49 protein-coding genes (1 of these 49 running past the window's edge) are annotated in these 57,671 nt (G+C 57.3%); 27 read left to right on the top strand and 22 right to left on the bottom strand.

Annotated features, from left to right (window positions below):
* The 3 genes in view from ACR0A2_RS20445 to ACR0A2_RS20435 are tightly spaced (at most 31 nt apart) and all read left to right on the top strand, a layout consistent with a single transcriptional unit that may run on beyond the window.
* Positions 1-1,066 carry the 3' portion of a GumC family protein gene (locus tag ACR0A2_RS20445; RefSeq protein WP_480836999.1) on the top strand. It extends 476 nt beyond the left edge of the window, so only the last 1,066 of its 1,542 coding nucleotides appear in the window; the start codon falls outside the window, past its left edge; it ends in the stop codon at positions 1,064-1,066.
* A 31-nt stretch (positions 1,067-1,097) separates the two neighbouring features.
* Positions 1,098-1,925, top strand: coding sequence for a CpsD/CapB family tyrosine-protein kinase (locus tag ACR0A2_RS20440; RefSeq protein ID WP_480836997.1), 828 nt, complete (start codon positions 1,098-1,100; stop codon positions 1,923-1,925).
* The gene (locus tag ACR0A2_RS20435; protein ID WP_480836995.1) at positions 1,906-2,790 is read left to right on the top strand and encodes a glycosyltransferase family 2 protein; all 885 of its coding nucleotides are present in this window, start codon (positions 1,906-1,908) and stop codon (positions 2,788-2,790) included. Before ACR0A2_RS20440 ends, ACR0A2_RS20435 begins: the two co-directional genes overlap by 20 nt.
* A 59-nt stretch (positions 2,791-2,849) precedes the next feature.
* On the opposite strand, the gene ACR0A2_RS20430 is transcribed toward ACR0A2_RS20435, so the two are convergent.
* Positions 2,850-3,416 carry a VPLPA-CTERM sorting domain-containing protein gene (locus tag ACR0A2_RS20430; RefSeq protein WP_480836993.1) on the bottom strand — a complete coding sequence of 189 codons (567 nt, stop codon included), beginning with the start codon at positions 3,414-3,416 and terminating at the stop codon, positions 2,850-2,852.
* Between the two features lie 632 nt (positions 3,417-4,048).
* Between ACR0A2_RS20430 and ACR0A2_RS20425 the strand changes: the two genes are divergently transcribed.
* The 3 genes from ACR0A2_RS20425 (at position 4,049) to ACR0A2_RS20415 (ending at position 7,459) form a co-directional block, all read left to right on the top strand.
* A complete protein-coding gene (locus ACR0A2_RS20425; RefSeq protein WP_480836992.1) occupies positions 4,049-4,759 on the top strand; it encodes a methyltransferase domain-containing protein in 711 nt (236 codons plus the stop codon).
* A 184-nt stretch (positions 4,760-4,943) separates the two neighbouring features.
* Positions 4,944-6,437, top strand: coding sequence for a hypothetical protein (locus tag ACR0A2_RS20420; RefSeq protein ID WP_480836990.1), 1,494 nt, complete (start codon positions 4,944-4,946; stop codon positions 6,435-6,437).
* On the top strand, positions 6,434-7,459 hold the full coding sequence (locus ACR0A2_RS20415) for a glycosyltransferase family 2 protein (RefSeq protein WP_480836988.1): 1,026 nt from the start codon (positions 6,434-6,436) through the stop codon (positions 7,457-7,459). The genes ACR0A2_RS20420 and ACR0A2_RS20415 overlap by 4 nt, the downstream gene beginning before the upstream one ends.
* A 36-nt stretch (positions 7,460-7,495) precedes the next feature.
* Here ACR0A2_RS20415 and ACR0A2_RS20410 read toward each other — a convergent pair whose 3' ends face one another.
* The 3 genes from ACR0A2_RS20410 to ACR0A2_RS20400 all read right to left on the bottom strand — a co-directional run bounded on the left by ACR0A2_RS20410 (position 7,496) and on the right by ACR0A2_RS20400 (position 12,299).
* On the bottom strand, positions 7,496-8,305 hold the full coding sequence (locus ACR0A2_RS20410) for an FkbM family methyltransferase (protein WP_480836985.1): 810 nt from the start codon (positions 8,303-8,305) through the stop codon (positions 7,496-7,498).
* Between the two features lie 65 nt (positions 8,306-8,370).
* Positions 8,371-10,338 (bottom strand): hypothetical protein, encoded by a 1,968-nt coding sequence (locus ACR0A2_RS20405; protein ID WP_480836983.1) that lies wholly within the window; start codon positions 10,336-10,338, stop codon positions 8,371-8,373.
* A 473-nt stretch (positions 10,339-10,811) separates the two neighbouring features.
* Positions 10,812-12,299: an NAD(P)/FAD-dependent oxidoreductase gene (locus ACR0A2_RS20400; protein WP_480447505.1), complete on the bottom strand. Its 1,488-nt coding sequence runs from the start codon at positions 12,297-12,299 to the stop codon at positions 10,812-10,814.
* Positions 12,300-12,969: 670 nt separating this feature from the next.
* Here ACR0A2_RS20400 and rfbF point away from each other — a divergent pair.
* From rfbF to ACR0A2_RS20370, 6 genes are all read left to right on the top strand, one after another.
* Positions 12,970-13,743, top strand: a complete 774-nt coding sequence (gene rfbF, locus ACR0A2_RS20395; RefSeq protein WP_480836982.1) for a glucose-1-phosphate cytidylyltransferase — start codon at positions 12,970-12,972, stop codon at positions 13,741-13,743.
* Positions 13,740-14,810: a CDP-glucose 4,6-dehydratase gene (gene rfbG, locus ACR0A2_RS20390; protein ID WP_480836980.1), complete on the top strand. Its 1,071-nt coding sequence runs from the start codon at positions 13,740-13,742 to the stop codon at positions 14,808-14,810. The genes rfbF and rfbG overlap by 4 nt, the downstream gene beginning before the upstream one ends.
* Complete coding sequence (locus ACR0A2_RS20385) at positions 14,807-16,048, top strand: methyltransferase domain-containing protein (protein ID WP_480836978.1); 1,242 nt, start codon at positions 14,807-14,809, stop codon at positions 16,046-16,048. Before rfbG ends, ACR0A2_RS20385 begins: the two co-directional genes overlap by 4 nt.
* Positions 16,048-16,923 (top strand): NAD-dependent epimerase/dehydratase family protein, encoded by an 876-nt coding sequence (locus ACR0A2_RS20380; protein WP_480836976.1) that lies wholly within the window; start codon positions 16,048-16,050, stop codon positions 16,921-16,923. The genes ACR0A2_RS20385 and ACR0A2_RS20380 overlap by 1 nt, the downstream gene beginning before the upstream one ends.
* A gap of 32 nt (positions 16,924-16,955) precedes the next feature.
* Entirely contained in the window at positions 16,956-17,321 is a 366-nt protein-coding gene (locus ACR0A2_RS20375; protein ID WP_480836974.1) for a GtrA family protein, read from the top strand.
* Positions 17,322-17,406: 85 nt separating this feature from the next.
* Complete coding sequence (locus tag ACR0A2_RS20370) at positions 17,407-17,604, top strand: hypothetical protein (RefSeq protein WP_480836973.1); 198 nt, start codon at positions 17,407-17,409, stop codon at positions 17,602-17,604.
* A gap of 19 nt (positions 17,605-17,623) precedes the next feature.
* Here the strand turns inward: ACR0A2_RS20370 and ACR0A2_RS20365 are convergent, their stop codons facing one another.
* Both ACR0A2_RS20365 and ACR0A2_RS20360 read right to left on the bottom strand, forming a co-directional pair.
* Positions 17,624-19,666, bottom strand: coding sequence for a hypothetical protein (locus ACR0A2_RS20365; protein WP_480836971.1), 2,043 nt, complete (start codon positions 19,664-19,666; stop codon positions 17,624-17,626).
* Positions 19,663-20,646, bottom strand: a complete 984-nt coding sequence (locus tag ACR0A2_RS20360; RefSeq protein ID WP_480836969.1) for a glycosyltransferase family 2 protein — start codon at positions 20,644-20,646, stop codon at positions 19,663-19,665. The genes ACR0A2_RS20365 and ACR0A2_RS20360 overlap by 4 nt, the downstream gene beginning before the upstream one ends.
* A gap of 242 nt (positions 20,647-20,888) precedes the next feature.
* On the opposite strand from ACR0A2_RS20360, the gene ACR0A2_RS20355 reads away from it, so the two are divergent.
* Together ACR0A2_RS20355 and ACR0A2_RS20350 are read left to right on the top strand one after the other, a co-directional pair.
* Positions 20,889-22,394, top strand: coding sequence for a PepSY-associated TM helix domain-containing protein (locus tag ACR0A2_RS20355; RefSeq protein WP_480836967.1), 1,506 nt, complete (start codon positions 20,889-20,891; stop codon positions 22,392-22,394).
* Complete coding sequence (locus ACR0A2_RS20350; protein WP_480836965.1) at positions 22,388-23,572, top strand: glycosyltransferase family 4 protein; 1,185 nt, start codon at positions 22,388-22,390, stop codon at positions 23,570-23,572. The genes ACR0A2_RS20355 and ACR0A2_RS20350 overlap by 7 nt, the downstream gene beginning before the upstream one ends.
* A 7-nt stretch (positions 23,573-23,579) precedes the next feature.
* On the opposite strand, the gene ACR0A2_RS20345 is transcribed toward ACR0A2_RS20350, so the two are convergent.
* Together ACR0A2_RS20345 and ACR0A2_RS20340 are read right to left on the bottom strand one after the other, a co-directional pair.
* Complete coding sequence (locus ACR0A2_RS20345; RefSeq protein WP_480836964.1) at positions 23,580-24,827, bottom strand: glycosyltransferase; 1,248 nt, start codon at positions 24,825-24,827, stop codon at positions 23,580-23,582.
* Between the two features lie 21 nt (positions 24,828-24,848).
* Positions 24,849-26,285, bottom strand: coding sequence for a lipopolysaccharide biosynthesis protein (locus ACR0A2_RS20340; protein ID WP_480836962.1), 1,437 nt, complete (start codon positions 26,283-26,285; stop codon positions 24,849-24,851).
* A gap of 307 nt (positions 26,286-26,592) precedes the next feature.
* Here ACR0A2_RS20340 and ACR0A2_RS20335 point away from each other — a divergent pair, with 307 nt between their 5' ends.
* From ACR0A2_RS20335 to ACR0A2_RS20325, 3 genes are read left to right on the top strand one after another with little or no spacing between them, the layout of a single operon-like run.
* Complete coding sequence (locus ACR0A2_RS20335; protein ID WP_171725042.1) at positions 26,593-27,519, top strand: glycosyltransferase family 2 protein; 927 nt, start codon at positions 26,593-26,595, stop codon at positions 27,517-27,519.
* Between the two features lie 44 nt (positions 27,520-27,563).
* Entirely contained in the window at positions 27,564-29,006 is a 1,443-nt protein-coding gene (locus ACR0A2_RS20330) for a protoporphyrinogen/coproporphyrinogen oxidase (RefSeq protein ID WP_480836960.1), read from the top strand.
* A 3-nt stretch (positions 29,007-29,009) separates the two neighbouring features.
* Positions 29,010-29,759, top strand: a complete 750-nt coding sequence (locus ACR0A2_RS20325) for a polysaccharide deacetylase family protein (protein WP_480836958.1) — start codon at positions 29,010-29,012, stop codon at positions 29,757-29,759.
* Positions 29,760-29,762: 3 nt separating this feature from the next.
* Here the strand turns inward: ACR0A2_RS20325 and ACR0A2_RS20320 are convergent, their stop codons facing one another.
* Genes ACR0A2_RS20320 through ACR0A2_RS20310 form a run of 3 tightly spaced genes read right to left on the bottom strand, consistent with a single transcriptional unit; the run spans position 29,763 to position 33,065 of the window.
* Positions 29,763-31,304, bottom strand: a complete 1,542-nt coding sequence (locus tag ACR0A2_RS20320; RefSeq protein WP_480836956.1) for an FAD-dependent oxidoreductase — start codon at positions 31,302-31,304, stop codon at positions 29,763-29,765.
* Positions 31,301-32,080: a class I SAM-dependent methyltransferase gene (locus tag ACR0A2_RS20315; RefSeq protein WP_171120556.1), complete on the bottom strand. Its 780-nt coding sequence runs from the start codon at positions 32,078-32,080 to the stop codon at positions 31,301-31,303. Before ACR0A2_RS20315 ends, ACR0A2_RS20320 begins: the two co-directional genes overlap by 4 nt.
* 13 nt (positions 32,081-32,093) lie before the next feature.
* Positions 32,094-33,065, bottom strand: a complete 972-nt coding sequence (locus ACR0A2_RS20310; protein ID WP_480836954.1) for an NAD-dependent epimerase/dehydratase family protein — start codon at positions 33,063-33,065, stop codon at positions 32,094-32,096.
* Positions 33,066-33,236: 171 nt separating this feature from the next.
* Between ACR0A2_RS20310 and ACR0A2_RS20305 the strand changes: the two genes are divergently transcribed.
* From ACR0A2_RS20305 to ACR0A2_RS20295, 3 genes are all read left to right on the top strand, one after another.
* Entirely contained in the window at positions 33,237-34,328 is a 1,092-nt protein-coding gene (locus ACR0A2_RS20305; RefSeq protein WP_480836952.1) for an NAD-dependent epimerase/dehydratase family protein, read from the top strand.
* A 163-nt stretch (positions 34,329-34,491) separates the two neighbouring features.
* The gene (locus ACR0A2_RS20300; RefSeq protein ID WP_480836950.1) at positions 34,492-35,862 is read left to right on the top strand and encodes a nucleotide sugar dehydrogenase; all 1,371 of its coding nucleotides are present in this window, start codon (positions 34,492-34,494) and stop codon (positions 35,860-35,862) included.
* A 373-nt stretch (positions 35,863-36,235) separates the two neighbouring features.
* Entirely contained in the window at positions 36,236-36,448 is a 213-nt protein-coding gene (locus tag ACR0A2_RS20295; protein ID WP_171172364.1) for a hypothetical protein, read from the top strand.
* Positions 36,449-36,452: 4 nt separating this feature from the next.
* Here the strand turns inward: ACR0A2_RS20295 and ACR0A2_RS20290 are convergent, their stop codons facing one another.
* Positions 36,453-37,460 carry a replication initiator protein A gene (locus ACR0A2_RS20290; RefSeq protein ID WP_480836948.1) on the bottom strand — a complete coding sequence of 336 codons (1,008 nt, stop codon included), beginning with the start codon at positions 37,458-37,460 and terminating at the stop codon, positions 36,453-36,455.
* Positions 37,461-37,846: 386 nt separating this feature from the next.
* Here ACR0A2_RS20290 and ACR0A2_RS20285 point away from each other — a divergent pair, with 386 nt between their 5' ends.
* Together ACR0A2_RS20285 and ACR0A2_RS20280 are read left to right on the top strand one after the other, a co-directional pair.
* Positions 37,847-39,274 (top strand): AAA family ATPase, encoded by a 1,428-nt coding sequence (locus tag ACR0A2_RS20285; protein ID WP_480836946.1) that lies wholly within the window; start codon positions 37,847-37,849, stop codon positions 39,272-39,274.
* A gap of 77 nt (positions 39,275-39,351) precedes the next feature.
* Positions 39,352-40,368 carry a ParB/RepB/Spo0J family partition protein gene (locus tag ACR0A2_RS20280; protein WP_480836944.1) on the top strand — a complete coding sequence of 339 codons (1,017 nt, stop codon included), beginning with the start codon at positions 39,352-39,354 and terminating at the stop codon, positions 40,366-40,368.
* 28 nt (positions 40,369-40,396) lie between these two features.
* On the opposite strand, the gene ACR0A2_RS20275 is transcribed toward ACR0A2_RS20280, so the two are convergent.
* From ACR0A2_RS20275 to ACR0A2_RS20265, 3 genes are all read right to left on the bottom strand, one after another.
* A complete protein-coding gene (locus ACR0A2_RS20275) occupies positions 40,397-41,452 on the bottom strand; it encodes a tyrosine-type recombinase/integrase (RefSeq protein WP_480836942.1) in 1,056 nt (351 codons plus the stop codon).
* Between the two features lie 214 nt (positions 41,453-41,666).
* Complete coding sequence (locus ACR0A2_RS20270) at positions 41,667-42,032, bottom strand: GtrA family protein (protein WP_480836940.1); 366 nt, start codon at positions 42,030-42,032, stop codon at positions 41,667-41,669.
* A gap of 23 nt (positions 42,033-42,055) precedes the next feature.
* Complete coding sequence (locus ACR0A2_RS20265; RefSeq protein ID WP_480836938.1) at positions 42,056-43,009, bottom strand: glycosyltransferase family 2 protein; 954 nt, start codon at positions 43,007-43,009, stop codon at positions 42,056-42,058.
* A 277-nt stretch (positions 43,010-43,286) separates the two neighbouring features.
* Between ACR0A2_RS20265 and ACR0A2_RS20260 the strand changes: the two genes are divergently transcribed.
* Both ACR0A2_RS20260 and ACR0A2_RS20255 read left to right on the top strand, forming a co-directional pair.
* Positions 43,287-45,173 (top strand): hypothetical protein, encoded by a 1,887-nt coding sequence (locus tag ACR0A2_RS20260; protein WP_480836936.1) that lies wholly within the window; start codon positions 43,287-43,289, stop codon positions 45,171-45,173.
* A gap of 800 nt (positions 45,174-45,973) precedes the next feature.
* A complete protein-coding gene (locus ACR0A2_RS20255; RefSeq protein ID WP_480836934.1) occupies positions 45,974-46,378 on the top strand; it encodes a GtrA family protein in 405 nt (134 codons plus the stop codon).
* Here ACR0A2_RS20255 and asnB read toward each other — a convergent pair.
* Together asnB and ACR0A2_RS20245 are read right to left on the bottom strand one after the other, a co-directional pair.
* Positions 46,375-48,279: an asparagine synthase (glutamine-hydrolyzing) gene (gene asnB / locus ACR0A2_RS20250; protein WP_480836932.1), complete on the bottom strand. Its 1,905-nt coding sequence runs from the start codon at positions 48,277-48,279 to the stop codon at positions 46,375-46,377. The two genes, ACR0A2_RS20255 and asnB, sit on opposite strands and share 4 nt — an antisense overlap.
* A gap of 1 nt (position 48,280) precedes the next feature.
* Positions 48,281-50,002: a glycosyltransferase family 39 protein gene (locus ACR0A2_RS20245; protein WP_480836930.1), complete on the bottom strand. Its 1,722-nt coding sequence runs from the start codon at positions 50,000-50,002 to the stop codon at positions 48,281-48,283.
* Between the two features lie 381 nt (positions 50,003-50,383).
* Here ACR0A2_RS20245 and ACR0A2_RS20240 point away from each other — a divergent pair, with 381 nt between their 5' ends.
* Positions 50,384-52,135, top strand: a complete 1,752-nt coding sequence (locus ACR0A2_RS20240) for a glycosyltransferase family 39 protein (RefSeq protein ID WP_480836928.1) — start codon at positions 50,384-50,386, stop codon at positions 52,133-52,135.
* Between the two features lie 111 nt (positions 52,136-52,246).
* Here ACR0A2_RS20240 and ACR0A2_RS20235 read toward each other — a convergent pair whose 3' ends face one another.
* The 3 genes from ACR0A2_RS20235 to ACR0A2_RS20225 are packed head-to-tail and all read right to left on the bottom strand — an operon-like array spanning position 52,247 to position 53,884.
* Positions 52,247-53,236, bottom strand: coding sequence for a glycosyltransferase family 2 protein (locus ACR0A2_RS20235; RefSeq protein WP_480836926.1), 990 nt, complete (start codon positions 53,234-53,236; stop codon positions 52,247-52,249).
* A 52-nt stretch (positions 53,237-53,288) separates the two neighbouring features.
* Positions 53,289-53,429, bottom strand: a complete 141-nt coding sequence (locus ACR0A2_RS20230; RefSeq protein WP_480836924.1) for a hypothetical protein — start codon at positions 53,427-53,429, stop codon at positions 53,289-53,291.
* Between the two features lie 53 nt (positions 53,430-53,482).
* Positions 53,483-53,884 (bottom strand): hypothetical protein, encoded by a 402-nt coding sequence (locus ACR0A2_RS20225; protein ID WP_480836922.1) that lies wholly within the window; start codon positions 53,882-53,884, stop codon positions 53,483-53,485.
* A gap of 114 nt (positions 53,885-53,998) precedes the next feature.
* Between ACR0A2_RS20225 and ACR0A2_RS20220 the strand changes: the two genes are divergently transcribed.
* Positions 53,999-54,526 carry a GNAT family N-acetyltransferase gene (locus tag ACR0A2_RS20220; RefSeq protein WP_480836920.1) on the top strand — a complete coding sequence of 176 codons (528 nt, stop codon included), beginning with the start codon at positions 53,999-54,001 and terminating at the stop codon, positions 54,524-54,526.
* A 102-nt stretch (positions 54,527-54,628) separates the two neighbouring features.
* Positions 54,629-55,597 (top strand): acyltransferase family protein, encoded by a 969-nt coding sequence (locus ACR0A2_RS20215; protein ID WP_480836918.1) that lies wholly within the window; start codon positions 54,629-54,631, stop codon positions 55,595-55,597.
* Between the two features lie 144 nt (positions 55,598-55,741).
* Here ACR0A2_RS20215 and ACR0A2_RS20210 read toward each other — a convergent pair whose 3' ends face one another.
* Positions 55,742-56,632: a class I SAM-dependent methyltransferase gene (locus tag ACR0A2_RS20210; RefSeq protein WP_253283610.1), complete on the bottom strand. Its 891-nt coding sequence runs from the start codon at positions 56,630-56,632 to the stop codon at positions 55,742-55,744.
* Between the two features lie 376 nt (positions 56,633-57,008).
* Positions 57,009-57,671: hypothetical protein (locus tag ACR0A2_RS20205; protein ID WP_480836916.1), on the bottom strand; the 663-nt coding region annotated here is incomplete at its 5' end.

The raw sequence follows: 57,671 nt of genomic DNA, 5'->3' as shown, positions 1-57,671 counted from the left end.
GCGCGCGACCGACACGCTAGCCTTTTTCCAACTGGAAGTTGATCGCCTGAGCAACGAGCTAAGCAGGCGCAGCGCCCGCATTCTAGAGTTCAAGAATGATAATTCCGATGCGCTCCCTGACAGTTTGCAGTTCAGGTTGGCTCAGCAAGGGGCATTGCAGACCAATCTTGAACAGACGGATCAGCAGATATTTTCCCTTCAGGCGCAGCGGGAAAACCTCATGAGCATCTTCAGCTCGACGGGTCAGGTTGTCGGGGTTTCGCCGCAAAACCAGACCCAGGCACAACAACAACTCAGCCAGTTGCAGACTCAGCTTGACAGTCAACTCGTGGTCTATTCCGAGAGCAGCCCGCAGATCAAACTGCTTCGCGCAAGAATCAATAAGCTTGAGCAGGTTGTCGCCGCCGAACAAGCAACAGCCCCGACGCAGCCTGACGTACAGACGGGCAATTCGTCCCTTGACCTGCAGTTGGCGCAGGTCGACTCACAGATTGTGGCACTCGAAGATCAACGCCGCGTGCTTCAGGACCGGCTAGACGCACTCACCCTGACGATTGATCAGACCCCGGCCAATGCCATCACGCTTGCAGAACTGCAGCGCGAACACGACAATATTCAAACCCAATATAATGTCGCGGTCAGCAGGTTGGCCGAGGCCTCGACCGGAGAACGGATCGAGGTCACGTCCCAGGGGCAGCGTATTTCCGTCATTGAACACCCGTCCACGCCAACCGAGCCGGCCAAGCCAAACCGATTGATGATCGCCGGAGGGGGCGCTGCCTTTGGCATCGCACTGGGGCTGGGGCTGGTGGTTTTGCTGGAGGTCCTGAATCGGTCCGTGCGTCGGCCCGAAGACCTGATCAACAAGCTTGAGGTCTGGCCGATCGCCACTATTCCCTATGCTCCATCACGCGGTGAAGTGTTGATGCAGCGCGCGGTATGGGGTGGGATCATACTGGCTATTCTAATCGGAGTGCCAGCCGGGGTCTGGGCGGTGCATACCTATTACCTGCCCCTCGATCTTATTACCGAGAGAGTGATGGATAAACTGGAGACATACTGGTGAGTATTGTTTCGATTGATTTGGTGAATGTGTGATGGACCGTCTTCAGAAAGCGATTCAAAAGGCGCGCGAGGAACGGCAGAGCCGCGAAAGCCCGCCGCCGGTCATGGAACAACCGCCCCGTCACGCCCCGTCAGAAGATACTCGTGACGCCCGGTGGCAAAGCGTGCCCGAGATACAGATCGACCCAAAGCTCGCAGTGCGCAACCGGCTTGCATCTCTGGCTGGCGGCGGAGACGCCACCCCCTACGACATGTTGCGAACCAAGATGCTGCAGCAGATCTTGTCCAACAAATGGCGTAGGGTGGCATTGACCTCCCCGTACAGCGGGTGCGGCAAAAGCACGACGACGGCCAACTTGGCGTTCAGCCTGGGGCGGCAGGAAGATCTGCGGACGATCGTGATCGATTTCGACATGCGGCGCAGGGGGCTGGCCGAGATTCTGAAGCAAACCGGCAACCACAGTATGGCCGACGTCATTCAGGGGTCGGTGCCGTTTCACGAACATGCGCTGCGGTATGGCAAGAACGTGATCTTCGGGCTGAATTACACGCCCACGCGCAATCCGGCGGAGATCTTGCAAAGCCGACGGGCAATCGAATTTCTCGAACAGCTTGAGGCGGATTACGAACCCGACGTCATTCTGTTCGACACGCCCCCCCTGATGATGAGCGATGACAGCCACGGCTTTCTCAGGAACGTCGATTGTGCCCTGCTTCTGGCAGCCGCCGAAGAAACCAGCATTGACCATATTGACGTTGCCGAACAGCAACTGGCGGAACTGACCAGCGTCATGGGGATCGTGCTGAACAAATGCCGATACATCAGCGGGACGTTTGGCAATGAGTACGGATCCTACTGATACGGCCCCGGCCGATGCAGTGATCATTCCCCATTACAACGATTTGCCCCGGCTGGAACGATGTCTTCTTGCCCTGAGAGAGAATGATCTGACGGCAACTGAAATCGTTGTCGTTGACAACAACTCTCCGGTGTCGCTGGATACGATGCGCCAGGCCTTTCCCGAGGTGCATTTCGTGGTGGAAACCCAAAAGGGCGCGGCCCATGCCCGCAATCGCGGAGTTGCAGAAACCAGAGCGCCCCGACTGTTTTTCATTGACGCCGATTGCGTACCCGCGCCGGACTGGTTGAGCGTCGGGCGTCAGGTCGCGGATCAGGCCGATCTGATTGGTGGCCGGGTAGATGTCTTTGACGAAACCCCACCCCCGCGCAGCGGCGCAGAAGCGTTCGAGGCTGTTTTTGCATTCAACTTCCGCAGGTATATTGAGGTTCAGGGGTTTTCCGGCGCCGGCAACCTGCTGACCCGACGCGATGTGTTCGATGCGATCGGCGGGTTCATCAACGGTGTCTCGGAAGATCGGGAATGGACCATGCGCGCGGTCGCACGCGGGTATAGCCTGATCTACCGGGACAACTTTCGTGTCAGCCATCCATCCCGGCAGAATTGGCTCGCGCTCAAGGCCAAGTGGCGGCGCACGACACAAGAGGCATATCTGCTGCATGGCACCAACGCCGCCGCGCGCATGCGGTGGGCGATCCGTGGATTGGCCATGCCGGCCAGTGCAATTGTGCACACCCCGAAAATCCTCAGAAGCGACAAGCTGTCCTCGGCGGGCGAAACCAGCCGGGCGGTCATCACATTGTTCCGGCTCAGATGTCAGCGGATGATCTGGATGTTGCGCCAGGCGGCAGGTGGCAACATCTGATCAAAAGAAAAGGGACCGCGAAACGGCCCCTTGTCCTGTTTGTCAGGTTTGTGTGTCGCTTAGGCGGCCTTGCGGCGACGCGTCAGAGCCAGACCACCAAGCGCGGTCAGAAGCAGCAGACCACCGGCGGGCAGCGGAACTGGTGCGACGTCGAAATCAAACGTAACCGGAACCAGGTTGCCATTGGCATCGAGTGCTCCTTGAGAGTTGGCCCAGCTAAACACCAAATTCTGGCTCAAGGTGTTCGGGCTGACACTGCTGAACAGCGTGCTGAGTGTCGTCTGAACACCGCCCAGAACAGATGTCGATGCCAATACGTTGGCAGGATTCAAGGCGTCGACCCAGCTCACCGTCAGACCAGTAAACGTGCCCAGCAAACTGATGGTGATCGAAGCGTTCGCAACACCAAAAAGAGGATCGCGGGGTGATTGGAAGTTAACCGCGTATATTCCAGGTCCGCCCATCGTGGAAACCGTACCGGAGAAGAGCGTGTCGGAGGTAATGTCATACCCCCCACCAGGCAGGTTACCACCACCCGCTGACACCGAGGTCAGAGCGCTGGCCGATCCGGCCATCATCACAGCAGTAGCAAGCCCCGCCGCCATCATTTTAAAAGTTCTAAACATACAAAGTCCCACCTTTGATTTTTATACACACAACCCGCTCGGAATCTCGGCAGGGCACCTACTGCAATCATAAATAATTCATTTCTATTTGATTGCGAAGGATTTTTCTCAGAATTGTGGCTTTTTATGGGCACAAACGCCCATTGGCCAGCACAATGGATGCCTGAGTTACCGTTTGTTTCCCCATCGTGAACCAGAATCACCCGAATAAGGCGAATCTGCGTCTGGAGAACATGCCAACTTTCCGGCGATTCCGAGCGTTTTCACACTGCACCAAGCATAATCCGAACCGGTTCAGGCAATGCAGAACCACGCCCGATCACTCTGTGATGAAATGCAGCCGGCGCGCATTTTCACATGACGGGCACCCCCGTGCCGCACAAGGCAAGAAACAATACAAACCATTCCCGCACACTGTCCACTTTCGGCCCGCCGCAAGGGCCCTGCGGATCGCGACAGAAGGGAAAAAGGCCACAAACCCGGGTTCCGCCATATTTCTTCTTCGACGGTCCGAAAGTTTCGTGTAGCTTTGGATTGTTATTGTACCAAGTTCAGGCACGCATTTTCAATCGGAAGCCCTTGTTTAGCCGTTTGTCCATTGTGTCTGCCTATTTAGCGAGGAGACATTGCGCATGGGTGTTGGCCAGAACATAGCCGCTGAGAATGCGAACTGGACCTTTGGGGGCAGTGTTCCCGATACGTTTGTAGACCACATCAAATTGTCTGTTCCTCTTTATGAAATGGGTCACGGCCTGATCTGTCAGGTTTCGGATTTCTTCGTCCGCAATGACAGTCTCTGCTATGAAATCGGCACATCGACCGGAGAGTTGATCCGCAAGCTGGCAGAACATAATGCGGGAAAGCCTGACGCACGCTGGATCGGCATCGATGTCGAACCTGAAATGGTGAAGGTCGCCGAAGCTCATTGCGCGGGTGTCCCGAACATTTCCATTCTTCATGACGATGCCCGTCATATGGAGATGGAAAAGGCGGACATGATCGTCAGCTATTATACAATGCAGTTCATCCCGCCCCGGTACCGGCAGGAACTGTTCACCAAGATCTACAACACCCTGAACTGGGGCGGTGCGTTTGTCATGTTCGAAAAAGTCCGGGGGCCGGATGCGCGGTTCCAGGATCTTGTGACTCAGCTCTACAACGAATTCAAAATTAGTAACGGATTCTCAAGCGAGGAAATCGTCGAAAAGGCGCGCAGCCTGAAAAGCGTGCTGGAGCCGTTTTCCACCCAGGGCAATCTGGATCTGCTGGGCCGGGCCGGTTTCAAGGATGTGATGAGTATTCAGAAGTATATTTGTTTTGAAGGTTTTCTTGCTATTAAATAATGACTTAGCGCGATTTTGGGCGGCGGCCACAGTGAAATTCGGCCCCAAAGCCCGCTGGACAGAGGCAGCCAGGAACGCTGATGAACACGTCTGTTTCAAATTTCAATGACCCGCGCCCGGACATCGGGCCCAGTTCAGGCGTGGCTGCATCCCGCGCGACCGGATCAAATGCTGCGGAAATGACATGAGCGTATCGGCACCTTCGGACAAACTGGCCTTTCAGACCCGGTCGGCCCTGCTGGCCACGCTGGCGGTTCTTGCCTGTCTGTCCGTGTTTCTGATCAACGGCGGCCCGCTCTATTATTTCGACACAGGCAGTTATATCCGGCAGGGCAGCGTGGCCCTGAACAGTCTTCTGCCGCCGGTGAACGAAACCAGCACGACGGGTGGCACTTACACCGCAGATGACGACGGGACTGCGACCGGCTCCCGCTCGCTGATCTATGGCCTCATCATAGCGGCGTTTTTTCGCGCCGACGCCCTTTTCGCTGTTCCGGTCATCCATCTGGCAGCCACGCTTTTTGCGGTCTGGATGCTGGCGCGGACGGCGGGCCGTTCTCTGGACGGTGCGCAGAACACAATGCTGATGACCGCAATCCCGCTTCTGGCGGCGGCCAGCACCTCTTTGCCGTTTTACATCGCCTATATGATGCCGGACATATTCGCACCAATTTTCCTGATCGCGATTGCGGCGCTCACCGCCTTTGGGCAGACAATGCGCCTCTGGGAGCTTTTTCTGATCTCAGGGCTGGCTCTGTTCTGCATTGTGCTGCATCCGTCGCATCTGGCGATCACAGGTCTGATGATCCCTTTTGTCGCCCTGACGGCTCTGGGTCGCAGGATGCCGGGGCGCTGGCGCGCAACGGTCCTGATGGTGATGCTCCTGACGCTTGCGGCGGCCGAACGCAAGGCCTTCCAGATTACCGTTGAAGCCCAGATGAACAAGGAAGTTGTCTATACCCCGCATATCACTGCGCGGCTAATCGTTGACGGGCCGGGGATGGACTATCTGAAGGATGTCTGCCCGGATGCAAGTATACCAACCTGCGCGCTGTATGAGGCGCTTTCATGGTCGGACGACCCTTACAGACTGACCGCATCCCATATCATTTTCGAGCGCTCTTCTCGGTTGGGATCGTTCCGTCTGCTGTCGCCGGAGAAGCAAAAACAAGTGGCGCTGGCACAGGGGGACTTTGCCAAGGCAGTCTTCCTGTCTAGGCCGATTGCGACGTCTTTCGCATTGGCCAAAAACGGCTATCATCAGATTATGCGCTACAGCATCACCATGACAATCCCGACGGATGTGGAATTGACCAACGCGCGCACGCTGGCCCGCCTCGACGAGGCGCAGTACGATTTGATTCAGAAAGGGAACCTGGCCCGGAACAGGGGTTGGATCGAAACCATCGATATCGTGCACGGCGTGATCTATGCCGTCTCTTTTGCCTTTATCGTTTTCATTCTGCTGCGGCCGGGTAGTGCGTCGCGTGACATGAAGCTGTTTGCGCTGTTCATCCTGATCGGAATAGCGGTCAACGCTCTGGTCTGCGGAGGAGTATCACAACCCGCGGATCGTTACGGCGCGCGCGTGATGTGGTTGTTGCCCTTTACAGCCGCCTTTCTTTTCCTTGTTCAGCGCTCAGGCGCTTCGCGTATCATTGCCGGAGATCCTTCGTGAGTTCAGATCACCCCCTTTCCATCAGCGTGGTCATGCCGGCCTACAATGCCGAACATCTGCTGCCGCGTGTTTTGCCGCCATTGATTGAAATGCTGAATACCGGTCAGGTGCAGCAGGTTCTGGTGGTGGATGACCAATCCCCCGACGGCACCGCGGCGCTGGCACGGGAAATGGGCGCAACCGTGTTGACCACGCCCGTCAATGGCGGCCCCGGAGCGGCCCGCAACCTGGCCGCCCAGCAGGCCACGGGCGATATCCTGTGGTTCGTGGATTCCGATGTCATCGCCTGGCCGGACGGCCCGGACCATATTCGCCGGGCCATGTCCGAAGACAATGTGGGCGCCGTGTTCGGATCCTATGATGATGCCCCGGACGGGCAGGCCTGGTTTTCACGCTACAAGAACCTTCTGCACCGCTATCACCATCAACGTGCCCGCCGCGAGGCGCGCACCTTCTGGGCCGGGTGTGGCGCCATCCGGCGCGACGTGTTTCTTGAAGTCGGTGGGTTCGATGTGAAAACCTATGAGGTCCCCTCGATCGAAGATATCGAACTGGGCTACCGGATAGCGGCCACCGGTCGCCGCATCCTGGTCGAGCCGCTTTTGCAGGGCAAACACCTGAAGGTCTGGACCATCCGCAACAGCCTGAGCACGGATATCTTCTGCCGCGCCCTGCCCTGGGCCCGGCTGATGATCTCGCGTGAGGGGCTGACCGATGACCTGAACACCTCGATGGCCGAGCGGGCACGGGCCGCAATTGCCGGGCTGTTGCTATTGTCGATATTGGCCCTGCCGTTCTGGCCGGGAAGCTGGCCTTTGCCTTTTGTGCTACTGGCTGCGGCCTTTGTCGCCAATCTGGATCTGGTGCGCGCCATGTCCGGGCATGGCGGGCCGTGGTTTGCGTTCAAATGTCTGCTCTACCATCAGGTCTATTACGTCTACTCGGCCACCATATATGTCTGGTGCCTGTTCGAATATCACATGCTGGGACAAAAGCAGAAGCTGCGCGTCACACGAAACTGACAGATCGCGTGACATCGCTGATTGTTCGGGCCGGGATCAGAACTGCTTGGCGGGAAGCTGCTCGAACGGCAGTTTCTCGATCTGATCAAAACGCGGGTTGCTTTCGTGCACATAGAACGTATCGTAGAGCGAATTGCGCACAAAGTGATACCCATTGGCAAACAGCAACTCATTAAGCTCGGGCGTCGGACGTTCGATTGTCATCGCCAGGAAGTGGTACTTGTCGAATGGGAAATCACGAAGAATTCGTGTTTCCGACCCTTCGACATCCAGACTGAAATAGTCGATATCCTTTGGCGCGTCATAGCGGTCGAACACCTCATCCAGAGGCACGGCTTCAACCGTAACGACCTTGCCTTTTTCCCGAAACTTGGTCAGCTTCGAGGCGCGGCGTTCGTTCATGTTGTCGGCCTCATCCACCAGCAAGCTGCTACGCTGGCCATCGATCATGAATTCCAGTTGGCCGGGCTCGGGATCGACTGCTAACGGAACCGGGGTTGCCGTGCGGTGATGCCAGTGGGTGATCCGGTGGTAATTGACAGGGTTCGGTTCGATCAGCAGCCCGTTCCAGCCATAATGCTTTTCCAGAACAAACGTGTTGGAATCTGAAAACCCATCAGCCGCGCCCAGTTCAACAAAAAAGCCCTTGCGCTTGCCGTTATAGACTTCGTTTATCACCCACATATCCTGCCCCCGGTCCGAGACGCGTTTGGGCAGGTAGCCAAGATTGTTCATCGCGAAGCGGCGACTTAGATTTCGGGCACTGACGACGCCAATATACGCAAAATAGGCTGGCTTCTGGAGGAGCGGATATGCTTCGACCAACTTGGTAAGATTCTGCTTCATAAAGTTCTCCACTTAACTGCCCACTGTCGTTTTTGCGGACAAATACATCGTTTCACAGTCACCGACTATCTCAGTCCCAAAACCTTTGCGATATCCCAGACCGGATGCGGTGTTTCACGCACACCGCGTCCGAAAATGATGTCAAATGACACACGATAGACTGGGGCGATACTGACCGGCACCCGGGTGTTGTGCAGATCGCTTTCATAAATTGCACTGCCCCGTGTCACCAACACCCGACCGTCGATCGCATCGCCAATTATTCTTTCATCAGCACGTAATGGCGCATCCACTGCTCGAACGAAGTAGTCTGCCGCAGTGACATTCGGTGTCATTATCCTAGCATACACGTAAACGGACAGCGCCCCGGCCATATAGCGCTTTTCCAACTCGGCCTGTGTCCAGATCGGCGGAAAGGCCTCGTCGATCAACGCTTCTACGGTGCCTATTTCCTCCACATCGGGAAATGGCGCGACATCGGTCTCGAACGCGATGCGATGGCCCAGATGCCGGGTTAAAGTAAAGGGGCGCAACGTTTCGGGCCAGCTGATCCAAGCGCTGATCGCCAGCCCGGCCAGTGCGCCGACAAGCGCCAGCGTAGGGGCCGCCTGAACCAGGTACAGGCGCCAGAATACGATTAGCGGTATGATCGCTGCAGGCACGAAATGATGTGGCAGAATGCGGTAAGCCTGCACATAAAAGAACAAAACATACGCGATGACGGATAGTGTCAGCGCTCTGGACAACTTGTCCTGCCAAGGCCAGGCCAGCAAGGCCAGACCGGGCAGAATCCCGCAGGGCAATAACCAGAACAGGATCCGTCCGGTATCAAAGATCGTAATGAAACGCAGGCGGTTCAGGATGCTGCTGGTATTGAATTCCGTGGACAAGCCCATCAACCCCAGCCGGTCTAACAGAAGTTCGAACAGCGATGCCATAATCAGGATGGCCACGGCAATTCCCCCCCCGATTGTTACCTGTCTGAATGGTAAAGGGCGGGTTAGAAGGAAATAGGATATCAGGAAAAAACCGATCAGAAGAAAACCATTCGGCGCAGTAAACAAGGCCAGCGTGGACACAATCGCCATCCAGCCAAACTTCTGCTCTTGGAAAAACAAGATATAACCCAGTACTCCGAGCAAGATCATCGGCTCGCGGACCATCGGCAGAGCAATGTCAGCGAAATACGGATTGTAAGATGGGTTGAATGCCATCACGAAAGAAAACAAAAGTAGAGCCATGCCCAACCCGAACACCGTCTGCATGTCGCTGCGTGTCTTGGTCGGGCGGACAAAGGCCAGCATAACCCCGAACAGGATCGAGATACCCGGCAGATAGGCAAGGCGAATAGAAACTTCATACGGCCCAAATATCCGCATAAACCCGGATTGCAGGAATGTCTCCGTCATCATTTTGGGGGTAGGGTACCCTCCGATCGTACCAGAGTTCGGAGGCCAGAATGGCAGACCCTTGGTCATAAACAGCATTGCGTTCAGAAAGCTGTGTGCGCCGTCGTCATTCAGCACCTCCCAATAGAATTTCGGAGACATCAGCAACAGCACAGCCAGAGGCAGCAGGATCATACCGGTTAAATCCCAGCCTTTGCCCTGAAACATCTCTGTCTCAAAAGAACGGGCCTGAAACAGATAAAGGCCCGGCACGCAAAGCAGCAGGATCAGCAAGATGAAGGCTGCTTCAGTCATCTGCACGCCGCTGACAGCCTGAACCAGTGCCGCAATGGTGGGAATGCCGAACAGGGAAAGCGTAAACCCTTTGAGCAACCAATGCTCGAACCGATCACCAGGCGCACGGATACCCCATGCCAATATCAGCCCCGGAGCTAAAAATAACGCCGAAGCTGACAGGGTGACCAATGGAACCCAGATGTAAAGAAACAGTGCGTCATTCACTACGAAATAAGGGGACGCTCCATCTGCCAAGGCAGCCTTTGCAGACAATGTTGCCGCAATATCCTGTCCGGCCAGTAAGATACCGGCCAATACAATAAGAAACAAAGAAAGGCGAAATACCATCACGTCTTATATAAACTCGTTAAATATAGTAGGTGAAAATTAACCGATGACGGATATCCCGTTGTTCTGCTGAATACCGTTCCTTTAAACCACCAACTTGTTGATAACATGCAAGTCATGTTGCTTTGTCAGTTTTTTCTGAATGAGTGAATTACACCTGCAATGCGACATCAATACGGCAAATTAAGCAGCATTGGCGATCCAGTGAAAACAAAAGGAGCAGGTTCAATATCCGGCGTCAGAGTTGGCCTCAGCGATGAGAAAGAAAAATCCTAGTCTGTTTTCAATGCCGGATTGCACAGATGACATCCTGCACGGGAACAGGCCTTGAATTGTACGCCGTGCAAGATCGCACGGCACACCCAATCTGTGAATCAGAGCAGGCGTGTACCGGATCACCAGCACTATCCTGGTCAGTGTCACCTCCGATTATCTGGCAGCGGAAAAACCGCTGATATGATCAATAACCCAGTTCAGAGCGCCGCTCTGTTACTAAGTTTGTCTGAAGACGTCTGGTTCTTTTTCTTGGGCTTAGCTTCAAACTCTTCATGATAAGAGCGCTCAACATTGACATCCCAGACGTCATGATCTTCGCCCAGAATATTGCGCGCGGCGTACATCGCCGACAGCATGGAATGATCCTGGTTGTTGTAGCGGTGCAGACCATTGCGACCCACGGTCTGGAAGTTTTCCAGCGTCTTCAGCCAGCCGCTGACCGTGTCCAGGGCGTCCTTGTATTCACTGTCATAGACCGGATAGGCCTTGGGCTGCCGGATAACCGCGTGGTCGATGACATCGCTGGCCTTGGCCAGACCCAGCTTTTCAAGCTCTTCACTGGCGAGATGCCTGAGATCCTCGTCACTTGACGACCACAACCCGTCACCTTTCTGGCAGAAATACTCCATCCCGATCGACGCGGTGTTCTGATCGGGCAGCATTTCCGCGGACCAGGCGCGGAAATTCTGGATGCGCCCCACCTTCACCTGCGGGCTGTGGATGTAGATCCAGTTGTCCGGGAACGGGTCCGCGTGATCCAGGATCAAGGTCACGATCAGGAAATCACGATACCGCAGACGGTCTGCCGCCTCGACCACCTCGGGTGGTGGCGGCGGATCAAAAGCATGGATCAGATCACGAACGGCCATCGAATTGACGAACTCTTCGCCCTCCACCCGCTCGGTGTGTTTTTCGCCATCTTCAGTCCAATGGCGCACATCGATTGACGTGACGCGATTGCCATCACGGTTCACCTGGATCACTTCGGAATGGGTTTCGACCGAGCCCCCCTTTTCCCGGATCAGGTCGCGGGTCTTTTCCCACATCATGCCGGGGCCCAGGCGGGGATACTGGAATTCCTCGATCAGGCTGGCGGTGTCATTGGCCCCGGAAATCGCGTTCCAGACCGCCTTGGGCAGGGACAGGTTCTTGATCCGCTGCGCGGCCCAGTCGGCCCGGATTTCCGACGGCGGAATACCCCAGACCTTCTTGGTGTAGCTGTGGAAGAAATGCATATAAAGCCGCCCACCAAAGCGGTTGATGACCCATTCTTCGAACGTGTCTTCCTGCGGCTTGGGCCGCAGCTTCCATTTCACGAAGCTGCCGATGATCTTGTAGGTCTCGTAGGGGCCGATATTGCCCAAAGCGTTGAAGATACGCAGCGGGTAATCGTAGAATTTGTTGCGGTAGAAGATGCGGCTCAGGCGTTGCACGGTGATGAAATCATCCCCCATCACCTCGTGCCACATATCCTCGACTTCGCGCACCTTGGTGAAAAACCGATGCCCGCCAATGTCGAAGCGATAGCCTTTGTGCGTTTCGGTTCGCGAGATGCCACCAACCATGTCCGAGGCTTCGAACACCCGGGGAACATGCGTGTCGCTCAGTTTCTGAAGTTCATAGGCTGCTGTCAGCCCTGCCGGACCACCACCAATGACGACAACGGGAACAATATCTTTTTTCAAATCACTAACACCCATACCAAAACACTGACCTAAAGCTACAAGAGGTTATCCGAGATTCACAACAAAATCCTGTCAGTTCCCGAAACGGGGCTCCTGCGCTTTGAGTTCCACCCCTTCCGTGTAGAAAAATCAACCATCCGGTTTGACGAACCGCACTCGCGTCCTTCTTTGCAAATCGATGGCGGGCCCGAACCGGGTCGCCTGTGCCCAAAGCCGGTTCCGGCTTTGCGAAACCGACGGCCTTTCACACCGCCCGAAACAGCACGCGTTTTCCACAATGCCCTGAAACATAACGATGATTACTGACGGTCACAGCCAACCAAAACTCCCCGCCCGGAAGCGAAACATACATTGGATCCATACACCTCTTGCCCGGCGCCTGACCTGGACCATGACCGCTTTTTTCAGGCTGCGTCTGTGATGTCCTTCACTGTATCGGCGGACCGAAAGGGCGCATCAACAATGCTATGACTTTTCTCGCATTGTGTATGGTTGAGCGTCAGAGCAACAGGGAATTCAGCGCCTCACGACTCGTGGCCTTGTGAATCTTGACAGGGTGGCAGCACTGCCGTCCTAATGCGTGCAAATGTTTGCAAAAGACCAGATACCCAGATCCGGGTTAAGACGAGTTATTGGTAGCCAGTCTCGTTGTTAACGAGGGAGCGATTTTATGAAGTGTGTTATTCTGGCCGGCGGCTTGGGAACCCGGCTCAGCGAAGAAACCGTCAAGATTCCAAAGCCCATGGTCGAGATCGGCGGCAAACCGATCATCTGGCATATCATGAAAATCTACGCGGCTCATGGCGTCACTGATTTCATCGTCTGCCTAGGGTACAAAGGCTATGTCATTAAGGAATTCTTCGCAAATTTCTTTTTGCACAACTCGGACGTCACGATCGACCTGGCCAATGGCGGTCTTGAAATTGCAAACAGCAAGTCAGAACCGTGGCGCGTGACACTGATCGATACCGGAGACGGCAGCCAGACTGGCGGGCGACTTAAGCGGGTCATGCACCTTCTCAAAGAGGAAGAAGCGTTCTGCCTGACCTATGGCGACGGTGTTGGTGATATCGACATTCGTACCGGGATCGATTTTCATCGGGCGCACGGCAAGCTTGCAACCGTCACAGCAGTTCCTCCGCCCCGCCGCTTCGGCCAACTCGAGCTCCAAAGCAACCAGGTTCTGAATTTCTCCGAGAAACCCGTCGGAGATGGTGGGCTGATTAATGGCGGGTTTTTCGTGCTGTCCCCGAAAGTGGGCGATTACATTGACGGCGACAATACCGCTTGGGAACGCAGCCCCCTAATGAATCTGACACGCGATGGCGAGCTGATGGCCTTTGAACATAAAGGCTTCTGGCAGCCCATGGACACCATTCGCGAACGTCAGGAACTGGAAGAGCACTGGGCCACAGGCAACGCACCGTGGAAAATCTGGGAATGAGTGCAAGCGCGTTTTCTGGACGCAGGGTGCTTGTTACCGGGCATACCGGCTTCAAAGGCGCCTGGCTGGCTGCCTGGCTGTCCGAGGCAGGTGCGGAAGTCACTGGGTACGCCCTCGCCCCCGAGACGAAACCCAATCTCTGGACGTTGCTGAATCAAAGCAAAATACGGTCGGTCATCGGTGACCTGAATGATCGCGCGGCCCTGGACCGGATCATCGCGGAAACCGACCCTGAATTCGTCTTTCATCTGGCTGCGCAATCGCTGGTCCGCCGCTCCTATCGCACGCCGGTTGAGACCTTCGCCACCAATGTTCTGGGCACGGTTCAGCTTTTGGACGCATTGCGGGCCGCGCCCAACCTGCGCGCGGTGGTGGCCGCCACCTCGGACAAGGCCTATGAGAATGTCGAACAGGTCTGGGGCTATCGCGAAACCGATCCGATGGGCGGGCATGACCCTTATTCCGCATCCAAGGGCGCGACCGAGATTGCCGTCGCGGCGATGCGGCGCAGCTATTATGCGTCAGATGCGCACCCGGCCCGGGTTGCCAGCGCACGCGCAGGCAACGTCATTGGCGGCGGCGACTGGGCCGAAGACCGTTTGGTTCCCGATATCGTGCGCGGCTGTCTGAGCGATGAAGGGCGTGTCGTATTGCGCCACCCCGGCGCAATACGACCCTGGCAGCATGTTCTGGAACCTCTCAAAGGGTACATGGTGCTGGCCCAGAAGCTCGAACAAAACGATGCCTTCGCGACGGGCTGGAATTTTGGCCCCGAACGTGACGATGAGCGTCCGGTTCTGGATGTGGCCCAGGCGATCATCCAGGCGCTTGGACAGGGCCGGATCGATATCGATACCCCGGCAGACACCCCGCATGAGGCCACAATGCTCCGGCTGGATGTATCGCAGGCGCGTGCAATGCTTGGCTGGCGCCCGGTCCTGAGCTTTGACGATACCGTCCGGCTGACGGCAGACTGGTATGCGGGCTGGGCCCGTGGTACCCCGGCGACCGAGCTGTGCCGCGCCCAGATTGCTGAATTCGAAACACTGAGCATGAGACAGGTATGACCGGCACGACCCATCCCACCTGCCGCAATTGCGGCGCGAACCTTGAGATGACACTTGTCGATCTCGGACTGTCCCCTCTGGCCAATTCCTATGTCGACCCCGCGAAAGTGGGCAAACCGGACCCGGTCTATCCGTTGCACGCCCGCGTGTGCACCGAATGCTGGTTGGTTCAGGTGGATGATGTCGTACCGGCGGAAGAGATTTTTTCGACCGATTACGCCTATTTCTCCAGCTTCTCGGACAGCTGGCTGGCCCATTGCCGGGATTACGTGGAAAAAATGGTCAATCGGCTTGATCTGGGACCGGATGATCTGGTGATCGAGATCGCCTCGAATGACGGGTATCTGTTGCAGTATTTCGTCGAGAAAGGCATCCCGGTTCTGGGGATCGAACCTTCGGGCAGCGTGGCGGCGGCAGCCGAAGAAAAAGGTGTGCGCACGCTGGTCGATTACTTCGGCGAGGCGCTGGCCCGCAAGGTGGCCGCGACCGAGAAACCTCCGGCGCTGATCGCATCGGCCAATGTGCTGGCGCATGTGCCTGACATCAACGATTTCGTTGCGGGCATCGCCACGCTTCTGACGGGTGATGCGGTTTATACGGTCGAGTTTCCGCACCTTCTGAACCTGATCAACGAAGTGCAGTTCGACACGATCTATCACGAACATTACTCCTATCTGTCGCTGCTGGCGGTGGAAAAGATTTTTGCCAAGGCGGGCCTGCGTGTCTTCGACGTCGAGGAACTACCCACCCATGGCGGTTCGCTGCGGGTGTTCGCCTGCCTTGAGGGTGCCAGCCATCCCGAAGGGCCCGGTCTGGCCAAGGTCCGCGCGGATGAGGCTGCGGCGCAGTTCGACCGGCCTGAGGGCTATATGAATTTCACCATTCAGGTCGAAGCGCTGCGCGACGGATTGCTCGCCTTTCTGCGCGAAGCAAATGCCAGGGGGGACACCATTGCCGCCTATGGTGCCGCCGCCAAGGGCAACACGCTGCTGAACTATGCCGGGATCGGCCCCGACCTGATCTCTTACTGCGTTGATCGCAACCCGGCCAAGCAGAACACGCTGCTGCCCGGCAGTCATATCCCCGTGCACGGGGTCGAAGCCCTGCGCGAGACGCCGCCGGATTACGTGCTGATCCTGCCCTGGAACATCCGGGACGAGGTCACGGATCAACTGTCCGACCTGAAGGCGCACGGCACCCGCTTCGTGACAGCCGTGCCAGAGATCAGGATCAGCTGATGGCACGGGTTCTGCTGACGGGCGCAACCGGATTGATCGGGCGCGCGACAGCCACGGCTCTGACAGAGGCGGGCCACGAGGTGGTGACGCTGGGCCGCAACCCGGCAAGCGACATCACCTGCGATCTGCTGGACCCCGGCGCCACCACGACAGCCCTCGACGCCGCCCGCGCCAGCCATCTGGTGCATCTGGCCTGGCATGACGGCGCGCGCGACCGCTGGACTTCTGGGGCCAATCTGGACTGGATGGCCGCCACCCTGCATCTGGTGCGGGAGTTTGCACGCACAGGAGGCCAGCGCGCGATCTGCGCCGGAAGCTGTGCCGAATATGACTGGTCGGTGCCGGAGCTGACCGAAACCAGCCCCCTGCGCCCCCGCACCCTTTATGGGGCGGCCAAGGCCGGGGCCGGTCTGGCACTGTGCGCGGGCCAGCAGACGCTTGATCTGTCCCTGGCCTGGGCCCGCATCTTTTTTGTCTACGGGCCGGATGAACCGCCGGGGCGACTGTTCGGCGATCTGATGTCAAACCTCGGGGCGGGACGGCCGGTTGATTGCACCGATGGACGGCAGGAGCGGGATTTCCTGCATGTCGATGATCTTGCCCGCGCCTTGTTGCGCGTGCTGGAAAGCGATCTGACCGGCCCGGTCAATGTCGCCAGCGGTACGGCGACCCCGGTTCGAGACCTGATTGCAGAGGTGGCGAACCAGATGCACCGGCCCGATCTGATCCGCTTGGGCACCATCGCCCGCGCAGCGGACGATCCGCCCCGGCTGGCGGCGGACGTGACCCGGTTGCGGGACGAGGCGGGCTTCGCCCCGCATCATGACATCCGCTCGGGGGTGGCTGCCATTTTGCGAGTTGGAGAAGTAGCGTGAAAAGACTGCTCGTTCCCCGCAAGAAATCTTTCATGCGTTTCGCTCTGGTCGGAGTGTTGAACACAGGATTCGGTTATGTGCTTTTTACGGTTCTCAACTTGTCCGGTCTTCCGCCACAGATCGCGCTGGTGATTTCGTTTTCCGGCGGAGTTTTGTGGAATTTCATGACTCATGCCCGGCTTGTCTTTGACACTAGGGGGCTGGGACGACTGCCGTACTACATCTTGTCTTATCTGTTAGTTTACGCATTCAACGCCCTGTCATTGGGGGGGCTGTTGTCTATTGGCTTGCAACCAATCGCCGCCCAAGGACTGATTGTTCTCCCTGCTGCCATCCTGGCTTTCATCCTGATTTCCCGGGTGTTGACGGACCGCTTTCCATGGCAACAGAAAACATAAACGCTACGCCGTAAAGTCCGTTGCCGAACCCGTCTGGAGCTCGTCTTTCGATGTCGAGGCCTGGCGGAATTCGGGATATCAGGGCGTGCTGCAGGATTACCAGTTCGATGCCCCCCGCGAGTTCCAGACCCAGGTCGATCAAAGGGTGAAAACCACCTTGCTGTCACGGATCGAAACCTTTGGCGAACATGCCTCGGGGCTCGGCCGGTTTACCCGAACGATGTTCGCCAATGATTTCCGGCGCAACTTCGTGTCAGGCGAAAGCCAACACGCCGCCGAATAGGTCTGGCTTTGGGCTGGGCCTATTCGCCATCCCCCAGATAGACAACGTCGCGGCCCGGGAAGGCCGCGATGATGTCTGCGTTCTGCTCGGGGCCCATATCACGTAGGAAAATCGGTTTGCCCTCGGGCAGGAACGGATCGTTGAGATAGAGTGCAGACCCGATATCGCCCTGTGTCGAAACAAAGACCAGAGCGTTTCCAAGCCCGGCAGCCTGCCGACGTATGTCACCGGTATAGCCACCATACCCATTGTATTTCGATACCCCCCGCCATGGGGTGAAGCTGACAACAGACACCGCACACAGCAATAGGATGACGCAGTGCAGGCGGCCACGATGCCGTTCGGGCAGCCGGTCCCGGACGGTCTCGATCCCGGCCGCCGCCAAAGCCAGCGCCGGCAACAAAGCCGTATGCCAGTAGCGCGGCCCAAGATAGAACGTGCCCGTAAACCAGTAAAAAAACAGGGCCCCCACAAGGATCGCGAACACCACCAGCATGGCCCGGTCGAACCCGGTCAGCTTTCTGCCCCATATGAACGCAATCCAGACCGGAACCAGGGACCCGAATGTCCAGCCCAGAAGTTCGTAATTGAGCGCGGCAAAACCATTGATCAGATTCAGCAGACCCTCGGCCGGGCTATGCCCGACCCAGATGTCGAGCGCGCCCCAGCTCTCGGCCGGTGGCCCTACATTGGGACCAAACCCATAGGCATTCTGCGTGTCCGGCCATAACCGGCTCAGGTAATCCGCTTGCGGGGTCAGCAGCGCGTCTCCGGTGATCATCAGGTTGAGCAGCAAAAAGACCCCACCCGACAGAACACCGCCCAAGGCGCAGGCGATCACCTGTCCGATCCCCCCCGGCAGGCGCCGCAGCAACCACAGGCCGGTCAAAACGCTTATGATCAACCCATCAAGCTGTCGGGTGACAAAGGCCCAGCCCAAAGCCAGACCTGCAACAAGCGCAAGCAAGACATCCCTGCGCGTTGATCCCTCTCCGGCTCTGAGCAGACACCACCATCCCAGCAGCACCATCACCAATGTCGTGGAATGTGCCATCAGCGTGCCCCCGACGGCGAGCACCCAGGGCGACGTGGCCATCAGCAACGCCACCAGATCGGCCCGTTCGCGACTGACGGCACGGCACACGATGCCATGCGCCAGCCAGACAGAGATCCCGGTCAGCACGGGATTGACCAGCCACGGCACCCCAGCCAGCACGCCCAGGCTCAGAACGATGGCCCAACCCTGTGCCGGCACGCCGATCCACTGATCGCCGCGAATGTCGAACAGATAGTATTCCAATGCGGGCTGCGCCGCTGCGGGTGGGGCCGGGCTTCCGAGGACGCCCGCAGCAAAGGTACGCGCCTGAAACAGATACGCCACCTCATCCTCGACATGAGGCACGCGGTCGAACGCCGCCCAGGCCAGAGCCGCGCTGGCCAGCGTAGCAAAGACCGCCAGGGCCGGAACCGGAATGCGGGGTGCCCTGTCAGGCCCGGCAACTGTGAAAACGGCGACCAGCGTCGCCATCTGCACAAGGTTCAGCGCACCGCCGATCCCGATCTGCAAACCGAAAGCCAGATAATACCCGTAAGCCACGTAAGGCGTCGCAGAAACGCAAAAGGCCGCAGCCAGCCCCAGCAAAAGGATCAGCCGCCACCGTCCTGCTTCTGCCATCAGGCCCGTTATGGCCGCCCTTCCCTGCGGCCGCACAAGCACAAAGCCCGTCAACACCGTCTGCCCCGCCAGTATCGCCAGCATGATCAGGTTTTCAGGAGGGTTCGCGGAAATCTCGAGCCGTGGAAACCAAAGGGGCTGGGTCAACCACAACCGGGCCGCACTGCCCAAAAGCAGCGCCGCGCCAAGCAAGCCAAAAAGAAACTGGCCACGCTGCCGGAAAACACCCCCCACAAGCAACGCAGCAATCACCACGGCCCCATACCAAAGGCGCAGTTCCGCCAATGTGGCATTGCTGCCCGGCAGGTCCGCAGCCCAGGCCGAGCTGCCGCACAAGGCCATTGCCCCGGCAAAGAGCCACATCACCCGACCTGAGCGCATGTTCATGCCATATGCTCGTCTTTGACAATCGCCGGGTCCCGTGCGGGACCTTCGATATTGATGCGTTCCTGTTCAGTGACGATCGGACCGCCCCGCACCTGATTGTGGATCGAGGTTATGTATTCCCCCAACATGCCGATAAACAGCATCTGGATGCCTGACAGGAAAAACAGGGAAACGATAATGGTTGTTGTCCCGCGTGGCACCTGATCGGGGTTAATGAAAAACAGCACTGCGGAAATAAGAGAAAACAGAATACAGGCAGCGGCAATCACCAGCCCGCTGATCGTGCAGAAGCGCATGGGCGCGCGCGTAAAGGAAAAGATTGCGTTAAGTGCCTGATCCGTCAATGCCATCAGGCTGTGCTTGGTCAACCCGCTTCTCCGCGCTTGCCAGACATAAGGCTTGATGATCCGGCGAAAACCGCAACTTGCGATGATACCGCGGATATAGGGGTAATGATCCTTGTGTGCCAGAACCGCCTTCAACACTTTGCGGTCGATCAGTTGAAACTCTCCGACAGACGGCTCCAACCACACATCGGATAACCCATTGACAATTCGATAAAAGATGCCGCGCATATTGCGCATAACAAACCCTTCTTCACGGATGCTACGAGCCCCTGCGACCACGTCATATCCGCTTTCCCACAATTCGACGAATTCAGGGATCAGCTCGGGCGGATCCTGCAGGTCGACCGGCAGCATGACGACGATGCCGTCACCGGTCGCATAGCGCAATCCGTTGAAGGTTGATCGGAACACCCCGAAATTTCGGGCGTTGACCACCACCTTCACGTCCTGATCCTGCGCGGCAATCTCACGCAGGATGTCCACGGTTCGGTCCGAAGAGGCATTGTCGATAAAAATATGCTCGCGCCTGTAGCCCGGCAGTTCTTTATCGAAAATCGCCTTCACGGTCTCATAACAATTCGCCACGTTGTCTTCTTCATTGAAGCATGGCGAAACAATAGAAATTGTTTTCATAGCTTTATTTAGCATCAAACAGCACCGCTTACCCCACCAATACCCGGGTATAATCATACCATCCCGCGAAGTTCGGGATTCGCCAACACTTAACCCGCAGAAATGGTATGGAATAATGCGCGCATATCACCACAGAGGTGTGGAAAAATCATTTCTCCGTGGCAACAATACCCTGCGGCTATTGTTTCCGTTAAACCGACGTCCGTTAAGATTTCACGTGATTGTAAGTAGGCAAGACGCAGATGAATCGTAAACTACGAAATTCACTTTTCAAACTTCACACCTGGCTGGGGCTTCATCTATCACTCTTTTTCGCGTTCATGTTCCTTACGGGCACTTTGCTTGTTGCCGGCTTCGAACTTGAATCAATCGGCCGCCCGGACATCTGGACCACGATAGACAAGGAAGAGCGCACCGCCAGCTTCGGCATGATCTATAACGGCATCAAAGAGGCCCACCCCGAGAGTGGCATTTTTCTGATGATCAAACGCCCGACCCCTTGGTTTGTGGATCGCACATTCGGCCGCACGGGCTGGGGAGAGAATGTCAGTTTCTGGACAGACCCGGTAACCGGTGCCGTCATCGAAGAAACGCGCCCCAATGGATTTCGCGATATCCTACGGGACTTGCATGATACCTTTCTGACCGAGAAGCGGGTCGTGTTCATGCTGGTCAGCGCCACATCCGTGATCCTGCTGTTTCAGATCGTCAGCGGTCTCATCACTTATCGGCGTTTCTGGAAAGGGTTTTTCCGCTGGTCCAGTCGCGCTTCCGGATTGCGCGCATGGGCGGGCAGCACACACCGGCTGACAGCTCTATGGTCAGCACCACTCCTGATTTTGACCGCCGTGACCAGTTTCTATTTTCTGTTGGGCAGCCTGGGGTTTGAAGGCACCCAGCCACAGCCCAAACCACCCGTCCCACGTGAAACCGTCCTGCCAGCCAATTTCGGTTCAGACCTTATCGATCAAGCCGAGGCCAGCGCCCGCGACGCGCTGCCCGGGTTCGAGCCGTTCATCATGTTCCTGCCTGATAAACCCACTGGCTCTTTCGGTTTCACGGGGCATGTCGCAGGACAATCGGGATTTTTCGGACCAGGTAACGTATCGATCGATCCGGTAACACTCGAAGTTCTGGGGGCTTACACGGCAAATGAGGTGAGCGGACTCGCCTACTGGAAACCTTTGATGAACATGCTGCATTTCGGCACCTGGGGTGAGGCATATTCGATGGCGCTGTGGATCGTCCTCGGGCTGATTACGACCTGCCTCGCCATCACCGGTGCTTTGATTTTTGCAGGCCGACTTGCCCCCGAAGCCGCGCATCTCGGTCCGATCAGGCGGATCTGGCGAGGCATGGGATGGACCCGGTGGGCGTATTTGCTGCTCATGATGGGTATTATAGCGGTTGCTGTTCTCCGCTTCGGCCCCGGATCCCATTCTAAAACCAGCGCGTTTGCAGTTGATGCGCCGCCCTCGGCGGTCTGGATGCTCATGCACGCACCACTCAGACGTGACACCCCCCTGGATATCGAATTGCGGATCAGCGAGCCCGATGTCGAAACCGTATCCATCGAATTCAATGGGAAGGAGGTGCAGCCGCTTGAGTTCATGCAAACAGGCGAGACTGCCATAGCATCTTTTCAGCTACTGCCCTCGGACATGGAAAACACCATCGTTGCCCATCTGCAAAAACCGGATACGGACACAAGAACCGCCACCTTCCGCCTGGGACGACCCCTGTGGTAAGCGAAGCCCCGCCGCCTTTAATCAACCGGGATACTCAGCCCGCCGGGTTGTGTATCCTGCAAACCTGTTCCTTCTTCTCCTTCGGTGGGGGCATTCAACGCCATATCAACGACCTCAGCACCTCTCTGATGGCACACGGGCACAAGGTAATCAAAGCCGGAACCCCCGGAAAAGCCACTGCCCCCGAGGATGGCAGTCTGTTTTTGCCCTTGCGGTTCGACCGTGTCAGCGATCACGCTGCCAACGGCCAGCTTGGCCTTGTGACGCGGCTTTACTGGCTGGCGCGCTCGGCCCTGACCCTGCGGCGGGCGCTCAAAGACCATAAGGTCGATATCATCCATGCCCATGAGACCGCCCCGCTTCTGACGGCTCGTCTGGCCAGTCTGGGAATGGGAATTCCCATTGTGATGACCTATCACGGCTCGTCGCCCGACCGTCTCAACGCGGTGGCCCGCGCCTGTCGGCAGCAAGCCGATCTGGCGATCTGCCCCAGCGAAACCGTCATGCAATCCCTGCTGGAACGCCAGGTCGACCCCGACAAGGCGCGGGTGATGCTTTTGGGGGTACGTCCCAACCCGCCCGCCGATCCGGCAGCTGCGGATGCCCTGCGGCGTGAACTGTTGGGCGAAGATGGCACGCATCTGGTTCTGTCCTTGTCCCGTCTGGATCACCAGAAGGGCCTCGACGCGATGATCGAAGTGGCCCGGCGTGTGCGGCGGGATCTGCCCGGTCTGCGGATCGTCGTCGGGGGCGAAGGCGTGCTGCGCGGCCAGGTCGAAGCCTGGGCCGAACAGGCCGGGGTTTCAGACATCATCCGTTTCCCCGGGGTGATCTCGGATGTCGCCACCTATCTCGCGGCCTCGGATCTTTATATGCTGACCTCCCGGTGGGAGGCCCTGCCGATTTCAATTGTCGAGGCGTTCCGCGCCGGGCTGCCGGTGATCGCCACCGATTGCGGCGGTGTGCGTGAATTGGTGGATGGCGATGTCGGGCGCCTGTGTGCGGTCGATGATCTTGATGCCCTGTCTCAGGCGCTGCGCGATCTTTGCACCGACCGCGCCGAATATGACCGGCTAAGCGCCAATGCCACGGCGCGCGGTGCAGAAGACAGGTTCTCGCCAGCCCATGTGCATAGCGGGTTTGAAAAGCTGTATCGGCAACTGGCCGGGCGGGGATAACCCCCGGTCAGTCCGCCGCGCCGTTCTCGAAAGCACCAGCTTCCAAGGCATGGGCCAGCTCGGCCCGCCCTGCACGATGCGCGGCCTGCGCAAAAGCCGCGCCGAACCGGCCCAATACCTGATCTTCACGCCAGAGCGTCTCAAACCCGTGCCGCGCCGCTGCGGCCATCTGATCCCGCGCGGCACCTCCGTTCTGAAAACGGCGCATGGCTGCGATCAGATCATCTTCGGTTTCGAACAGTTCCCCGCCCCCTGCCCGCTCCACGATCTCGGGGAACGGACCCAGCCGCCGGGCGATCACCGGCGTGCCCAGCCGGAAGCTTTCGATCAGGATGATGCCGAAGGTTTCATAACAGACCGAGGGCACGATCAGCCCCAGTGCGCCACGATAGTAAGCGTTCAACTCGTCCGGCGTCTTGCGGCCCAGGAATTTGATCCGGTCATTGCCTGCGGCCTGTGCCTTCAGCTCATCCGCATAGTCACCATCACCCAGGATCAGCAGATCCGCGTCGGGATAGCGGTCAAAGGCCGGGAACACATCCTGCAACCCCTTGATCTTTTCCAACCGCCCGACAAACAGGAAATAGGGGCGATCCTGCGCCGCCGGTTCCGGCAGGGCGCTCTGATCCAGGTCGGGCAGGAAATAGGGCAGCACCTGCATGTCCTGCCGCAGGCCGAATTCACGATGTTTGGCGCGGCTGAATTCGCTTTTGGCGATGATCAGGTCCATGTGATCCAGCGCCCGGTCCAGCGCACCGGTATAGCGCCAGAGCTGCGGCGGACGCTTGTGCTGCAACACGCAGCGCAGGCACTGGCGGTCATCGCACAGCTCGCGCCCATGTCGCCACAGAACATGGGTGGGGCAGACCAGCCAGTGCTCATGCGCTTCATAGACTTTCAACCCCTCGCCCATCGGCAACAGGCCCGGCCCGCCGATCAGGGATGTGTTGTTGTGCCAGATGATATCCGGCTTCCGCTCGGCCAGTATCTCGCGAATGCGGGCGGCGTGCACAACCGGGCGGCCCAGCTGCTGGGTCAGCAGGTTCGACATCATGCCGTTGCGGCTGCGCAGGCCGATCCGCCGCACGCCGTCGGGGTCGCCCTCGGGCTGGGGCTTGCCGCCCAGGATCAGATAGCTGTCTTCGTCATGCACCACCGTCACGTCATGCCCGCGCGCCACAAGCGCCCGCGCCATGCGCTGAATGCCGATGGCGTCACCGCCAAAGGAATAGGGGGGATAAAATGTGGTGAACATCAAAATGCGTAACGATTTCATCTATCTCTCAATTCCTTGAGTGTCAGCCGCAGGCAGGTGCCCGTCTTGCGGCCCAAGCATCGAAACCAGCAGGCGCAGCCTGTCCCGCTGGAGCAGAAAAGCCAGCAAACCATAGGCCAGAACACCCGTCACCGTGCCGGCAAGTAAAAGCAAAGCCGGAGACAGGCCGTCCAGTTGCCACACGACCCCCTGCACTGCCGCCGCCATCCCCCCTGACAGCAGGAGCGGCGCAAGATGCTGCCGTATCAAAGCCGGGCCGGACAGCCCCGCAATATGCCCCAGATTGGCAAATTTGAGCGGCCAGACCAGCAGAAAGACAGCCACAAAACCGGCTGTGACGACCGGCAATCCATACGGGGCCAGCACCACAATCACCCCCGCCGCCAGCGCCACCTCGACCCAGGACAGGATCGCCAGACGACCGGGCTGACCGGCCGCCAGACAAAAGGTCTGCTGCACCTTTTCGGCGCACAGATACATGCCAAACACCGACATCAGGCTCAGGACCGGAGCCGCCGGAGCCCATTTCTGACCGAACAGCAGCACCAGCGCCGGTTCCGACAGAACCGCCAGCCCGGCAAAGGCCGGAAAGGCCAGAAACCCGGTCAGGCGCATGACGTCGATCAGCAAATCCGTCGCCGGACCACCATCGCGCGCCGCCGCACCAAAAGCAGGCTGCGCCACGGTGCGCAGCGGTGTGATAACCAGGAACGAGGCGGTCTCGATCACGCGCCAGGCGATTGCGTAATACCCCGCCGGAACCGGCCCCAGCATCGCGCCGATGATCACCGCAGGCGATTGCACCGCAGCCAGTTCCGCCGCGCGCAGGCCCAGGATCCGATGACTGAAATGCAAGACCCTGCGCATGTGATCCCGCGACGCATGGAATGCCGGGCGCCAGGAGACCGCCCCCCAGGCCATCACGATATTGGTGGCCGTCATCGCCAGCCGCTGACCGACCAGGCTCCAGACCCCGTATCCCGCCAGCGCCATGCCAATGCCCACGACCCCTCCGACCGCCGCGCCGAGCGCTGCACGGATGGCCAGAACACGGAACCGCATTTCCCGGCGCAGGATCGCAACCGGCACCGCCGTCAGTGAAATCATCAGCACCGTTGGGGACAATCCGATCAACAATTCACGCGCAACCGGCTCATTGTAGAAATATGAGACCGGCCCCGCCCCCAGATACAGCACAACCGTCAACACGCCCCCCAGCAGCGCCAACAGCCAGAAAACCGAGTTCAACCGCTCTGGTGACAGCGCCTCATGGGTCAGCAGAATGTCGGAAATCGTTTCGCGGACCAGGAATTCAGAAAACAGCACAAAGGCTGCAACCATCGCCAGAAGACCAAAGGCCTCGACCCCTAAAATACGGGCAAGAATGGCAAAAATGATGAAATTGAACGCCTGCTCGACCCAGATACCGGCCGACATCCAGGCAACTCCGCTGCTGAAACTCTGCCGCCCTGACACCCGTTTCCTTCCTGTTGCCCGAACCCCGCCAAGTGCCGATGGACACATGGCTCAAACACTCACACCTGTTGCGCACAGTATGCGCAATTGCAAACTTGACGCCTTAACGGTCGAATTTGGTCAAATTTATTGTCTATGTTCAGTCTGTACGTGTTCGAATACTATACGCAATACAGGGAATTATGCCCGTCATGTTCCAGGCGCCACGCAATTCTTGCAGCGGGGGCTGGGGCAGGGATTATTGAGTGAATAAAAGGTTTTCATTTTCATGAACAAAGTCGCAGAGCCGATGGAGACGAACAGCACCACACCCGAAGAGCTGATCGCATCGGAAACCGCCGGCATGAGCCTGAGCGTGGTCATCCCCGCCTATAACGAGGAAAACGCCGTCCGCCACACGGTCGAGGACGTGCGCACCCATCTGGAGCCGCTGGGCATTCCCTACGAAATCATCGTGGTGGACGATGCCAGCCAGGACAACACCCGCGCCGAGGCCGAGGCCAGCGGTGCCACCGTCACCTTCAACGATGTCAATTCCGGCTATGGCGCCAGCCTCAAGCGCGGGGTGCGAATGGCGCAGCATGAATATGTGGCCATTCTGGATGCCGACAGCACCTATCCCGCGCGCTATCTGCCCGGAATGCTGGCCATGTGCCGCGATCAGGACATGGTCGTGGGCGACCGGGGCGCGGCGATGAAGAACGTGCCGCTGCTGCGCCGTCCGGCCAAGAAATTCCTGTTCGCCTTTGCCTCGTTCCTGGCCGAGCGCAAGATCAACGATCTGAATTCCGGCCTGCGGGTGTTTCGCAAATCCGAGCTGATCCCGTTCCTGCCGCTCTTGCCACAGAATTTCTCGTTCACCACCACGATCACGCTGTGCATGACCTCGAACGGCAAGCGGATGATCTATACGCCGATTGAATACGGCAAGCGGGTGGGCAAATCGAAAATCCGGCCGATCGATTTCATCAATTTCATTATCCTGATCTTGCGGATCAGCACGCTGTTCAATCCGCTGCGGGTTTTCATTCCTATGGGGTTGGTGTTTTTTGCTCTGGGGACTGTGAAGTTCATTATCGACCTCACCTACCTGAACCTCAGCGGAACCACGGTGTTCGCGTTCCTAGCTGCGATCATGATCTGGTCATTGGGATTGATCGCCGACATGATCTCACGGCTGCATCTCAGACCCTGATTGGGCATGGCACAAACTTTCCAAAGCAATAAAGGAATGCACACGTGACGGATGTCTCCCCTTCAGATGGCGGCACTGAAAGGCCCCATATCATCATTCTGGGGGCTGGGCCCGCTGGCCTGGCCGCCGCCCATGCGCTGACCGGACAGGCCCGTGTAACCGTGATCGAACGTGCGCCTGTTGCGGGCGGCAATTCGGCCTCGTTCCCGGTTGAAGGCGTGATTTGCGACTATGGCTCGCACCGGTTTCATCCGGCGGCCGAGCCCGAAGTTCTGGCCGATGTGAAAGCGCTGCTGGGGGACGATCTGCTGCTGCGCCCGCGCCACGGGCGCATCCGGTTGGGCGGCAAATGGATTCACTTTCCGCTGAAACTGACCGACGCGCTGATGCGCCTGCCCAAACCCTTTGCCGCGTCGCTGATCGGGGACATGGCGCTAAAACCCTTCCGCAAGAAAAGCGAAGGCCCCGAGACATTCTCGACCGTGCTGTATGACGGGCTGGGGCCGACGATTTCGGACAATTTCTATTTCCCATACGTGCGCAAGCTTTGGGGGCTGGATCCGGACAAGCTGGCGGTGAAACTGGCGGAACGTCGGGTGGGCAGCGGCTCGGTCGGCAAGATCCTGATGAAGATGCTGCGCCTGCTGCCGGGGCTGCGCAGCGAAACCGCGGGTCGGTTCTTTTATCCGCGCAAGGGGTTCGGGCAGATCTCGGACGCGATGCGCAACAGTGCCGAGGCCAATGGCGCCACCTTCCTGTTCAATACCGAAATCACCGCCATCGAACGGGACGGCAATCGCATCACCGGGTTGACGATCCGCGACGAAGAGGGCGAGCGGCACCTGACCGGCGATCTGATCCTGTCGACCATCCCGCTGACCGGGCTGACGCGCCTGATCGGCGACCCTCCGGCAGAGGTGGTCGAGGCCGCCCGCGCCATCCGCTTCCGCGGCATGATCCTGCTGTATCTGGTGCTGGAGACCGACCAGTTCACCGAGTTCGATGCCCATTACTTCCCGGAACTGTCGATCCCGATCAGCCGCATGTCGGAGCCCAAGAACTATAACGCCAGTGGCGCGCCGAAGGGCGTCACCGTTCTGTGTGCCGAGCTGCCCTGCGACCCGGATGAAAAATGGTGGTCCATGTCCGACGAGGAACTGGGGCAGGAATTCACCAAATGGCTGGGTCAGTTGGGCCTGCCCGTCACCGTGCCGGTGCGCCGCTGCGAAACCCGGCGGCTGAGCCATGCCTATCCGGTCTACGATGTGGGCTATGAAGAGCGGTTCGATACGGTTGATCAGTGGCTCTCAGATCTGGACGGATTGCTCGTATTTGGACGGCAGGGACTGTTCGCCCATGATAATACGCACCACGCCTTTGCCATGGCCTATGGCGCGGCGGATTGCATCGACGACAAGGGCAATATCGACCGCGCGAAATGGAACAGCTATCGTGAGGTCTTTGCCACCCATGTGGTGGAAGACTGACCCATGCCCGCCTGGCAGGTCGATATCCTGATGTATCATTCGATCTCGGACGCGCCGGGGCCAACCTCGATCGCGCCCAACATCTTTGCGGCACAGATGCGGGCGCTGGCGGCGTCCGGCCTGCCGGTGGTGACGCCGGACGCGCTGGCCAACCCGCCTGCCCCCCGTGTGGTCATCATCAGCTTCGATGACGGGTTTGAAGATTTCGCCGATACCGCCTGGCCGATCCTGCGCGAACATGGCTTCTGCCCGATCGTCTATCTGCCCTCGGGCCTGATGGGTGGCACCGACAGCTGGGCCGGGGGCAATATCCCGCCCCGCCCGCTGATGGATTGGGACAGGGTCAAGGCGCTGGCAGCGGAAGGGGTCAGCTTTGGCGCACATAGTGTCAGCCATCCCGATCTGTCGACGCTGGATGCAGAGACCTTGGAGGAAGAAGTCACCGGATCCGGTCAGGATATTGCCGCCCGGCTTGGTCAACCCGTCCGGCATTTCGCCCCGCCCTATGGCGCGTCGAACCCGAATGTACGCGCACAGATCGCCCGGTACTACGACACCTCGGTCGGCACCCGTCTGGGCGTGGCCGGGCCAGGGGATGACATCCACGACCTGCCCCGACTCGAGATGTTCTATTTCACCGACATCGCCCGCTGGCAGGCTCATCTTGCCGGGCGCGGCGGGTCCTATTTGGCGGCCCGCAAACTGATGCGCGGCGTGCGAAGCGGGCTGAGCAGGGTGCTGCCCATCAACTGAATGTCAGGCTTCGGGTGCAAGCGTTCCGATCCGGTGGGCATTCGCCATCACACTGAATGTAATTGTCGTCGCCGGGATGGTCGGCAGGACAGAGGCATCAACGACGTGAATGCGCGTCGCACCATGCGGGCGCCCCAGCACATCGCTTTCACCGGGGCCCGGGTCATCCGACATCGGCAGATCACCTCCGACATGAAAACTGGCCCCCGGCGCCCCGAACCGCGCTGCAAAAGACAGGCTGGTCAGACCAAGCCCCCGCAAGGCCCGGCCATAGCGCGCAAGCGCGGCCCGCATTGTCCCGGCGGTTGCGGGGTTTTCGTTCAGTTCCGGGCGCAGCCGCCCATCCTCTGCCAGACGCAAGGCTATTTCATGCGAATGATCGGAATGCAGGAAAACCTGCGCCACGATCAGACGTCGGGCCAGCGCCTCAAGCAGCGGCCCGCTGCCGGGTATCCGGCGGCCATAGTTCTGTTTCAGATCGCGGGCATAGTATTCATTCCAGGTATAGATCTGCGCGTGAACCAGTTGCCGCGACACGGTCGGGTCATCCAGTTCGGCAAAAAGCTGCGGCAGCGTCTGATAGGGCAAAACATCGGGCCGCCTGGGTGCCCGCCAGCGGTGCAGCATCGGCAGAAAGGCCTGCTGGCTGTCTTTCAACACCAGCTCTTTGCCCCGCAAGCCGGGTGACGCCAACAGGATACGCGCGCTTTCCAGCACCCCGGCGGCCAGAAACACCCGGTTTCCGCGGACATCGCTGCCATCTGCCAAAGTGACGGCAACCTCGTCGCCTTCCTCGCGGACCTGCCGCACCACGTGATCCGCGCGGTAGGCAAAGCCTGGCTCTGCCTGCAACGCCATGCGGGTTTGTCTTGCAGACCAGATCAGCGACCACGGGCACCCGTGCAGACACAGCCCGCAGGTCTGACAGCCCGGCCCAACCGCCTGCCGCGCCAGACCGACATGCATCCCAGCCCCCTGCAATGCCTTCGCCTTCTGCCCGGAACGGGCCAGCAGCATCCGGGCCTGCGCGGTTGGTGGAACGGGTGTTCGGCCTGTCATATCGCAGGCGGGAAAGAGGTCTTGCAGCCCGTCCTGTTGCCCGGACACGGGCATTATGTCCGCCACCGCCCTGTAATGTGGGGCAAGATCGTCGGTTGTTATGGGCCAGTCGTCGATATCCGCCTGCCGATACGGCAAGACCGCAGCGCCCCAGACATTGGACAGCCCGCCCGCCGCCCGCGACGCGCGCAAAGCAAACCAATCCGCCCCTTCCGCCAGTGTACGCGCAGGTGAGGCCAGCGCATAACCTGTTCCATAGCGCCACACCTCGCCTTCCGGGGCCTGAAACTGAGGCTCCATCCAGGCTGTACGCGCCTCGGCGCTCCAGTCTTCGGCGCGGGTTCGGGACATCTGCTGCACCCGGTCCGTGACCCCGGGTCCTGGTTCCACCCCGGCATCCAGCATCGTGACGCTTCGCCCCCGCGCCAGCAAGGCCCGGGCGACGGAAACCCCGGCAGGCCCGGACCCTATGACAAGATCGCTCACTGCGCCTTTACTGCCCGGACCAGAACCAGCATTTCATAGTTGGGATCATGGGTGGACAGTTCTTCGGGCGCAATTTCACTGGCCCCAAGGCCGTGCAGGTTGCAGATGCAGGTAAAGACATTGCCAACGGTCGACACCTCGACATTCTCTGCCGGGAAGACCGCCCGGAACAGGCGGCGCTTGGACTGGCTGGTGAAATGCCAGTATTCGCCCCAGTCATCCACGCCTTCGCGCCGCGCCACACGGGTCATCCCATGCGAGGTGCACAGCACCACACCACCGGGTTTCAGAATGCGTTCCAGCGTAGCAATCGCCTTGTCGACCTCAAAGATCATCTGAAGGGTCTGGGTGATGATGATGCAGTCGAAACTGTTGTCGGGAATATGCGGCGCATCGGTGATATCCGCCACGATGGTCGCTTGTGGATTGCCCTCGACATAGCTCAGCACATCCGCCTGCGTGACCCGGTCACCGCCGAATTTCTTCGTATAGGCCGGATCGCCGAATTCCAGAACCCGGCCACGGATGTCGTCGCTGTGGTTTTGCAGGAACTCTTCCATGTAATAGCGCTCGATGGTCAGCAGATCGCGGTCCTGGCCGAACACGGCACTGATCGGCGACAGCCGCCGCAGCCCGCCGAAATCCACCGACCCCACGGGGGTCGATTGCAGATTGTGCAGCCGCTGCTGTTTGCGGATCCATTTCCGCAGCCTTTCGGGCAGCAGCACGGTTGCGGTGTCGCGCACCAGCTTTTCAACTCTTTGTCCCGGTGTCATCGTGATCAGCCCTTCATGCGTAGGCTTTGGCGCGTTTCTCGGCCATGATATCGGCGATGATATCATCCAGCGTGCGCGCCGGGCTGAACCCGGTGAACCGCCGCAGTTTTGAGACATCGGGCAGACGGCGGGCCATGTCTTCGAACCCTTCGGGATAGACCTCTTCATAGGGCACCAGACGGATTTCGGACGCAGACCCTGTTGCGGCAATCACCTTTTCGGCCAGCCCCCGGATCGTCACCTCTTGCTCACCGCCGATGTTGAAGACCTGCCCCCGGGCTTCGGGGACATCGAGCAGACGCACAAGCGCCTCGATCACATCGGCCACATGGCTGAAACAGCGCGATTGTTCGCCGGTGCCATGAACCTGAATTGGCTGATCCGTCAGCGCCGCTTCGATGAAGTTCGGCACCACCATGCCATAGCGCCCGGTCTGGCGCGGGCCAGTCGTGTTGAAAAAGCGCAGCACGACCACCGGCAGCTCCACCTCGCGCGCATAGGCCAGTGCCATGAACTCATCCAGCGTTTTGGCGCAGGCATAAGACCAGCGCAGCACGCTGGTTGCGCCGATCGTCAGGTCGTCATCCTCGTTGAACGGGAATTTCGAGGCCTTGCCGTAAACCTCGGAACTGGAGGCGATGAAGACCAGCGGCTTGTGGCGCAGCGCCGCCCGCAACACGTTCTGCGTGCCGTCGACATTGGTCGCAATCGACTGGCTGGGCTGATCCATGATCAGCTTGACCCCGACCGCGGCGGCCATGTGAAACACCGCGTCAGCAGCCCCGACCAGTTCCTCGACCAATGTGGCATCCAGAACGCTGCCTTCGACAAAACGAAAGGCGGAATGACCCTGAACGGAAGACAGGTTTTGCAGCGATCCGGTGGACAGGTCATCCAGCACCGTCACCTCATGCCCATTGCCAATCAGACGCTCGGCCAGATGTGATCCGATAAAACCGGCCCCGCCCGTGATCAATATTTGCATGAATAACCCTCGTACCAACAGAATCCACTCTAATGCCACAGGCTTAGCATAGGGATCGGTGGCCACCAAATGGTAGATACCGCTATGGTGCGCTGACAGGCCGGGCCTGCACAGTTTTGGAAGAAGGGCTGAATTGTTGCACAACGCATTAAGAATGTTGAACCTGCGGACATGACCGAAAAACACGTGGACCCCCGCCCCGGCGACAGCCTTGCAGGCCAGCGCGTGATCGTGACCGGCGCGACCGGCTTTATCGGCCAGCGCCTGATCGATGCGCTGCTGAAGCTGGGATGTGACGTAACCGCATTGCTGCGCACGCGCCACGGGGCTGCCGCATTGGAACAGGCCGGAGCAAAGGCACTGGTTTGCCCGCTGCACCCCGGCCCGGCTCTGACGCAGGCGCTGGACGGTGCGGCGGCTCTGTTTCATCTGGCTTACGATTTCCGGGCCCCCGGCGCGGACAACCTTGCAGCCTTCGACGCGCTTGCCAAAGCCGCCGAAGACGGGTCTTGCAACCGTATCGCGCATCTGAGTTCCGCCGTGGTCTATGACAGCTGGCCCAACGGGCCGATCACCGAACGCAACCCAACCACGCCGGAAGATGTGCAAAGCTATCGCGGTGCCAAAATCGCAATGGAACAGAGACTGTTGCAGGGAAAATGCGACGCCGCCATCTTGCAACCGACCATCGTCTACGGGCCCGGCAGTGCGCTTTGGACCAACGGGCCATTGGCGATGATGCGCAGGGGCGGCATCATCCTGCCCGACCCGCCCGGACAATGCCCGGCCGTGCATGTCGATGACGTGGTGCAGGCCGCCCTGCGCGCGGCCTCATCACCCCGGATCGGGGTCGAGCGATACCTGATCAGCGGGCCGGACATGTTGGGATGGAAGACGTTTTTCGAAGGCTATGCCCGGCTTGCCGGATGCGGGGAGGTTCGGATTGATCCGGCTGCGAACCCGACCCCGCCCCCGTCGCCCAATGGCAATGCGCCCTCAGGCCCCTCTCTGGCGGGGCAGCTCAGCGCGCATCTGCGCCGCCTTGTCGGGCGCCGCCGGGTCGAGGCCGCCGCAGACTGGGCACGGTCCGTTCAGGCCCGGCTGGCAAAACCCCGGCCCGTGATGCCTGACATGGCGGGACGCAGGCTTTTTGCCGGTCAGCCAGAGGTTTCAACCCGATATGCACAGGATCAGATCGGGTATGTGCCTCGTGTTTCCTTCGACGAATGGATCGAGCATATGCGAAAACAATCGGCGCGCTGATTCAAGACTGCCTTGTTTTTGGAAACACCCATTCCGGGTCTTTGCCGGGAACGACAAATTAGTTGGCTTCGTTCCCGATCTGTCCTATCCGATGAAGAGAGAAGGTTTCCAATCTGCTAAGCTAATTTTAATTCAGTGTGACTTTGTACGATCAGGATAGATTATGAACTACGAAACCTCGCACCATCAGTCCCTCAAGCAGCTTATCGCGGCGCGCGATGCGCGGGTTGCCGTGGTCGGGCTGGGCTATGTCGGCCTGCCGCTGGCGCTGACGGCTTATGATGAAGGGTTTGATACCACCGGCGTTGATCTCAACCCCGACCGGGTGGCGCGGATCAATCAGGGCGATCAGGTCATCTCCTATCTGGCATCCGACCGGATCGCACAAGCGGTAGAGAGTGGGCGCTTTCGCGCAACGCAGGACGCCGCAGCACTGGCCGAGGCCGATATCATCCTGATCTGTGTGCCGACCCCGCTGACCGACGCACAAGATCCCGACATGCGCTTTGTCGCCGCCGCCGCGCAGACCATCGCACAGCATCTGCGCCCCGGTCAGATGGTGGTGCTGGAAAGCAGCGTCTGGCCCGGAGCCACGACCACGCTGGTTCAGCCGATCCTCGAAGCGGGCGGTCTGCGGGCAGGTTCCGATTTCTTCCTGGCCTTCTCGCCCGAGCGCGAAGACCCCGGCAATGACAAGTTCGACACGCACAGCATCCCGAAAGTGGTCGGTGCCGACGATCCGCAATCGCGGCAACTGGTCGAGGATTTCTATCGCGCCATCGTCACCAGCGCCGTGCCGGTCAGCTCGGCCGCCACCGCCGAAGCGGTGAAGCTGGTCGAAAACAGCTTTCGCACCGTCAATATCGCGCTGGTCAACGAATTGAAGACCGCGCTTGAAGCAATGGACGTGGATGTCTGGGAAGTGATCGAGGCTGCGGCGACCAAGCCGTTCGGGTTCATGCCCTTCTATCCCGGTCCTGGAATTGGTGGGGCCTGCATCCCGGTGTCTCCGGCCTATCTGGCCTGGCGCGCCGCGGATGCAGGATCTGATACGCCGCTGATCAATCTGGCCCGCGCCAGCAATGACGCGGTGCCGGAAATGCTGGCGGCACGGATGGCGGCGGAACTGGCCGCGCGCAACGGGTCTGCACTGGCGGAAACCGGGCAACCCCTGACCGGACAGCGCATTCTGTTGATGGGCATCGCCTATAAACGCGATGTCGAGGACACCCGCCGCAGCCCGGCGCTGGTGCTGCTGGACGAGCTGGAAAAGCTGGGGGCCGAGGTTGACTATCACGATCCGTATTTCCCCCGCCTGCCCGAAGGTGGCGAATACCCGCAGCTTGCGGGCCGGACCTCGCAGCCGCTGACGGCGGACAACCTGAAACGCTATGCGGCGGTGGCCGTAATCACCGATCACAGCGCCCCGGATTATGGTCTGGTCGCGCGCGAGGCCGCGCTGGTCTTCGACACGCGCAACGTCTTTGAAAAGCAGGGGATCAGGGTGGCAGACGGACGGCTGGTCAAGATGTGACCCCCAAAAAAACCTCTGATCATTCAATGGCTAAAGCGCACGCGAGTATGCCATTTCATCCAAATGATCGCGGATTGACAGAACTGCGTCATAGGCGGACCTTTGCACATTTTCTGGGATCGTCGGCGTTCTATATTGCTGTCACAAAAGTTTTAAGGAACTATCTGTTCAGACATATTCATGTCTCAATAAATTATAAGCAGTGTTGCGCGAGTAGTGGAGCAAAGCTCCATCAGGTAAAAATAACCAAATTTTAACCTCTGGTGGTTCAAAGTTTTGCCATGATTTCATCGCGGAATCATTTTGGGCATCTGCTCAATGGCATGACGGCGCCCACTTGGGGTTGGCAAGACCAAGACCATAGCCGGAGGACTTGGAGAAGATGATTGGAATTATCGGGATAGCCATTCTAGTTGGCCTGTGCGCCGGCGGGTTTGCTTTGATTTCCGGTGCGTCCATCCTGATGGCTCTGGGCAGCTACATCCTCTTCGGCTGGCTGTTCATCATTGCAGCCCTCATTGTTATCGGCGCCGTCAAAATCGTGAAGACACGCGTGCAGAAACAAAACCCCGCCTATTCCAGCTAAGCGCCTAGTCCCGTCCGGCGACCCTTTTGGCCACATAGCCCAGAAACGCCCGCTGCGGGTTTCTGATCTGTGGGCGGCCTGACGCAGCCCAATAAGCCAGCCAATCCGCTTCCAGCGCATAGACATCGTGGCCCGGCGCCATCGCCCTGGCCTCCTCCAGCGCCTGCAGCGGCAGGATCGGCTTGTCCGGCCCCTCGACCACCTGACCCCGGCGCGAGAACCGGATCAGGTCGCCCGGCTCTTCGGTCATCTCATAATCGGGTAGGTGATCGGCTGCGATCATGTCACGGATCATCTTGCGGAACACCCGCCGGGGTGAGGCCGAGCCGGACTTTTTCAACAGCACCTCGACCGAGATCCGCCACTCGGGCTGACGCCCGCAATGTTTGCGCGCCAGCTCATAGATCCGCCGCTCGAGCGGTTTACGCAGGCGGAAGTAATCGCGGCTGAGGGTCAGCACCGATTTCGCCAGCACCGCACGGAACAGCCAGTCCGACAGCTTCACGCTGACGCTGGCCATCCGCCCCGCCCTTGTGTGACGCACGATTTCCCAGCTTTCGATCAGGCCGAACCCGGTGGTGGTTTCCGTTTCACCCGTCACAATGTTGGTGGTGATCCTTGTGCCGGCCAGCCGCTCGAACGCTTCGCGCAGACGCTTGTAACCGTCACCGCTGGTTTCGCGGTTGGTGGCCACCAGCAGATCATGCGCCTTCAGATGCAACACCCTGCTGACCGTCCGGCCCGCATTGATCGCCGCCATCAGCTGGCTGATGCAAAAGATCAGGATGTCCTTGTCGTGGATCGTCGCCAGACCGCGCACCGAAGGCGTCACCGTGATCTCGACCCCGTTATGTTCATAATTGAGGATGCGCCGGTCCGGCCGGGTCGAGAGCGAAAACATAGGATGCTCCATCGAACCCATATCTGTCTTGGGCAGCGCATCGAAGATATCGCATACAAAAAAATCGCCCGTTGGGTGCCGGTCAGGCAACAACGCCCCTGACCCGCTCATACTGCCCTGCCCATATGTCCTGCCCGAATCTTTGTTCGTGGTTTTATTGACGCTCACCGTAGAGTTATCCACAGGAGGCGTAAAGCCGCCGGAACGTGGGTTCAGAGTCACTGCAACGTGGGATCAGAGTCACTCTATCGTGGGATCAGATTCAGTATGACCTACAAAAGATACAAAAAGCGCTTTTTTTTCTTATACTTAATAGAGTTCAAATTCAGCCGTAACTAATAAGATAACAGGATTCTAACTGAACATTTTTTTGCTATACGCCCAAAAGCAGCATCTCGAAGGCTTTCTACCCTTTAATTTTGCTTAGAAAATCCGGTTTTGTGCTCATAATGCTTTCACATGCCTTCTTTTGTGGTATATTGACGAAAACATAGCACATGGACAGTATTTCAATGCGAGCAGCAACGTCCGAGGGGCTTCCCCCGTATTTCAATATCGACCCGGATCTGGCCTATGCTGAACTGGGCGACCCAACCGGAACACATGAGTTCTCGCAAATCGCGGATGCCTGTGCGCGGGGGCGTAGCGACCTGGCGAACCGGGGGCTGGAAGAAAACGGTCAGAAAAAGCTGCGCCTGTTTTCGACCTGGGAAATCACCAAATATCTGATTCCTGTGGCGCCCGCTCATTTTCGCCGGGTCCTGAAAGGCAATCCGGATTTGCCCCAGGGACAGTCCGAAACCGAAGGCGGTGCCAAGTGGTTCACGCTGGATGAGGTTCTGCGGCTGCGGGCGCATTTCGCCTCGGAAGGATCCAAGGCAAAAGAATACCGCCCCTACCGCCCCGAGGGTCTGTCCGCCAAGATCGTGTCCGTGGCCAATTTCAAGGGCGGTGTTGGCAAAACCTCGACCTGCGCGCATCTGGCCATGTCAGCGGCTCTGGACGGTTACAAGGTGCTGGTCATCGACCTGGACAGCCAGGGTTCGATGACGTCGATCTTTGGCGGCAAAGTCAGCGATGAATGGCAGACGGTGTTCCCCTTGCTTGCCCGCCACTACGCCACCCATCTGCGCCGGGACAATCAGGGACGTCTTGACCGGGGTGAGGCCCCGCATCCGATCGACGATACCCTGTCCGAGGCGCTGAAGACCCGCAGCAGCGATCTGATCCAAACCACCCACTGGCCGAATATCGATCTGATCGGAGCGCAGCTGAACCTCTATTGGGCGGAATTCCAGATCCCCGTCTGGCGAATGCAGGGCCGCAGCTGGAAGCTGTGGGATGCGCTGACGGATACGCTGGACGAAGATGGGGTGCTGGACGATTACGATATCATTTTCATCGATACCCCCCCTGCCCTTGGCTATCTGACGATCAACGGGCTGGCCGCCTCGGATATCCTTCTGGTGCCCATGGGGGCCTCGTTCCTGGAGTTCGACTCCACGGGGCGCTTCTTTGACATGCTGCATTCCACCTTCCAGTCCATCGAGGATGGCGAGAACATGGCCGCCCGCGCCCTGGGGCGGCCCGAGATGGCGTTTCAGTGGGATGCGGTGCGCACGATCATCACCCGCTATGACGGCAGCCAGCAGGCGGAACTGGCCGGGCTGATGCAGGCCTATCTGGGCCGGACCCTGTCGCCGCACTGGCAGGGCTACACGGCGCTGATCGGTCAGGCGGGGGAACAGGTCAACGGTATCTACGAGGCCGATTACCGCGATTTCAACCGCGAGACCTATGTGCGCGGGCGGGAAACCTTTGATGCCACCTATGCCTCGTTCAAGAAGCTGCTGATCGGCGTCTGGCGGGGCGAAGAACGGGCCCGGCAGGCCGAAGAGGCGGGAACACCGGAATTGTCGCTCTGAGCGCGATGTTTCGCGCGCGAAACACGCCTGTCACGTCTCGAAACAGAGTCTGATCCGCGCAGGAAAAGGAGAAACCAATGGCAAAACGCAAACGACTGACCCCTGCCCGGCCGGATTATCTGGAAGACAACCGCCCTGCCCCCGGGCTGAACCCGATGTTCCCCACAGACACCCCCCGGACCACGCCGCCGGTTGCGCAGGTGGCCGGGGCCACGGCGGCGCAGGCGGCGCTGGAAGAGCTGTCCGGAGAATTGCGTGCCGCGCGGGCCGAAGGGCGCTTGGTGCAGGATCTGCCGCTGGACGCCATCGAGGAAACCTACCTGATGCGTGACCGCATGGCGGCCGATGACGCGGATATGGAGGCACTGAAGGAAAGCCTGAAGGCCCGTGGCCAGCAAACCCCGATCGAGGTCGTGGAGCTGGAGGGCGGGCGTTACGGGTTGATCTCGGGTTGGCGGCGTCTGACAGCGCTGCGGGCTTTGGCGCAGGAGACGGGCGAGGCCCGCTTTGAGACCGTGCGTGCGTTCCTCAGGCAGCCGCAGAGCGCTTCTGATGCCTATGTGGCCATGGTCGAGGAAAATGAAATCCGCGTCGGGCTGAGCTATTACGAGCGCGCCCGGATCGTGGCGCGCGCGGCAGAGCAGGGCGTTTACCCGGATGAAACTGCGGCCCTGCGTGGGCTGTTTGCCTCGGCCAGCCGGGCGAAGCGATCCAAGATTGGCTCGTTCATCGCGATCTATCACGCCCTGGATGACCATCTGCGCTTTGCGTCAGCTATTCCTGAACGGTTGGGGCTGTCGATTGCAAAGGTCCTGAAAGAGGAGGCAAAAGCAGCTTCCTTGATCACCACCGCTCTGCGGAAGGCCGCGCCTCAGAGCGTGGAAGCCGAGATTTCAGCTCTGACCCGTGCAGTGAACGGCCTGGGGTCGAATGGGGAAAACCCACCTGCTGCAAAGGCCCCCCTGAAAGAGACATTCGGCGGCATTCAGTTGAAACAGAGTCGAAACGGTGCACAGATCACCCTGTCCGGCGAGGGAATGTCCGAGACATTTCTTGCAGAGCTGAAAGCCTGGCTGCACGCGCGCGGCACATGATGTTTCGCGCGCGAAACAGATCCTCCCATCACCCCAACAGATCCGCCGCCGGGTTTTCGGCAATATCCACGTCGTCATAGTATTTCTGTGCCTGCGCCACAGAGCGGTGCAGCGACAGCCGCATGGCGGCCTGGATCGGCGCACCGTCCAGCGCGGCCTGGGTAAGAAAGCCAGACCGCAATCCATGCGGCGAGGCGAAATCCTCGGGCAATCCGGCCAGCCTGAGACGATGTTTGACAATCTGATAGATCGCATCCGGGGTCAGACGGCGTTTCAGCACCCGGTCCGCCTTGGAGATGGGGCGGAACAGCGGGCCACCTGTAATGTCTCCGGCTTCGATCCAATGCACCAGCGCCTGCGCGGCACGGCCCTTTAGGATCAGACGCGGCGTCTCTCCCTTGGCTGTGGTCTTGGTTTCCAGCAGAGAAAGCCAGGCCACGCCGGTCTTGTCGAACTCCTTCAGCGACACATCCTCGCGCATCAACCCGGTGATCTCGGACCGGCGCCGCCCGCCGCTGGCCCAGCCCAGCATCAGGATCGCTCGGTCACGGCAATCGCGCCGCGACCCACGGCAGGTGGTAAGCAACTGCTCCAGCACTCCGCGGGTGATCGGATGCTGCGACTTTGGGGCAGGGGGGCGTGCTGCCGCCCGGCGCGCCTTGGCCCGGGCCTGCTTGACCCGGGGCGCAACAAACGGGCTGGTCAGGTTTTTCATCCGGTGAAAGGCCAGCCAGGAGGCAATGCGCCGGTCCAGCGTCGACGGCGCCGGGCAGGCCAGCGATTTGCGCAGCCCCTGTTTGATCAGCATCTCGGCGCTCTGACGCGCGATGTCGGCCTCTGGTGCGTCGCTGAGGTCGCGGGCGTGATCGAGAATGAAGGCGAGGGCGGTGGCCTCAGATTCCGGCCAGTCCAGCGCTGCCCCGAAGCGCGCCATTTTCCACGCCGCCACATAGATCAGATCGCGTTCATAGGCGCGCAGCGTATTGGCGGGGGTGCCGCGGATATAGAGATCACTCAGCGCGTCCTGATCTGCCTGCGACAGGGCAGGGGCGGCGGCGGGGAGATGTGGGGCAGGGGGCTTCATACGCGCCATTCTGAGCCAGTTTCTGGGTAAAATCAATCAAACGTGATAAGGGGTACTTATCGAATGTGAATAGTCAACAAATCAGAAAATACTGTAGGCCTCGTTTTCGGAACTTTTTGCGTTTTACTTGACATAAGCCTAAATATAAAAAGGCAAAATAATTCTGAATATAAGGTCTTAGGCGCTGTAGTAAGCGGGGTATCCAAAACCATCTTCATGAAGATGGCTTGGCGAAAGCCCATCGACGGGATGTCAGATACGTGATCGCCGGAACCGTTAAGATAATCACGCAAAGAGCCAGAAAATAGTTCACCCCACCCAGGTTGACCATGAGGTAGACGATCACCTGGTTGAGAAACAGACCAAGGCCGGCAATCGCCAGAAACCGTGGCATGGCCCGCCTGTGGCCGGCCTCGGATTGAAAGCTGAAGCGGTGATGTCCGAAATAAGACACCATAAACCCTGTTACAAAGCCAAATGCATTGGCTGAGAACGGATGCAGGCTCCAAGCGTCAATCAATGCAATAGCAACAAGAGCGTGGGTTATCGTGGCGAGGATACCGACAATCCCGAAGGACATAACACTTCTCAGATCAACGGGCTTCACGAGCGTTCGTCCGAACCGAAAACGACGCGCTTTACAACAAAGCGGGGGCGCCGTTTGCTTTGCAAGTAGAGCCTGCCAATATATTCCCCAAGAATACCAATTGTCAGAAGTTGAACTGAGCTTACCATCAGCACCACGACCATCACCGAGGACCAGCCCGAGACGACATCCCCGGTGAACCATTGAAATAGGACCCAGACGATTAATACCAATCCCAGTATGGTGGTTAGAAGGGCCAACCATGTTGCCAGCCGTAGCGGAACAATGGAAAATCCGGTGATAGCATCGACGGCCAGGCGCAGCATTTTTTTGAATGGGTACTTGGTTTCCCCGGCAAAGCGTTCAGCCCGGTCATACTGCAATGGTACTTGCCGAAACCCTAGCCAGCTTACCATTCCGCGGATAAAGCGGTCTTCTTCCGGCATAGTGTTCAGGTAGTCGACCACTGTTCGGGACATTAAGCGGAAATCTCCGGTGTCGACGGGAATATCAACATCGGTCAGTCGGTCCAGCAGACGATAAAACGCAGCTGCGGTTGTTCGTTTGGCTACCGTTTCTCCCGCTCGTTGTCGACGTTGCCCGTAAACGACATCAGCCCCGTTCTGTATCAACTCCAACATCTCAGGCAAAAGTTCGGGAGGATCTTGTAGATCCGCGTCCAACACCAAAATATTTGCACCGCGTACATACGTCAGCCCGGCTGAAAGCGCCTTCTGATGCCCGTGGTTTCGAGACAAGATAATTGCGCGGATATTGAGCTTGGTTTCCGCAAGTTCTGTAACCATGTTCTGTGTGCGATCGGTGGACCCGTCATCGACCAGGATGAGTTCCCAGGATGATCCCACGCATGTTTCGGCTACAGCGCTGATCCGGCGAATGAACTCCGGTAGGACCGCTTCTTCGTTGAAGCAGGGCACCACGATTGACAAGCTGACGATGGCCTGTTCCATCTGTATTTCCGCATCCGATTTTTGTACTTTGATCGTAGTTACAATAAGGTTTTCAAATTCGCGCACCGATTAATGTTTTTGATCTCAAGTACTAGTACTGGGCAAAATAACAATGTCAGAGCAATCGAGTGCATTTTAAAACGATATTTTCCTTTAACACCTGTCTTCAGAGCCTCGGACTACAAAAGACAGGAAGTCTATTAATAGCAAAGATGGACGTCAAAGAAAGGTGTTGTCGGGTGACATTGGTTTGTGTGCTGCCTAATTGGATTTCCTCATGACCGATGTCAGGGTACCGGCACGGCTTCTGTTCGTATCAGCGATCCTTTCTGCCCTTTTTTTTCTACCTACTGCCGGAGCCGGAATCGCTCGATCTGGTTTCAATCCGGATGAATGGCGGTTCGCAGCGGGTCTTGAGCGTGTATTCGCTGAAGTTCATGGCCGCTGGGCGACGCATTGGGTGCACGAGGTTTTTTTTGAACAGGGCGCGCCGATTGCCATCCTGATCTTCATCATTTTTGCGGCTTTGTTCGGGGTTTCCGTTCTGATTGCCCGTGGGGCTATTGCGCTGACAGGGCCAGTCATCGTCGTCGCTGCCATCCTGGCGGTTTTTCTGGCCGGGTCTTCGCATGTCTATCTGACGGAGCTTTTGCACTATCAGACGCTGGCACCGTGGTTTTGTCTTGGTCTTCTTGCATCCGTCGGGGCCATGGTCCTGATTGAACCCACGGGCATGCGGTCGCGTTCTGGGCTCATCCTGCGAATGGCCGTCGCCGCAGAATTGATGGCCATATCCATTGGCTTTTATCAAAGTTATGTTTTGCTGGGGTTTCTTATTCCGGCTCTGGTTCTGATCCGGGTTGATCGGTTCAACCACAGGCAATGCCTGTTCTGTCTGTTGAGGGTCCTGATCGTCTCAGGTGCAGCTCTGGTCCTGTATCAGCTGCAGCGTGACATTACGATTTACGCCCTGAAGCTTGATGCAAATTTCCGTTTCTCGGGTGGCATAGATGCTGCGGTACTTGCCGATAAGCTGTCGGCTTTCTACCGGATTGAGAAGCTCATACATAGCGGTGGGCTTCTGGGGGTGCCGTCCTTTTATAGCCGCCTGTTCCTGTTGACTTCAGCCACAGCCTGCATCTTGGTTTTTATAGCGGCGGCGGTAGCTGTTTTTGCCGCGCGCAGGCTTGTCGGAGGAGGGTGGATAGGCGGATTGCGCGTGCTCGTTGGGGGATTGGGCGCGTTTTTCATCTTGCCGGTTCTGATCTGGTTTCTTTATCCGGAACCCTATCTGATCGGGCGCAGCATCGGGTTTGTTGGGTTTATCCTTGCCGGGGTTGTTTTGGCTTCGGCCACGGTTATCGTGCAGGGGATGGAAGCGACGCCTGTGTCCCGCCCGGCGCCGGTTGTGGCGATGATGTTGATCCTTGTGTTTGGCGTAAGCCAGGCGGTTGCCTCGTCACATATCTGGCCCCTGTTTAACCAAACGGCGGAACGGGACATTAAATTGGCGGACGCGATTGTCGAGCGAGCCCGGTTGCTGGATGGATTCGACGTCATAACCACTCCGGTCCGCTCCGTTGGTGGGCCTGTTTCCCAGTCTCTAAAGTTCGGCAGTTTTCAGCCACTAAGCGTGTTTCATCGCGGGGTGGATATGAATGCTATTTTTCAGGTGCGGCATGGCGCGACAGACTATGCCGGGTCGGTTCTTGCATCACCGTGGGCATGTACGGAGTTCCCGGCAGAAGGGGCTGTTTTTATGGCTGAGGGCACACTCTTTGTCTGTTTTGAAGATCTGAAGCCCATGTTAGCGCAATCCACCTGTTTCCCATTAGGCGGTGATGTGACTGGCGCACTTTGTTATTCTGACGGGATGGTCGTTCTGATCGGCCAGACCTGCGCTGATATCGATCTTGGCACTGGTCGGATTGTTGCAACTCAACTGGATGAAGCAGGGCGCTGGATCAGATCCAATCAATTTCACTGGCAGGCCAAAGCGACCGAGATGAACGGCCTTTGCTATCGGTTTGCTGAGGCATCTGACCTGCCTTCTTCGGTCTTACGGATCGAGCACAAGCTCTCAACGTCCGAAACGGCATGGGTGATCAAATATGACGTCAAGGATGCACGCCCTTTGAAGGAAATATTCGATACAGTTAATTAACGGGAGTATGTCGTGGCGGAAAGTATGAGCGCATTTGGACTTGTTACTTTTTCTTGCAAGTGGTGTGATGCTTGCTTTTCTGGTGGGTGTTTCGGTCACGGTTCTGAATATGCCACCAACGGCTTTGCTCCGAGAGGCTAAGAATACGGCAGAGGAACTAATCCGCAGCCCGTGGTATCGCGATTCCCGATGGTGTTGCGCTGGTATGAAGGCGTCGACTTGGTAAAGCATGACCCTGAACGCAGTTTGGCCGGGCTTACGGTCATTCAAGGCATTGTCCGTAGTCAGAGTTTTTCGGAATGCTTGGGCGTTTTAGTAACGGAGACTCTGGTTCGGTTTCTGTTTCAGGTTAAGCGGCAGCGCCCTGGTTGCTTGCATCCCCGTGACGACGTGGCACGGAATATCCGGTTTGCAAACAGGACGATACAGGTCGGGGTCGGATTGTCGCCCCAGTCTATAGTATAAGAAGCGTGTATGGTTGTCTGGCCGGCCTGAAACGCTTTCAAAGCATGGGTTGCTTGGATTTATGACACATACCGGCTCTGAAGGGATGAGTGTTTCGTTTGCAAGCACAAAGGCCCCGCCTAGGTCCTGTTTAAAGCCAGATAGTGAGTTAAGATTTTATTTTGTAACACAACCACCTTATCCTGTCATACGTCCTAAGAGCTAAACGAGGGAGATTTGAGCAATACATCGTTCTCAGATTTCCATCGGATTAACTTTGTTCTTAATAGTTATTTAAACGGAAACCATTTTGCCCCGTTATCTCCAGCCAATGACCATTTTGAAGCTTTAAAGCCATGATTTCAGAGCTCAAAGATAAGCGCCTGCTCCTCAGGTTTCTAAGTATCAGCGTTCTGGGTACGATTGCGGATTACCTGTTGGCGCTTTTGCTCGTTCTGACTTTTGCAGCCCCTTATGTTTTTGCTTCGATATGCGGCTTTGTGCTGGGCTCATTTGTCAATTACTGCGGGCATAATATCTTCAGCTATAAGCACACCGACAAAGGTACAATCTCGCTCCTGGGGTATGGGAAATACCTTCTGGCGGTCCTGTCATCTTTGGTGGCCCGCCTCGCAGTAGTGGCAGGGCTGGGATATGCGACCAACCTGCCTTTCTGGTTTATCCTGTTGGTTGCGATCGGGGCATCTTTTGTTACCAGCTATGTGATTTCGACACTCTGGGTATTCCGCAAACCGGATTAGGCATCGATGTAAAGCTCGTACCACATCATGTAGTTCAAAAGACCCCAGAGCGGGCGGCCATTGTCCCGTTTCCCGCTCAGATGGTCGTTGATCAGTGTCTGCACCGCCTGACCCCGAAACAGGCCTGTACGCTGAATATTCTCGGGCCCGAGATATCGCATCATCAGATCCTTCAGCTCGATCTTGAGCCAGCGGGAATAGGGCATTTCAAGCCCGACCTTCTTTTTGTTGAGAATGCTGTCGGGCAGATCGTTTTCCATTGCCCGCCGCATGAGATGTTTCTTGCGCCGGTTCTTCATTTTCAGATGTGAGGGGACTGTGGCCATGAATCCGGTCAGCTCCGGGTCGGTAAAGGGCACCCGGGCCTCAAGAGAATGCGCCATGGTCATCCGGTCATTCTTGATCATCAGATCGTCGGGCAGGAAGATGGTTGAATCGATATACATCAGACGTGACAGGGTCTCTTCCGCGCCGCAATGTTCGTAGGCCGCCTGAAAATGCCGCACTGAAGGCTGCAAAGTCTCGGTTTCGGTCACACCATCTGCGTAAAGGTCCAGTTTTTCAGCTTCGCTCAGGACAATCCGCCACCAAAGATGGGCTTCTTCAGGGGGCAGGTCCAGCCCGCCCAGAAACCGCTTGGCCTTGAATTCGAAGCTGAGCTTCTTGTCTGACACGGGCAAACAGTTCACCAGCGGTTTCATCACGCCATTCCGAATGAACCCGGGTATCTTTCGGGCCTGTTTATACATGTTGTAGGCTGCGTGTGTATCATAGCCGGCGAACGCCTCGTCGCCGCCTTCGCCCGATAGAACGACAACCACTTCGTCCTTGGCCAGTTCGCTGATGAAATACGTCGGTATTGCAGACCCGTCGCCATATGGCTCATCGGTGAAGCTCAGGTATTTTGGTAGCATGTCCCGCACCATATCGGCGGTGACGGTTACTTCACGATGCTTGGTGTTGAACTTTTCGGCCACAATTCGGGCATAGGGCAGCTCATTGAAGCTTTGATCTTCGAAGCCGACGGAATAGGTGTGGATCGGCTCATCCACATGTTTGTGCATGAGTGCGACCAGGGTACTGGAATCCAGCCCTCCCGACAGGAACACGCCAATCGGAACATCCGCGACCAGACGGCGCTGCAAAGCCTTGTCCATGAGTTCATAAGACGTTTGAATCGCCTGTGCTTCGGTCATACCGGGATCGACATGGAAGTTCAGATCCCAGTACCGCCGTATCGAGATTGTGCCGTCACGGGTGACCGTCATGTGATGCCCCGGCGGTATTTCGGAAATACCGTCAAAGGCTGTCTGGGTTCCCGGGATGTAGTTGAAGGTCAGAAAATCATGCAGGGCCTGCATCGACGGTTTCCGTACAACCCGGTCATCGGCGATGATCGCCTTGATCTCAGAGCCAAAGCGAAAATGGTCATTATCTTTCTGGTAGAAGAAGGGTTTGATCCCATAGCGGTCACGCGCCAAGTGCAATGACTTGCTGCGCGTGTCCCAGATCGCAAATGCAAACATCCCGTTGAGTTCCGGGATCATGTCGAGGCCAATTTCCTCGTAAAGATGGATCAGAACCTCGGTATCCGTGCGGGACTTGAAGACATGGCCGCGCTCTTCAAGGCGGTATTTTTCTTTCAGTTCCTGAAAGTTGTAGATTTCGCCATTGAAGACAATCACTACAGTGCCGTCCTCGTTTGTCATTGGCTGATGACCTGCATAAGACAGGTCAATCACCGAAAGACGCCGAAAACCCAGCGCAACGTCCTCGTCCAGCCAGACGCCATCATCATTTGGTCCGCGATGGGCCAATGTTGCTGCCATTGCCGTGATCAGCTCTTTTTCGGGGTGATCAGCCGCCGGGTCGACCTGCAGGATTCCGCATATTCCGCACATATCAATCGTTATCCTTTACAGTACTTGTACTCTTTCCTGTGGCTTGGGCCTTGGTCGGATCTGCGAGGTTGACCACCACGTCTCCCCCGCCCAGAGAACCCCGGAACCGCGCAACGGTAGCGTATTCCTTTTTGATCCTCTCCAGTATTCCCGGATATGTGGTCCGGGCGTGCACCGGCATCGTATAGACCAACCAGGTTCTGCCTGACTGTGAGGCCAGGCGATCCAGATCATCGGTCGTTTCGATGACATCCCACCCCTTGTCATAGTATGCATTGAACGGAAATCCTGCGATCCCGACAGCAAGAACCGTGTCCCCGGGTTGCAGGTCGCTTTCAATCAGATTGATGGCACCATTGAAATCCTGTTTTGGCAGATACACGTGCCGGAGGGATAAAAGAGATACCGCCACAATGCCTGCGCATATCAGTCCGGGCAGCCATTTCGTGGCTGCGGCGGGCAACCGTGCCAGGTGCGCAGTCAACTGGCCGGCAACAAAGGCACCGCGGATCACGATAAGTATCGCAAATCCGAAGGTGAAAAAGAAAAACCTTGGGAACAGGGTATACCCGATACTGGTCATTGCTATGAAACCGACTCCAACCGGGATCAGAAACAACGCCACAACAACCGGTCGCGTTCGGGCAAAGCTGATGACACCAATCGCAAAGACAAGGCCGGCGGCTATCACAACACCCGCACTGGCCAACCCGATTTGCAGACTGCTGAACAGTTCTGCCAATGCCCAAAAAGGGTTGGTCCACTCGTTGTCTTCACCCTTCAGTCCGGAATTCAATAGCGCCCCGCCGACCATACTGGGCAAGACCAGAGCATAGACCTGAAACGTAAACAGACCCACCGGGATGAAGCCACAAAACAACCCGTTCCAGCGATAGCGCTTGTATTGCTTGTTTTGCTGGACCCAGGCTGTGCCCCAGATTGCAAAATGCGCAAGCACCATCAGCCCCATGGTAGGGTGCGCATACGCCCCCAGGACGACGGCAAGGCAATACAGCCCCCATTTGCGGGGGCTCCCCTGGCGCATGGCGTCCAGAAACCAGGTGCTGGAAAGCAGGGCAAAGAACAGTAATGCGGTGTAACCACGTGCATTCTGGCTGAACCAGATGTGGTGATAGGAAAACGCCAGTAGTGCCGCCGCAAACAGAGCCTCACGAGTCGGGCCGACGCGTCGGGCAAAAAAGTAAATAGCGGCAATGCCGGCAATGCCAAAACCGACCGCAGGCAATCTCAAGGCCCAAACACTGTCATCGAAGACCGACAAAGACAGTCGCGCCAGCACCGAAAACAGGACATGGTTGTTGGCATCGTGATAGGTGCTGACGATCTGCCCGATTGTGAGGGGCATGTAATTTACGGATGTCAGAATTTCATCATACCAGATGCCGGTATCAAGTCGGTAAAACCGTAAAGCCGCGGCGCAAATCAGTAGTAGGCCAAAGATCAGTGCCTGGACCGGGCTAGCGGGAGAAATCTCGGGGCGCTGTGGAGATAGCGGACGGCCAATCGGCAGAAGCCGCAGTAAAAGAAGATATACCCCTATGATGATGAGACCGGCCTTGAACAGCCAAATCCCCTGGGTAAAGGCCGGATCGGCCGCCGCATCGGCGCCGCGCAACACCCGGGTGAACAGACCGACTGGCAAAAGCAGCCCTAAAGTAGCACTCGTCACTCCCGCCAAAGCGCCAAAAGAAAGCCTGCTCATCCAACTATGTACTCAATACCATTAACGTTTGTGTCCTATGCGCCCTGCGGAATTTTGCAAAACTGGCTCTACCTGTGCCGAGAATACGACAGAGATTACATTTCTTATCACTCATATCAATTTTTGGATCATCAGGAACTTATTCTGCTGATGATCGCGGTTTAACGAAACAATTTCCAGCTATGTGTAATAATGTTTCAATCCGGTGCAAATACATCTCGGTCGAGAGAGCTGTGAAACAGACTTAGCCCGAATTGACTGTTTTGGTCGCATCGTGGTGAACTAAAAGCTGGTTTATTCCGTGACGAGCCCCGGACGGTTTCTACCGGGACGATTGTGTTCCTCCCGCGGTCATAACGCGCAGTAAGAGACAAAAATCTCATGACGACATCCGAAAAAGGTTCTGTTTTTCCCAACAGACGCGAGTATCGCACAGGCGCCGTCCTGTTTGCCTTGACGATCTCGGTTTTGCTGACGCTGATACTGCGGCTCTGGGGAATTGATCTGCGCAGTATGTCCCATCCGGAAATCTATGTCCCTGGCATCGACCTGGTTTCCGGTATATCCGAACCGCCGCCGCGCCATAACCTGGCTGAAACCATCTGGTGGCATTTCCACGATGAACCGCATCCCATGGGCTGGTATGTGTCCATGCTGGGCTGGACCAAAGCGTTCGGCACGTCCCATTTTGCCGTGCGATCCCCAGGAGTTTTGTTCGCTTTAGGCTCTATTCCACTGATTTTTCTGATCGCCCGCAATATCTTTGGATCGACTGTGGGATGCCTGGCCGCGCTGCTGTTGTCGCTTCATGGGTTTCATGTGTTCTGGAGCCAGATGGCCCGCATGTATGTCGCTGGGGCCTTCCTGTCATTGCTGGCGACCTGGTTTTTACTGTGCCTTGTCAGAACGCGCGAACCGCGCCCGGGCCTTGAGATCGCTTATGTCCTTTCGGTTATGGCGGGGGTTCTGACGGTTGAGCTGTTCTGGCCCCTTATCATGATCCATGTGTTCTGGGCGGCTCTGGTCTTGCCCCGGACAAACGTGGATGGTCTGCGGTTTTGGCGCCGGATCGGTTTGCGGCAGGCCCCTCGGCTATTTCAGGTGCAGGCGCTTGCCTTTATCCTGTCCGCCCCGGCACTGACCCATGCGGTTTATCGTGCGCGTAAAGGAGCGGCTCCTGATCCTTCTCCTGACTTTCTGACCGAGTATTTCTCTTTTGGATTTCTGTTTGCAAAAGACGATTTTGCAGTCCCGCCGCTGTACATCGGGCCGGTCTGGACCTGGTTTGTTCTGGGTTTTGCCCTGCTGCTTTTGGCGGCCAGTCTGAAAGCCCCCAAACGCGAAGCGCCGGTGGTGGCTCCAGAGCGTAAGATCCCGATATGGGTTTTGGGGCTGGCAGCGGGTTGTTCGGCCTGCTTTATGTTCTGGCTCGGCTCAATCGCCCATCGCAGGAGCGAAGCACTGATGGCGATGTCTGCTTTACCCTTTCTGGCGTTGCTCATTCCTGTTCTGAGCACCATGTGGGGCGCGGTTGTGCCCAGGCTGCCCTCAAACACACTGCATTATCCTCAGGAACGGACATTGCTTTTGTGGCTTGTTGCGGTTGTCTCTCCGCTGATCCTGTTTGCAGCGTCCTACAAAGTTTCCATCCTGGCCCCCAGGGCCTTTCTGCTTTTCGTGCCTTATTTTCTGATCCTTTGCGCAGCCGGCGCAGTTCAGGTATTTCAGGACCACCGTTTAAGGCTGGTCTCGATTGGCCTGTGCGTCTTGGTGTTTGCGGCCAGCATACCTTACGCCGCTGGTAAGCCGGGCTCTCCCAATGACTATCAGGGGATTGTGAAGGCCATGCTACCTGAAATGCTGCCTGATGATCTGGTTTTTCTGAGGGACCGGGATTGGATCGATACGCCGCTGTTCTACTATATCAATGATGCGCAATTCATCGTTGCGGATCATGGAGAGGCCTTGCGACGTAATCCCGACGCTCGGGTCTGGTTGGTCACATGGCCCGATGTGGGGCAATCCGTTGTCACCGATGTGCGGCGTGAAGTCCTTAAGGATTATAAACAAACTCTGAAAATTGAAAGATTGCGGGCCAGTGCAGAGCTTTTCGAACCTGATACCAGGCCTTGATCATCCATGCGCGCCTTCTGGTGCCTGTTTTAGGGCCGCGGCTGTATCGGGTTGCCCATCCCTGCCTGCTGAAGCTATGGCCGAGGGGGCGTCGGTTTGCCTACCAGTGAATCAATGGGGCTGATCATCCAGACCCAGGCTGCTTTCGACAATATAAAGCGGGCGTTTCTGAGCCTCTGCATAAAGCCGCCCCAGATATTCCCCGATGACGCCCAGCACGACAAGTTGCAGGCCACCGATCAACAGCACTGCAACCATCAATGAGGCATAGCCGGGTACATCCACCCCGTAGACAAGGGTGCGTGAGATCAGGAAAACACCATAGATGATCGCGGCCAACGCAGTCAGCATGCCGACATAGCCCGCAATCCTGAGCGGTACGGTGCTGAACCCGGTAATACCGTCCAGCGCAAAGTTCCAAAGGCGCCAGTAGTTGAATTTGGTCTGCCCCGCCGCACGCTCGGGGCGGTCATACGCCACCTCGGTGTGCCGAAACCCGACCCAGGCAAAAAGGCCCTTCATAAAGCGGTTGTGCTCGCGCAGCTGCCCTACAGCCTGAACCACGCGCCGGTCCATAAGGCGGAAATCGCCGGTATTGGCGGGTATCGGTACCCCCGAAAGCCGGTTGATGACCTGATAGAACTTCCGCGCTGTCCAGCGTTTCATCGCGGTATCGCTGTCGCGGTGGCGCCGGACGGCATAGACGACATCGAACCCTTCGCGCCACTTTTCCAGAAATGTCTCGATCAGTTCGGGCGGATCCTGCAAATCCGCGTCTATCGGAACAACCGCTTCTCCTGCGGCGGCATCCAGCCCGGCCGTCAACGCGATTTCCTTGCCGAAATTGCGTGAAAAGTTCAGCACCTTGATACGATCATCGCGCTCATACGCGGCGGCCAGAATCCTGGCGGTCGCGTCTGTGCTGCCGTCGTTCACGCAGATGATCTCGTAGCTTTCCCCAAGCTGATCGAGGAATTGCCCCAAACGTTCGAACAGGGCCGGCAGAACCTCTTCTTCATTGAACATGGGCACGATGATGCTGAGCGTCGGAGCGCTTTGGTCCGGGGCTTTTTCCCGGGACGGAGTTGTGGGGGTACTCATGTTCAACGTCACCATGACGCGGGCCTTTTTCCGTTCATTTGGGCACAGGTGATCATGGATTTGACTTCGGTTCAAAAAGTTCTGTATAGGCACGCAAAATTTCGATCTTCAGTACCTTTTCACCGCCAATAAGTACTTCACGGTGCGCATCGGGAATAGCGACTTTTTTAGCGTGATCAATGTGAGTAGCCAAGCGCGCGCTTTTGAGGCTCGAAAAATGAAAACCGAATGCTCATCAAGATGAAGCTACTGAGTACTATACATCTCAAACTGATTGAGGAAGGTTTGTGCAGGAGTGAAAGGGCGATGCATGACATTCGAAATTCGAAAAAGAGTGAAAGCATCTTGCGTGAAGGCAAAGCACAGGTGCTTTGGGCCTTTCAGGCCGAGTCCAGAAATTGACCCGGATACGTCTGGTTTTGAAAAAGACAGCCTCTTTGCCGCATCTGCCAAATTAACCCCCATAACGCCGGGAAACGGATTTTTATCAACCTGTTCACAGGTGTTGGAGCGTATTTTCTTAACTACCGCATCTTCTGAAAGATCGCAGAGGATGCGGCCTGTGTTTCTTGAAGTCGAACGAAATGCCAGTTCTGTTGCCGTCAGGATGGCAAAAACAGGCAGGGGCGTTTGATGGCATCTTTCCACCGACTCAATCTTGTCTTGCGGTCCTTTCGCCGGGGGGGGGTTGTTGACGGATTAAAGACAATGTGGATGCTTTTCAGGGATCGTCTCTTCGGGCAGCATAGGTTGCTCTTCGCCATGAGTGGCGGCAAGGCCCGGCAGATCGACAGCATGTCAAACACGTTGACCGTGCAGTGCTTTCGCAGTTGGTCCGATCTTGATGATCAAAGCAAAGACTTTCTGAAGCGTAATCAGGACAAGATCCACTGGGATGTTCAAGGCGACCTGAACGCGGGTATGTCCGTCTGGATCGGGTTTTCCGACGGGGTTCCGGCAACCATTGCGCAAACCCGCTCCGGGCAAAACGTGAACGTATATTTCTTCCCGATGACCGAGCGCTGTGCTCTGATCTCTCACTGCTTTACCGTTCCTGATATGCGGGGCCGGGGGTATTATGTGGAAATTCTGAAACATGTGTGCCGCACGCTGGCAGAAGAGGGGACCACGCGTATTTATATTGATTGCAGTGACAGTAATTTGTCGTCAGAACGCGGCATTCTTTCAGCGGGGTTCTTGCCCATCGGACAGGGGGTCCACCGCCGAAATGGGACCGTTCATTGGCGACAGGATGCGCCGCCATCGATTTGTCGGCTGGAGGAAAGATAACTCTTGAATCAGTGAATGCTGAGGGGCGAGGCAGTCACAGCATTTCAATCCGTGACGTGCCAGTTCGGTCAGAATTTTATCCGGGAAATAAACTCGAAACAGATGATCAATAATATTCAAGCCTTACGAGCCTTTGCTGCCATAAATGTGGTTTTCCTCCATGTCATCAAGACGGCATCAACATATGGACAAAGCACCGATTATTTATCCTTCCTGGCCGGGTGGGGTGCAAATGGGGTCGATATTTTTTTCGTGATATCCGGCTTTGTCATGCTGCACACACAAATGCAGAAAAAGCGGCACACAGGCGCTTTCTTGACGTCGAGAATTCTAAGGATCGTGCCAATTTACTGGCTGATCACACTTTTTGTTGTGGCGGTTTATTACGCTGTTCCCGGGATCTTCAGGTCCATGGAGCTTTCAGGAACCATCATATTGTCATCGCTTCTGTTTTCTTCGCTTCTGGTGCTCGGTGAGCCACCGATTGTTTATGTTGGGTGGACCCTGGAATGGGAGATGCTCTTTTATTTTGTTTTTGGACTGTCTCTCTTCCTGAGGTCGTGGGTCCATGTTTTCCTGGTTGTCAGCTTGGTTCTGGCCGGGGTGTCCCTCGCGTCCGGTGATTTTATATCGCTTGAGTTCCTGTTTGGGATGGCTGTTGCGTATTTTTACAACAAGGGGTTTGAAATCAGGGAAAAGACAGGGGTCTTGATATTTGTTTTCGGGATGCTTCTTTTATGTGCCTCCCTGTCGGGTGAACTTGAGGTCGACCCAGCAAACCGTGTCATTATCTGGGGTGTACCGTCGTTTTTTATCGTTTTTGGGCTGCTGTTTGCGACGCAGATTTCAAATCGGTTTTTGGTTTATCTCGGGGATGCATCCTACAGCATCTACCTTGTCCAGATACTCACCATTCCCGCCTTTTATAAAGTGTCTTCGATTGTCCTCAGGCCCGTAAATGGTGACGTTCTGTCCATCTTGTGCCTGATAAGCAGCGTAGCCGCAGGGTGTCTGGTTTTTTCCGTGATCGAAAAACCCTTGACCAAAAAGATGAAGCGGGCATTCTCCTGACCATTGCGGTGTATAACTCTGCCGGGGACAAGCTCGGTATGCCCGAACAGTCCCGAACAGTCTTGTAGCGCATCGACCTGACGATCCCAGGGATGTTGACGATCTGAAACCGGCAATGCGTTCAGCCGAAAAGGCGGTGGAAATTCAGAAAAACTCTTTCAGTTTCCGCGCATGCTTCAGGTTTGATGGCAGCGATATCACATGTCGGGCCAGCTTGGCCAAGGATCGCGTACCTGGGATGACCTTGAGGGCCGACAGGCTTTTAGACGCTTTCAGGAAATTTTCATAGGTCTGGTTGTCCGCGTGGCGGAAGTCTTTTGCGTTCAGGTCCTCCCCGCCATTGTCGGTTGGTACGGACACGATAGAGGTCGCCTTGCGGTTCACATCGAATATAACAAAAGATTCATAGAAACGGATGCCCCAAACCCGCTTTTCCGCAGCATCCGAGAGGAGTTTGGAAAAGCGCCGGTTTACGCGATCTACCATGCTCATGGCGTATTTTACGAAGGAACGGTGCTTGGGACCGAAGCCTTCCATATAGGATGTATGTGTGTCTTCCACGACCAGCATGCCTCCATCGCGGATATGCGGCAGCAGGCACTCTGTTGTGATAATCTGTTGTTCATAGGTGTGGCCGCCATCGTCCAGGACAATGTCGATTTCACCGATCTCGTTTGCAAGTTTTTCGAGAAAGGCAGGATCGCTCTGGCTGCCTATGAAAATTTCAAAGCCTTCCTGCTCCCAACGCTTTGCGCCGGGGTTCAGTTCAACACCGATGATGCGGGCCTGTGGTCCAAAAAATTCGCGCCACATGAACAGAGAGCCGCCGCTCAGAACCCCGATTTCGACGAAGGTAATCGGCTTGCCGACATAAGGAGAGAAAAGCTTGTCATACACATCGAAGTAAGTCGAATGCTTGCTGCTTTTGTACGGGCTGTTCAGGTAAGCTTGGTAGCTTGCTGCGGTCACCGGCATTTTCTCAGGTTTCATTTCGTGGTCCCGTAATTGAATAAGTTCACTCGTAAGCAAGGTCATGGCCCGTATGTCTGCCATATATGATGCCGATGCAGGATCATGTGTCGAGACAAATACTCTTCACCCCGGAAGGCCAAACTGCCGCAACCCCGTTAAGGAACCGATCCGTTTGGACAGCCCGGTCTTGAAAAGGGGGTGCGATATGGGGCGCAAAGTTCCTGAATGTGGCCAAAACCCTTTTTTGCATGTTTCGTAATCAATTTGGCGTTGCTGGCAATCAGCTTTAAGTCAACAGGGATGCCGCATAAAGGGCGTATCCGCGCAGTTTCACATGTTCCACAGCGCGCCAGCCTGGAGAAGACACGGGCGAGGCTCAAATCTGAGCCCCGCCCGTGGTTTGATCGACAATTGTTCTAGCCAGAGGGGGTTGTTGCCGTCAGGCAAACAAATCCGGGTATGGATTCGATGATGTGTCCAGGAAATCGGCATCATCTCCGATGCCAAAGGTTTCCACGCTGTCACCAACGTACCAGTCGCGTTCCCGGCCGCCTGCAAAGTCGAAATCCGTTTCGATTTCGTCCAGGACAACAGCACCGTCTACCAGAACCTGAAGGCGATCGGTGTTCTGATCGACCATCATGGTCACCTGGTGCGTCTCTCCGTCATTCAGATCAAGATTCTTGATCTTATAACCGTCACGGAAACCGCCATCATTGTTGTCGACTTTCGCGATCAGATGCCCCTTTTTGGTCAGTTTCAGGCCGAAGTTCGAGTGGTTCCAGATAAGCCGCTCGGCACCGGTATCCTCTCCACCTCGGGTCATCTCGACCGAGAAAGCAATTTCTTCGGCGTCAGAGTAACCTAGCACTTTGCCAATATTTCCGCGGCTGTCCTGATTGCTTATGTCGATCATCAGTTCGCCTTCAGGTTCGGCAATGTTGACGGGTTCTTCGACCTCGGTTTCTGCCTCAGTCTGAGGCTGCTCTGTGGCCGGAGGTGTTGCCTCCACCTCGGTCTGAGGCTGTTCTGTAGCGGGAGGTGTCGCCTCTGCCTCGGTCTGAGGCTGTTCTGTAGCGGGAGGTGTCGCCTCTGCCTCGGT

This window comes from Ruegeria sp. H8 (assembly GCF_056532905.1).
The sequence above is the reverse complement of the archived record's forward strand: the minus strand, read 5'-3'. Positions and strand labels throughout refer to the sequence as shown.

What these genes read in the sequence shown, in the direction of transcription:
- ACR0A2_RS20440 (WP_480836997.1), top strand. Translation starts at nt 1,098, where the DNA reads ATGGACCGTCTTCAGAAAGCGATTCAAAAGGCGCGCGAGGAACGGCAG.
- ACR0A2_RS20435 (WP_480836995.1), top strand. Translation starts at nt 1,906, where the DNA reads ATGAGTACGGATCCTACTGATACGGCCCCGGCCGATGCAGTGATCATT.
- ACR0A2_RS20430 (WP_480836993.1), bottom strand. Translation starts at nt 3,416, where the DNA reads ATGTTTAGAACTTTTAAAATGATGGCGGCGGGGCTTGCTACTGCTGTG.
- ACR0A2_RS20425 (WP_480836992.1), top strand. Translation starts at nt 4,049, where the DNA reads ATGGGTGTTGGCCAGAACATAGCCGCTGAGAATGCGAACTGGACCTTT.
- ACR0A2_RS20420 (WP_480836990.1), top strand. Translation starts at nt 4,944, where the DNA reads ATGAGCGTATCGGCACCTTCGGACAAACTGGCCTTTCAGACCCGGTCG.
- ACR0A2_RS20410 (WP_480836985.1), bottom strand. Translation starts at nt 8,305, where the DNA reads ATGAAGCAGAATCTTACCAAGTTGGTCGAAGCATATCCGCTCCTCCAG.
- ACR0A2_RS20405 (WP_480836983.1), bottom strand. Translation starts at nt 10,338, where the DNA reads ATGGTATTTCGCCTTTCTTTGTTTCTTATTGTATTGGCCGGTATCTTA.
- rfbF (WP_480836982.1), top strand. Translation starts at nt 12,970, where the DNA reads ATGAAGTGTGTTATTCTGGCCGGCGGCTTGGGAACCCGGCTCAGCGAA.
- rfbG (WP_480836980.1), top strand. Translation starts at nt 13,740, where the DNA reads ATGAGTGCAAGCGCGTTTTCTGGACGCAGGGTGCTTGTTACCGGGCAT.
- ACR0A2_RS20385 (WP_480836978.1), top strand. Translation starts at nt 14,807, where the DNA reads ATGACCGGCACGACCCATCCCACCTGCCGCAATTGCGGCGCGAACCTT.
- ACR0A2_RS20380 (WP_480836976.1), top strand. Translation starts at nt 16,048, where the DNA reads ATGGCACGGGTTCTGCTGACGGGCGCAACCGGATTGATCGGGCGCGCG.
- ACR0A2_RS20375 (WP_480836974.1), top strand. Translation starts at nt 16,956, where the DNA reads ATGCGTTTCGCTCTGGTCGGAGTGTTGAACACAGGATTCGGTTATGTG.
- ACR0A2_RS20365 (WP_480836971.1), bottom strand. Translation starts at nt 19,666, where the DNA reads ATGAACATGCGCTCAGGTCGGGTGATGTGGCTCTTTGCCGGGGCAATG.
- ACR0A2_RS20360 (WP_480836969.1), bottom strand. Translation starts at nt 20,646, where the DNA reads ATGAAAACAATTTCTATTGTTTCGCCATGCTTCAATGAAGAAGACAAC.
- ACR0A2_RS20355 (WP_480836967.1), top strand. Translation starts at nt 20,889, where the DNA reads ATGAATCGTAAACTACGAAATTCACTTTTCAAACTTCACACCTGGCTG.
- ACR0A2_RS20345 (WP_480836964.1), bottom strand. Translation starts at nt 24,827, where the DNA reads ATGTTCACCACATTTTATCCCCCCTATTCCTTTGGCGGTGACGCCATC.
- ACR0A2_RS20340 (WP_480836962.1), bottom strand. Translation starts at nt 26,285, where the DNA reads ATGTCGGCCGGTATCTGGGTCGAGCAGGCGTTCAATTTCATCATTTTT.
- ACR0A2_RS20335 (WP_171725042.1), top strand. Translation starts at nt 26,593, where the DNA reads ATGAACAAAGTCGCAGAGCCGATGGAGACGAACAGCACCACACCCGAA.
- ACR0A2_RS20325 (WP_480836958.1), top strand. Translation starts at nt 29,010, where the DNA reads ATGCCCGCCTGGCAGGTCGATATCCTGATGTATCATTCGATCTCGGAC.
- ACR0A2_RS20315 (WP_171120556.1), bottom strand. Translation starts at nt 32,080, where the DNA reads ATGACACCGGGACAAAGAGTTGAAAAGCTGGTGCGCGACACCGCAACC.
- ACR0A2_RS20310 (WP_480836954.1), bottom strand. Translation starts at nt 33,065, where the DNA reads ATGCAAATATTGATCACGGGCGGGGCCGGTTTTATCGGATCACATCTG.
- ACR0A2_RS20305 (WP_480836952.1), top strand. Translation starts at nt 33,237, where the DNA reads ATGACCGAAAAACACGTGGACCCCCGCCCCGGCGACAGCCTTGCAGGC.
- ACR0A2_RS20300 (WP_480836950.1), top strand. Translation starts at nt 34,492, where the DNA reads ATGAACTACGAAACCTCGCACCATCAGTCCCTCAAGCAGCTTATCGCG.
- ACR0A2_RS20290 (WP_480836948.1), bottom strand. Translation starts at nt 37,460, where the DNA reads ATGAGCGGGTCAGGGGCGTTGTTGCCTGACCGGCACCCAACGGGCGAT.
- ACR0A2_RS20285 (WP_480836946.1), top strand. Translation starts at nt 37,847, where the DNA reads ATGGACAGTATTTCAATGCGAGCAGCAACGTCCGAGGGGCTTCCCCCG.
- ACR0A2_RS20280 (WP_480836944.1), top strand. Translation starts at nt 39,352, where the DNA reads ATGGCAAAACGCAAACGACTGACCCCTGCCCGGCCGGATTATCTGGAA.
- ACR0A2_RS20275 (WP_480836942.1), bottom strand. Translation starts at nt 41,452, where the DNA reads ATGAAGCCCCCTGCCCCACATCTCCCCGCCGCCGCCCCTGCCCTGTCG.
- ACR0A2_RS20270 (WP_480836940.1), bottom strand. Translation starts at nt 42,032, where the DNA reads ATGTCCTTCGGGATTGTCGGTATCCTCGCCACGATAACCCACGCTCTT.
- ACR0A2_RS20265 (WP_480836938.1), bottom strand. Translation starts at nt 43,009, where the DNA reads ATGGAACAGGCCATCGTCAGCTTGTCAATCGTGGTGCCCTGCTTCAAC.
- ACR0A2_RS20260 (WP_480836936.1), top strand. Translation starts at nt 43,287, where the DNA reads ATGACCGATGTCAGGGTACCGGCACGGCTTCTGTTCGTATCAGCGATC.
- ACR0A2_RS20255 (WP_480836934.1), top strand. Translation starts at nt 45,974, where the DNA reads ATGATTTCAGAGCTCAAAGATAAGCGCCTGCTCCTCAGGTTTCTAAGT.
- asnB (WP_480836932.1), bottom strand. Translation starts at nt 48,279, where the DNA reads ATGTGCGGAATATGCGGAATCCTGCAGGTCGACCCGGCGGCTGATCAC.
- ACR0A2_RS20245 (WP_480836930.1), bottom strand. Translation starts at nt 50,002, where the DNA reads ATGAGCAGGCTTTCTTTTGGCGCTTTGGCGGGAGTGACGAGTGCTACT.
- ACR0A2_RS20240 (WP_480836928.1), top strand. Translation starts at nt 50,384, where the DNA reads ATGACGACATCCGAAAAAGGTTCTGTTTTTCCCAACAGACGCGAGTAT.
- ACR0A2_RS20235 (WP_480836926.1), bottom strand. Translation starts at nt 53,236, where the DNA reads ATGAGTACCCCCACAACTCCGTCCCGGGAAAAAGCCCCGGACCAAAGC.
- ACR0A2_RS20220 (WP_480836920.1), top strand. Translation starts at nt 53,999, where the DNA reads ATGAGTGGCGGCAAGGCCCGGCAGATCGACAGCATGTCAAACACGTTG.
- ACR0A2_RS20215 (WP_480836918.1), top strand. Translation starts at nt 54,629, where the DNA reads ATGATCAATAATATTCAAGCCTTACGAGCCTTTGCTGCCATAAATGTG.
- ACR0A2_RS20210 (WP_253283610.1), bottom strand. Translation starts at nt 56,632, where the DNA reads ATGACCTTGCTTACGAGTGAACTTATTCAATTACGGGACCACGAAATG.